The 56,023-nt window shown below is 62.4% G+C and carries 58 protein-coding genes and 1 pseudogene (2 of these 59 cut by a window edge); 17 read left to right on the top strand and 42 right to left on the bottom strand.

Annotated features, from left to right (window positions below):
• From glpK to NKI64_RS19195, 17 genes are all read right to left on the bottom strand, one after another.
• Positions 1-817, bottom strand: partial view of a glycerol kinase GlpK gene (gene glpK / locus NKI64_RS19275; protein ID WP_352543563.1) — the 5' portion only. Its footprint begins 677 nt before the window's first position; the window shows 817 of its 1,494 coding nt (coding positions 1-817); its start codon is at positions 815-817; its stop codon lies off the left edge, out of view.
• Positions 818-906: 89 nt separating this feature from the next.
• A complete protein-coding gene (locus NKI64_RS19270; protein WP_023670978.1) occupies positions 907-2,634 on the bottom strand; it encodes an ABC transporter substrate-binding protein in 1,728 nt (575 codons plus the stop codon).
• A gap of 77 nt (positions 2,635-2,711) precedes the next feature.
• Positions 2,712-2,999, bottom strand: a complete 288-nt coding sequence (locus tag NKI64_RS19265) for a DUF2160 domain-containing protein (protein ID WP_023670977.1) — start codon at positions 2,997-2,999, stop codon at positions 2,712-2,714.
• 67 nt (positions 3,000-3,066) lie between these two features.
• The gene (locus tag NKI64_RS19260; protein WP_023670976.1) at positions 3,067-3,981 is read right to left on the bottom strand and encodes a carbohydrate ABC transporter permease; all 915 of its coding nucleotides are present in this window, start codon (positions 3,979-3,981) and stop codon (positions 3,067-3,069) included.
• A gap of 1 nt (position 3,982) precedes the next feature.
• The gene (locus NKI64_RS19255) at positions 3,983-4,849 is read right to left on the bottom strand and encodes a carbohydrate ABC transporter permease (protein WP_023670975.1); all 867 of its coding nucleotides are present in this window, start codon (positions 4,847-4,849) and stop codon (positions 3,983-3,985) included.
• Positions 4,850-5,941 (bottom strand): ABC transporter ATP-binding protein, encoded by a 1,092-nt coding sequence (locus tag NKI64_RS19250; RefSeq protein ID WP_023700777.1) that lies wholly within the window; start codon positions 5,939-5,941, stop codon positions 4,850-4,852.
• Positions 5,942-5,951: 10 nt separating this feature from the next.
• Complete coding sequence (locus NKI64_RS19245) at positions 5,952-7,031, bottom strand: ABC transporter ATP-binding protein (RefSeq protein ID WP_023684650.1); 1,080 nt, start codon at positions 7,029-7,031, stop codon at positions 5,952-5,954.
• Positions 7,032-7,069: 38 nt separating this feature from the next.
• Positions 7,070-8,590: a glycerol-3-phosphate dehydrogenase gene (glpD, locus tag NKI64_RS19240; protein WP_352669408.1), complete on the bottom strand. Its 1,521-nt coding sequence runs from the start codon at positions 8,588-8,590 to the stop codon at positions 7,070-7,072.
• A 117-nt stretch (positions 8,591-8,707) separates the two neighbouring features.
• Entirely contained in the window at positions 8,708-9,475 is a 768-nt protein-coding gene (locus NKI64_RS19235; protein ID WP_023670971.1) for a DeoR/GlpR family DNA-binding transcription regulator, read from the bottom strand.
• Between the two features lie 115 nt (positions 9,476-9,590).
• A complete protein-coding gene (locus NKI64_RS19230; protein ID WP_023693406.1) occupies positions 9,591-10,037 on the bottom strand; it encodes a hypothetical protein in 447 nt (148 codons plus the stop codon).
• A gap of 14 nt (positions 10,038-10,051) precedes the next feature.
• The gene (locus NKI64_RS19225) at positions 10,052-11,467 is read right to left on the bottom strand and encodes a pyridoxal phosphate-dependent decarboxylase family protein (RefSeq protein ID WP_023815793.1); all 1,416 of its coding nucleotides are present in this window, start codon (positions 11,465-11,467) and stop codon (positions 10,052-10,054) included.
• Between the two features lie 89 nt (positions 11,468-11,556).
• A complete protein-coding gene (locus NKI64_RS19220; RefSeq protein WP_023684646.1) occupies positions 11,557-12,288 on the bottom strand; it encodes a proteasome-type protease in 732 nt (243 codons plus the stop codon).
• Positions 12,289-12,320: 32 nt separating this feature from the next.
• Complete coding sequence (locus NKI64_RS19215) at positions 12,321-13,115, bottom strand: transglutaminase family protein (protein WP_023670966.1); 795 nt, start codon at positions 13,113-13,115, stop codon at positions 12,321-12,323.
• Between the two features lie 85 nt (positions 13,116-13,200).
• Complete coding sequence (locus NKI64_RS19210) at positions 13,201-14,142, bottom strand: alpha-E domain-containing protein (protein ID WP_352669405.1); 942 nt, start codon at positions 14,140-14,142, stop codon at positions 13,201-13,203.
• Between the two features lie 129 nt (positions 14,143-14,271).
• Entirely contained in the window at positions 14,272-15,684 is a 1,413-nt protein-coding gene (locus tag NKI64_RS19205) for a circularly permuted type 2 ATP-grasp protein (protein WP_023670964.1), read from the bottom strand.
• A gap of 273 nt (positions 15,685-15,957) precedes the next feature.
• Entirely contained in the window at positions 15,958-16,194 is a 237-nt protein-coding gene (locus tag NKI64_RS19200) for an Lrp/AsnC family transcriptional regulator (protein ID WP_023670963.1), read from the bottom strand.
• Positions 16,195-16,262: 68 nt separating this feature from the next.
• Positions 16,263-16,874, bottom strand: coding sequence for a DsbA family protein (locus NKI64_RS19195; protein WP_352669402.1), 612 nt, complete (start codon positions 16,872-16,874; stop codon positions 16,263-16,265).
• Between the two features lie 193 nt (positions 16,875-17,067).
• Between NKI64_RS19195 and NKI64_RS19190 the strand changes: the two genes are divergently transcribed.
• Complete coding sequence (locus NKI64_RS19190; protein ID WP_023684643.1) at positions 17,068-17,490, top strand: DUF4864 domain-containing protein; 423 nt, start codon at positions 17,068-17,070, stop codon at positions 17,488-17,490.
• A 6-nt stretch (positions 17,491-17,496) separates the two neighbouring features.
• Here NKI64_RS19190 and tgt read toward each other — a convergent pair whose 3' ends face one another.
• The 7 genes from tgt to coaD all read right to left on the bottom strand — a co-directional run bounded on the left by tgt (position 17,497) and on the right by coaD (position 22,150).
• Positions 17,497-18,627: a tRNA guanosine(34) transglycosylase Tgt gene (tgt, locus tag NKI64_RS19185; RefSeq protein WP_352669399.1), complete on the bottom strand. Its 1,131-nt coding sequence runs from the start codon at positions 18,625-18,627 to the stop codon at positions 17,497-17,499.
• Positions 18,620-18,889: a hypothetical protein gene (locus tag NKI64_RS19180; protein ID WP_023684641.1), complete on the bottom strand. Its 270-nt coding sequence runs from the start codon at positions 18,887-18,889 to the stop codon at positions 18,620-18,622. Before NKI64_RS19180 ends, tgt begins: the two co-directional genes overlap by 8 nt.
• Positions 18,882-19,967, bottom strand: coding sequence for a tRNA preQ1(34) S-adenosylmethionine ribosyltransferase-isomerase QueA (queA, locus tag NKI64_RS19175; RefSeq protein WP_023736563.1), 1,086 nt, complete (start codon positions 19,965-19,967; stop codon positions 18,882-18,884). The genes NKI64_RS19180 and queA overlap by 8 nt, the downstream gene beginning before the upstream one ends.
• Positions 19,967-20,416 (bottom strand): DMT family transporter, encoded by a 450-nt coding sequence (locus NKI64_RS19170; protein ID WP_023726680.1) that lies wholly within the window; start codon positions 20,414-20,416, stop codon positions 19,967-19,969. The genes queA and NKI64_RS19170 overlap by 1 nt, the downstream gene beginning before the upstream one ends.
• A 12-nt stretch (positions 20,417-20,428) precedes the next feature.
• Entirely contained in the window at positions 20,429-20,941 is a 513-nt protein-coding gene (locus tag NKI64_RS19165) for a peptidylprolyl isomerase (protein ID WP_023696509.1), read from the bottom strand.
• A gap of 44 nt (positions 20,942-20,985) precedes the next feature.
• The gene (locus NKI64_RS19160; protein ID WP_245260304.1) at positions 20,986-21,480 is read right to left on the bottom strand and encodes a peptidylprolyl isomerase; all 495 of its coding nucleotides are present in this window, start codon (positions 21,478-21,480) and stop codon (positions 20,986-20,988) included.
• A gap of 169 nt (positions 21,481-21,649) precedes the next feature.
• Positions 21,650-22,150: a pantetheine-phosphate adenylyltransferase gene (gene coaD / locus NKI64_RS19155; RefSeq protein WP_023670954.1), complete on the bottom strand. Its 501-nt coding sequence runs from the start codon at positions 22,148-22,150 to the stop codon at positions 21,650-21,652.
• 194 nt (positions 22,151-22,344) lie between these two features.
• Here coaD and NKI64_RS19150 point away from each other — a divergent pair, with 194 nt between their 5' ends.
• Positions 22,345-22,491 carry a hypothetical protein gene (locus NKI64_RS19150; RefSeq protein ID WP_023670953.1) on the top strand — a complete coding sequence of 49 codons (147 nt, stop codon included), beginning with the start codon at positions 22,345-22,347 and terminating at the stop codon, positions 22,489-22,491.
• Positions 22,492-22,547: 56 nt separating this feature from the next.
• Here NKI64_RS19150 and gyrA read toward each other — a convergent pair whose 3' ends face one another.
• Positions 22,548-25,337 carry a DNA gyrase subunit A gene (gene gyrA, locus NKI64_RS19145; RefSeq protein ID WP_023696506.1) on the bottom strand — a complete coding sequence of 930 codons (2,790 nt, stop codon included), beginning with the start codon at positions 25,335-25,337 and terminating at the stop codon, positions 22,548-22,550.
• A 223-nt stretch (positions 25,338-25,560) separates the two neighbouring features.
• The gene (locus tag NKI64_RS19140; RefSeq protein ID WP_023736561.1) at positions 25,561-26,412 is read right to left on the bottom strand and encodes a helix-turn-helix transcriptional regulator; all 852 of its coding nucleotides are present in this window, start codon (positions 26,410-26,412) and stop codon (positions 25,561-25,563) included.
• 87 nt (positions 26,413-26,499) lie between these two features.
• Between NKI64_RS19140 and NKI64_RS19135 the strand changes: the two genes are divergently transcribed.
• The 3 genes from NKI64_RS19135 to NKI64_RS19125 all read left to right on the top strand — a co-directional run bounded on the left by NKI64_RS19135 (position 26,500) and on the right by NKI64_RS19125 (position 28,183).
• Positions 26,500-27,036 (top strand): hypothetical protein, encoded by a 537-nt coding sequence (locus NKI64_RS19135; protein WP_023736560.1) that lies wholly within the window; start codon positions 26,500-26,502, stop codon positions 27,034-27,036.
• 33 nt (positions 27,037-27,069) lie between these two features.
• The gene (locus tag NKI64_RS19130) at positions 27,070-27,447 is read left to right on the top strand and encodes a VOC family protein (RefSeq protein WP_023726684.1); all 378 of its coding nucleotides are present in this window, start codon (positions 27,070-27,072) and stop codon (positions 27,445-27,447) included.
• Positions 27,448-27,553: 106 nt separating this feature from the next.
• Complete coding sequence (locus tag NKI64_RS19125) at positions 27,554-28,183, top strand: MarC family protein (RefSeq protein WP_023670949.1); 630 nt, start codon at positions 27,554-27,556, stop codon at positions 28,181-28,183.
• 10 nt (positions 28,184-28,193) lie between these two features.
• On the opposite strand, the gene NKI64_RS19120 is transcribed toward NKI64_RS19125, so the two are convergent.
• From NKI64_RS19120 to NKI64_RS19105, 4 genes are all read right to left on the bottom strand, one after another.
• A complete protein-coding gene (locus tag NKI64_RS19120; protein ID WP_023684635.1) occupies positions 28,194-28,619 on the bottom strand; it encodes an OsmC family protein in 426 nt (141 codons plus the stop codon).
• A 23-nt stretch (positions 28,620-28,642) separates the two neighbouring features.
• A complete protein-coding gene (locus NKI64_RS19115) occupies positions 28,643-29,041 on the bottom strand; it encodes a DUF2306 domain-containing protein (protein WP_023684634.1) in 399 nt (132 codons plus the stop codon).
• A 37-nt stretch (positions 29,042-29,078) separates the two neighbouring features.
• On the bottom strand, positions 29,079-29,612 hold the full coding sequence (gene ssb, locus NKI64_RS19110; protein WP_023684633.1) for a single-stranded DNA-binding protein: 534 nt from the start codon (positions 29,610-29,612) through the stop codon (positions 29,079-29,081).
• Between the two features lie 210 nt (positions 29,613-29,822).
• The gene (locus NKI64_RS19105; RefSeq protein WP_023684632.1) at positions 29,823-30,224 is read right to left on the bottom strand and encodes a hypothetical protein; all 402 of its coding nucleotides are present in this window, start codon (positions 30,222-30,224) and stop codon (positions 29,823-29,825) included.
• Between the two features lie 132 nt (positions 30,225-30,356).
• On the opposite strand from NKI64_RS19105, the gene NKI64_RS19100 reads away from it, so the two are divergent.
• From NKI64_RS19100 to NKI64_RS19065, 8 genes and pseudogenes are all read left to right on the top strand, one after another.
• The gene (locus NKI64_RS19100) at positions 30,357-30,671 is read left to right on the top strand and encodes an ArsR/SmtB family transcription factor (RefSeq protein WP_023706188.1); all 315 of its coding nucleotides are present in this window, start codon (positions 30,357-30,359) and stop codon (positions 30,669-30,671) included.
• On the top strand, positions 30,668-31,135 hold the full coding sequence (locus tag NKI64_RS19095) for an SRPBCC family protein (RefSeq protein WP_023819863.1): 468 nt from the start codon (positions 30,668-30,670) through the stop codon (positions 31,133-31,135). Before NKI64_RS19100 ends, NKI64_RS19095 begins: the two co-directional genes overlap by 4 nt.
• 29 nt (positions 31,136-31,164) lie before the next feature.
• Positions 31,165-31,773, top strand: a complete 609-nt coding sequence (locus NKI64_RS19090; RefSeq protein WP_023684630.1) for an ATP-dependent Clp protease proteolytic subunit — start codon at positions 31,165-31,167, stop codon at positions 31,771-31,773.
• A gap of 146 nt (positions 31,774-31,919) precedes the next feature.
• Positions 31,920-32,141: pseudogene (locus NKI64_RS19085) on the top strand (hypothetical protein).
• Between the two features lie 783 nt (positions 32,142-32,924).
• Entirely contained in the window at positions 32,925-35,846 is a 2,922-nt protein-coding gene (gene uvrA / locus NKI64_RS19080) for an excinuclease ABC subunit UvrA (protein ID WP_023736557.1), read from the top strand.
• Positions 35,847-35,880: 34 nt separating this feature from the next.
• Positions 35,881-36,345, top strand: a complete 465-nt coding sequence (locus NKI64_RS19075; protein ID WP_023688637.1) for a GNAT family N-acetyltransferase — start codon at positions 35,881-35,883, stop codon at positions 36,343-36,345.
• 28 nt (positions 36,346-36,373) lie between these two features.
• Entirely contained in the window at positions 36,374-37,177 is an 804-nt protein-coding gene (locus tag NKI64_RS19070) for a DUF72 domain-containing protein (RefSeq protein WP_023670938.1), read from the top strand.
• 322 nt (positions 37,178-37,499) lie between these two features.
• Complete coding sequence (locus NKI64_RS19065) at positions 37,500-38,645, top strand: GGDEF domain-containing protein (protein WP_023688638.1); 1,146 nt, start codon at positions 37,500-37,502, stop codon at positions 38,643-38,645.
• Positions 38,646-38,737: 92 nt separating this feature from the next.
• On the opposite strand, the gene NKI64_RS19060 is transcribed toward NKI64_RS19065, so the two are convergent.
• The 6 genes from NKI64_RS19060 to urtA form a co-directional block, all read right to left on the bottom strand.
• Positions 38,738-38,914 (bottom strand): hypothetical protein, encoded by a 177-nt coding sequence (locus NKI64_RS19060; RefSeq protein WP_023670936.1) that lies wholly within the window; start codon positions 38,912-38,914, stop codon positions 38,738-38,740.
• Between the two features lie 530 nt (positions 38,915-39,444).
• Positions 39,445-40,140, bottom strand: a complete 696-nt coding sequence (urtE, locus tag NKI64_RS19055; protein ID WP_023700798.1) for an urea ABC transporter ATP-binding subunit UrtE — start codon at positions 40,138-40,140, stop codon at positions 39,445-39,447.
• Positions 40,141-40,209: 69 nt separating this feature from the next.
• On the bottom strand, positions 40,210-40,956 hold the full coding sequence (gene urtD, locus NKI64_RS19050) for an urea ABC transporter ATP-binding protein UrtD (protein WP_023696501.1): 747 nt from the start codon (positions 40,954-40,956) through the stop codon (positions 40,210-40,212).
• Between the two features lie 4 nt (positions 40,957-40,960).
• Positions 40,961-42,193, bottom strand: a complete 1,233-nt coding sequence (gene urtC, locus NKI64_RS19045) for an urea ABC transporter permease subunit UrtC (protein ID WP_023670933.1) — start codon at positions 42,191-42,193, stop codon at positions 40,961-40,963.
• A complete protein-coding gene (gene urtB, locus NKI64_RS19040) occupies positions 42,190-43,806 on the bottom strand; it encodes an urea ABC transporter permease subunit UrtB (RefSeq protein WP_023684622.1) in 1,617 nt (538 codons plus the stop codon). Before urtB ends, urtC begins: the two co-directional genes overlap by 4 nt.
• 112 nt (positions 43,807-43,918) lie before the next feature.
• Positions 43,919-45,229 (bottom strand): urea ABC transporter substrate-binding protein, encoded by a 1,311-nt coding sequence (urtA, locus tag NKI64_RS19035; protein WP_023688643.1) that lies wholly within the window; start codon positions 45,227-45,229, stop codon positions 43,919-43,921.
• A gap of 312 nt (positions 45,230-45,541) precedes the next feature.
• Between urtA and NKI64_RS19030 the strand changes: the two genes are divergently transcribed.
• Together NKI64_RS19030 and NKI64_RS19025 are read left to right on the top strand one after the other, a co-directional pair.
• The gene (locus NKI64_RS19030) at positions 45,542-45,937 is read left to right on the top strand and encodes a hypothetical protein (protein WP_023688644.1); all 396 of its coding nucleotides are present in this window, start codon (positions 45,542-45,544) and stop codon (positions 45,935-45,937) included.
• 117 nt (positions 45,938-46,054) lie between these two features.
• On the top strand, positions 46,055-47,968 hold the full coding sequence (locus NKI64_RS19025; protein ID WP_023754911.1) for a PhoX family protein: 1,914 nt from the start codon (positions 46,055-46,057) through the stop codon (positions 47,966-47,968).
• Positions 47,969-48,030: 62 nt separating this feature from the next.
• Here the strand turns inward: NKI64_RS19025 and NKI64_RS19020 are convergent, their stop codons facing one another.
• The 3 genes from NKI64_RS19020 to NKI64_RS19010 form a co-directional block, all read right to left on the bottom strand.
• Positions 48,031-49,602, bottom strand: a complete 1,572-nt coding sequence (locus NKI64_RS19020) for a GMC family oxidoreductase (protein WP_023754912.1) — start codon at positions 49,600-49,602, stop codon at positions 48,031-48,033.
• 51 nt (positions 49,603-49,653) lie between these two features.
• Positions 49,654-50,178 (bottom strand): twin-arginine translocation pathway signal, encoded by a 525-nt coding sequence (locus NKI64_RS19015; protein WP_023688647.1) that lies wholly within the window; start codon positions 50,176-50,178, stop codon positions 49,654-49,656.
• An 80-nt stretch (positions 50,179-50,258) separates the two neighbouring features.
• The gene (locus tag NKI64_RS19010) at positions 50,259-50,654 is read right to left on the bottom strand and encodes a VOC family protein (protein ID WP_023684616.1); all 396 of its coding nucleotides are present in this window, start codon (positions 50,652-50,654) and stop codon (positions 50,259-50,261) included.
• A gap of 220 nt (positions 50,655-50,874) precedes the next feature.
• Between NKI64_RS19010 and NKI64_RS19005 the strand changes: the two genes are divergently transcribed.
• A complete protein-coding gene (locus NKI64_RS19005) occupies positions 50,875-51,177 on the top strand; it encodes a ribbon-helix-helix domain-containing protein (RefSeq protein WP_023670924.1) in 303 nt (100 codons plus the stop codon).
• A 5-nt stretch (positions 51,178-51,182) separates the two neighbouring features.
• Here NKI64_RS19005 and NKI64_RS19000 read toward each other — a convergent pair whose 3' ends face one another.
• Both NKI64_RS19000 and cckA read right to left on the bottom strand, forming a co-directional pair.
• Positions 51,183-51,893, bottom strand: a complete 711-nt coding sequence (locus NKI64_RS19000) for a purine-nucleoside phosphorylase (RefSeq protein WP_023815808.1) — start codon at positions 51,891-51,893, stop codon at positions 51,183-51,185.
• Positions 51,894-51,977: 84 nt separating this feature from the next.
• Entirely contained in the window at positions 51,978-54,548 is a 2,571-nt protein-coding gene (gene cckA, locus NKI64_RS18995; protein WP_023736553.1) for a cell cycle histidine kinase CckA, read from the bottom strand.
• Between the two features lie 205 nt (positions 54,549-54,753).
• On the opposite strand from cckA, the gene NKI64_RS18990 reads away from it, so the two are divergent.
• Positions 54,754-55,470 (top strand): flagellar biosynthetic protein FliO, encoded by a 717-nt coding sequence (locus NKI64_RS18990; RefSeq protein ID WP_023688650.1) that lies wholly within the window; start codon positions 54,754-54,756, stop codon positions 55,468-55,470.
• Between the two features lie 176 nt (positions 55,471-55,646).
• On the opposite strand, the gene dksA is transcribed toward NKI64_RS18990, so the two are convergent.
• A protein-coding gene (gene dksA / locus NKI64_RS18985) for an RNA polymerase-binding protein DksA (protein WP_023673491.1) crosses the window boundary here: on the bottom strand, positions 55,647-56,023 show its 3' portion. 40 nt of this gene lie beyond the right edge of the window; only the last 377 of its 417 coding nucleotides appear in the window; its start codon lies off the right edge, out of view — the gene reads right to left on this strand; it ends in the stop codon at positions 55,647-55,649.

The raw sequence follows: 56,023 nt of genomic DNA, 5'->3' as shown, positions 1-56,023 counted from the left end.
TGTTGAGCAGCGCAAAGCAGCCGGTGCCATAGGTCGATTTCATCATGCCTGGCTCGAAACAGGCCTGGCCGATGGTCGCTGCGTGCTGATCGCCGGCCACGCCAAGGATTTTGATTTCGGCGCCAAACAGGCTTTTTTCCGTCACGCCGTAGTCGTCGGCGCAATCCTTGACCTCAGGCAGCAACGCCACCGGGATGCGCAGGATGGAGAGCAGCTCGTCGTCCCAGACATTTTTCTCGATGTTGTAGACCAGCGTGCGCGAGGCGTTGGTGGCATCTGTCGCATGCACCTTGCCGCCGGTCAGCCGCCAGATCAAAAAACTGTCGATGGTGCCGGCGAGCAGTTCGCCCTTTTCGGCGCGCTTTCTCGCACCGTTCACCTTGTCCAGCATCCAGGCGATCTTGGTGCCGGAGAAATAGGGATCGAGCAGCAGGCCGGTCTTTTTGGTGAACTTTTTCTCCAGGCCGTGTTTCTTCAGCTTCTGGCAGAGCGGCGCGGTGCGGCGGTCCTGCCAGACGATGGCATTGTGGATCGGCTTGCCGGTCGCCTTGTCCCAGATGACGACGGTTTCGCGCTGGTTGGTGATGCCGATCGCCGCCACATCCGAAGCCTCGCGGCCGGCGGCCTTCAGCGCGCCTTTGACGGTGGCGACGACGCTTGCCCAGATCTCTTCCGGATCATGCTCGACCCAGCCGGAGGCAGGATAATGCTGCGTGAATTCCTGCTGCTTGCTGCCGGCGACCTTCATCGCGCCGTCGAACAGGATCGCCCTGGTCGATGTCGTACCCTGGTCGATTGCAAGGATGTATCCGGTCATTAGTCCTCCCGGTAGCTCGCCTATACAAACAGGGGAGACGGCAAGATGCCGCCTCCCCGTTCACTATGATCCTGGCGCGTACGCCAAGATTACTTCTGCCAGCTCTTCACCAGTTCGTCGTAGTTGATGGTGATCGGCTTTTCCTTCTCGTTTTCGATCTTCAGCTGAGGCGCGAGATTGCCGTTCTTGACCGCGTCGGCGTTCCAGTAGGCGAGGTCATGCTCTTCGGCCATCTTCGGGCCGATATCGCCCTGGACGCCCGACTTCTCGATGCGGGTCATGACTTTTTCCTGCTCGGCGCAGAGCGAGTCCATGGCTTCCTGCGCCGTCTTGGCGCCGGACGAGGCATCGCCGATCGCCTGCCACCAGAGCTGTGCCAGCTTCGGATAATCGGGCACGTTGGTGCCGGTCGGCGACCACTGAACGCGGGCCGGCGAGCGGTAGAACTCGATCAGACCACCGAGCTTCGGCGCACGTTCGGTGAAGCTCTTGTCGTGGATCGTGCTTTCGCGGATGAAGGTCAAGCCGACATGGCTCTTCTTCACGTCGACCGTCTTCGAGGTCACGAACTGCGCGTAGAGCCAGGCGGCCTTGGCGCGGTCGGTCGGCGTCGACTTCATCAGCGTCCAGGAACCCACGTCCTGATAGCCGAGCTTCATGCCGTCCTTCCAGTAGACGCCATGCGGCGACGGGGCCATGCGCCACTTCGGCGTACCGTCGTCGTTCAGCACCGCCTTGGCGCCGGCGTCGACCATCGAAGCGGTGAAGGCGGTGTACCAGAATATCTGCTGCGCGACCGCACCCTGTGCCGGCACCGGGCCGGATTCGGAGAACGTCATCCCCTGGGCTTCGGCCGGAGCGTAGGCCTTCAGCCAGTCGAGGTATTTCTGGATCGAGTAGACGGCAGCCGGGCCGTTGGTGTCGCCGCCGCGCGCCGTGCAGGAGCCGACCGGCTGTGATTTCTCGTTGACCTTGATGCCCCATTCGTCGACCGGCAGGCCGTTCGGCAGGCCCTTGTCGCCGTTGCCGGCCATCGACAGCCAGGCGTCGGTGAAGCGCCAGCCGAGCGACGGGTCCTTCTTGCCATAGTCCATGTGGCCATAGACCTTCTTGCCATCGATCTCGCGGCCGGTGAAGAACTCGGCGATGTCCTCATAGGCCGACCAGTTCACGGGAACGCCGAGGTCGTAGCCGTATTTCGCCTTGAAGTCGGCCTTGTTCTTCTCGTCGTTGAACCAGTCGTAACGGAACCAGTAGAGGTTGGCGAACTGCTGGTCGGGCAGCTGATAGAGCTTCTTGTCCGGCGCGGTGGTGAAGGAGGTGCCGATAAAATCCTTCAGGTCGAGGTTCGGATTGGTAACGTCCTTGCCCTCGCCCGCCATCCAGTCGGTCAGGTTGCGGACCTGCTGGTAGCGCCAGTGGGTGCCGATCAGGTCGGAATCGTTGACCCAGCCGTCATAAAGGTTCTGGCCGGTCTGCATCTGGGTCTGGATCTTCTCGACGACGTCGCCTTCCTGGATGACGTCATGCGTGATCTTGATGCCAGTGATGGCGGTAAAGGCCGGCGCCAGCACCTGCGATTCATACTGGTGGGTGGCGATGGTTTCGGACACGACCTTGATGTCCATGCCGGCGAAAGGCTTCGCGGCATCGATGAACCACTGCATTTCTGCTTCCTGGCCGGCGCGGTCGAGCGTCGACAGCGGGCCGATTTCCTTGTCCAGAAACGCCTTGGCCTCATCCATTCCGGCGTAGGCGTTGCCTACCCCGAGCAACAGGACAAGGGCAGTTGTTGATGTTAAAAATTGCCGTCGCATAGGTTTCCTCCACATTTAGGTTTCAAGTGCGATCTGGAACGGCCGCCGGCACGCGGTCGATCCAACAGTTTCCCCCTCTATACGTAGCGGAACACGCCGACGGCGTAGACCACGGAGAGAGCGAGAGCCCACCACAGGTTGGATCCGACAAGACCCAGCCAAGCGAGATGGATAAAGGCGCTGCCAAGCAGCGACAGAAAAAGACGGTCGCCGCGCGTCGTCTCGAAGCGCAGGATGCCGACGCGCGGATTGCCGCCCGGCGAGGCAAATTCCCAAAACGCCATGCCGCACAGCAGCAGAAGAATGGTGCCGAAGAACGCCGCCGTCGGCCACGTCCACGCCATCCAGGTGAGGTCGAGATTCATGGTGACACCCTCCCCAGGGCAAAGCCCTTGGCAGTGGTGGTGAGGATGAACCCGTGCGTTTGTTTCATCACACCCTCCCCAGGGCGAAGCCCTTGGCGATGTAGTTGCGGACAAACCAGATGACGAGCGCGCCGGGGATCAGCGTCAGCACGCCGGCGGCGGCAAGCAGGCCCCAGTCCATGCCGGCGGCCGAGACGGTGCGGGTCATGGTGGCGGCGATGGGCTTGGCATCGGTGGTCGTCAGCGTGCGAGCGATCAAAAGCTCGACCCATGAGAACATGAAGCAGAAGAAGCACGCGACACCGATGCCGCTGGCGATCAGCGGCATGAAAATCCTGACGAAGAAGCGCGGGAAGGAGTAGCCGTCGATATAGGCTGTTTCGTCGATCTCTTTGGGCACGCCCGACATGAAGCCTTCGAGGATCCACACCGCCAGCGGCACATTGAACAGGCAGTGCGCCAGCGCCACGGCGATGTGGGTGTCGATCAGGCCGAAAGCCGAATAGAGCTGGAAGAACGGCAGCGCGAACACTGCCGGCGGCGCCATGCGGTTGGTCAACAGCCAGAAGAACAGATGCTTGTCGCCGAGGAAGCGGTAACGCGAAAAGGCGTAGGCCGCCGGCAGCGCGGCGGCCACCGAGATCACCATGTTCATCACCACATAGGTGATCGAGTTGATGTAGCCCGAGTACCAGGAGGCGTCGGTAAAGATGGTGACGTAGTTGGCGATCGTAGGCTGATGCGGATAGAGCGTCAGCGAGGAGACGATCTCGGCATTGGTCTTGAAGCTCATGTTGATGAGCCAGTAGATCGGCAGCAGAAGCACGATGATGTAGATCGTCGGCACGATCCACCACCAGCGCGATTCCTCGCCGCGCTTGCGCATCAGCCGGGCGACCTGATCCTGCGAAAGCGTGCTCGCCAATTTTCCCGAAGCGGTGGTTTCGCTCACTCTGTCGGCTCTTTCGTTGGCGCCGCTCATCTCAGCGCTCCGCGTCGTAGTTGGTCATCACGGTGTAGAACACCCACGACAACAACAGGATGATCAGGAAGTAGACCAGCGACATGGCGGCCGCCGGACCGAGGTCGAACTGGCCGAGCGCGGTCTTGACGAGGTCGATCGACAGGAAGGTGGTCGAGTTGCCGGGGCCGCCGCCGGTGACGACGAAGGGCTCGGTGTAGATCATGAAGCTATCCATGAAGCGCAACAGCACGGCGATCAAAAGCACACGCTGCATCTTCGGCAGCTGGATATAACGGAACACCGCCCAGCGCGAGGCGCCGTCGATCTTGGCCGCCTGGTAGAAGGCATCCGGGATCGAAACCAGGCCGGCATAGCAGAGCAGCACGACAAGGCTGGTCCAGTGCCAGACGTCCATGATGATGATGGTGACCCAGGCGTCGAACGGATCCTGCACGTAATTGTAGTCGATGCCGAGCGCGTTGACGTAGTAGCCGAGCAGGCCGATGTCGTTGCGGCCGAAGACCTGCCAGATGGTGCCGACGACGTTCCACGGAATGAGCAGCGGCAACGACATAAGCACCAGGCAGACCGGCACGCCCCAACCCTTCTTCGGCATGTTGAGCGCGATGAAGATGCCGAGCGGCACTTCGATGGCCAGGATGATGAAGGAGAAGATCAGGTTGCGCACCATGGCTTCCCAGAAGCGGCTGGACGACAGCAGTTCCTCGAACCACTGGGTGCCTGCCCAGAAGAAGACGTTGTTGCCGAAGGTGTCCTGCACCGAATAGTTGACGACCGTCATCAGCGGAATGACGGCCGAGAACGCCACCAGCACCAGCACCGGCAGCACCAGGAACCAGGCCTTGTTGTTCCAGGTCTTTTCCATCTATGCCCCCATCTCGACACGCCCCATCTCAACCAGCCAGGAATCGGCATAGATGTTGATGCCGGCCGGATCGAAGCGAACCTTTGGGTCGGCCGGCACGCTCTCGTCCTCGCCGATGACGGCAGCGATCTCGCGGCCTTCGAGGCTGGCGCGCACCACCTTGTGGCGGCCGAGATCCTCGACCTTGCTTATTTTAACCGCCATGCCCTCGCGGCCGAGCCTGACATATTCGGGGCGGATGCCGAGTTCGATGGCGCCGGAGCTCCCAGCGGCGGTCTTTGGCGCGCCGGGCAACTCGATGCGCTGGCTGCCAATGGTCGCAGTCTTGCCGTCGATCGCCACCGGCATGACGTTCATGCCGGGCGAGCCGATGAAGTAACCGACGAATGTGTGGCGCGGGCGCTCAAACAATTCAGCCGGCGTGCCGATCTGGACGATGCCGCCATCATACATGACGACGACCTGGTCGGCGAAGGTCAGCGCCTCGGTCTGGTCATGGGTGACATAGACCATGGTGTAGCCGAAGCGGCGGTGCAGTTGCTTCAACTGCGATCGCAGCACCCATTTCATGTGCGGATCGATAACCGTCAGCGGTTCGTCGAACAGGATGGCATTGACATCCGAGCGCACCAGGCCGCGGCCGAGCGAGATCTTCTGCTTCTGGTCGGCGGTCAGGCCCCTCGCCTTCTTCTTCGCCCACGACGCCAGGTCGATCATCTCCAGCGTCTCGCGCACCTTGCGGTCGACATCGGCCTCCGGCACGCCGCGATTGCGCAGCGGGAAGGCAAGATTGTCGTAAACGGTCATGGTGTCGTAGATGACCGGGAACTGGAACACCTGCGCGATGTTGCGCTCCTGCGTCGACAGATTGGTGACGTCCTTGCCGTTGAACAACAACTCACCGTGCGAGGGGTGCAGAAGTCCCGAAATGATGTTGAGCAGCGTGGTCTTGCCGCAACCCGAGGGCCCAAGCAGCGCATAGGCGCCGCCATCCTCGAATGTGTGGTGCACTTCCCGCAGCGCAAAATCGGCATCCTTCTGCGGATTGGGCAGGTAGGAGTGCCTGACATGGTTGACGTCGATGCGCGCCATCTCTTCCCCCTCAGGCCGCAAGCTTCGGCGCGGCGACGGCGCTGCCGTTGCTGTCGAAGACCATGATGTGGCGCGGATCGATAAACACCTCGATCTCGGCGTCCGGCTCGAAATCGCGGATGCCGTGGGTCAGCATGACCCAGCGCGCATCGGCAAAATCGAGGTGGATGAAGCTTTCCGAGCCGGTGATCTCGGTGATCGTCACCTTGGCGCGCACCGGCACCGCGGCAGCGTTGGGCCGCTCCAGCGACAGATGATGCGGCTGAAAGCCGATCGTGTAATTGGCGTCGGCAATGCCGGCGAGTTCGGCCGGCACCGGCAGCTTGACGCCGCCCTCGAGCAGGAAATCCGGGCCCTTCTTGGCCAGCACGATGGTGTTGAGCGGCGGATCGGCAAAGGTTTTCGCCGTCACCAGGTCGATCGGCTTGCGGAAGACGTCGATGGTCGGCCCGAATTGGGTGATCCGCCCCTCGGACAGCGTCGCCGTATTGCCGCCGAGCAGCAAGGCTTCATGCGGCTCAGTCGTGGCGTAGACGAAAATGGTGCCGGCGGCGGCAAATATCTTGGGCAGTTCGGCGCGCAGCTCCTCGCGCAATTTGTAGTCGAGATTGGCGAGCGGCTCGTCGAGCAGCACCAGGCTGGCATTCTTGACGATGGCGCGGGCCAGCGCCGTACGCTGCTGCTGTCCGCCGGACAGGCTGAGCGGCGTGCGGTCGAGATAGGGTGTGAGCTTCAGAAGCCCTGCCGCGTTGCGGACTTCCTTGTCGATCTTGGCCTGGTCGGTGCCGGCGACGCGCAACGGCGAGGCGATGTTCTCGTAGACGGTCATCGCGGGGTAGTTGATGAACTGCTGATAGACCATGGCGATCTTGCGCTGCTGCACCGGCATGCCGGTGACATTCTGGCCGTCGAACCAGACTGAACCGGTGGTCGGCACGTCGAGCCCGGCCATCAGCCGCATCAGACTTGTCTTGCCCGACAGTGTCGGCCCGAGCAAAACGTTGAGCGAGCCGTGCTGAAGCGTCAGCGACACGTCGCGGATATGCTCCACCGCGCCGACCATCTTCGTCACGTTTCTCAGTTCCAGCATGATGCCTCCTCCCAGGCTTTGTGCATCAATCGCCTTCCCTATTCCGCTGCCGCGACATGGCGCCGGCTGATGCCGCGCATGAATTCGTCAAGCGCCGAGGCCTGTTCGCGGCTGAGATGCAGACCGCGCTTGGTGCGACGCCACAATACATCTTCGGCGGTCAGCGCCCATTCGTTTTCGCTGAGGTAGCGTACCTCGGCCTCATAGAGATCGGCGCCGAAATTGCGGCCGAGATCGGCGTTCGACTTGGCGAGGCCGAGCAGCACTTGCGCGCGCGTGCCGTAAAGCCTGGTCAACCGACGCGCCAGGCGCTGGTCGAGGAAAGGATAGGCGCTCTTCAGCTTCGCCACCTGGACGTCGAAACCGGTGGCCGGGAAATCGCCGCCCGGCAAGGGCGCGTTCGCCGTCCACGGCTTGCCGCGCTTGCCGAGAAAACCTTCGATCTTTTCCAGCATCGATTCCGACAGCCGGCGGTAGGTGGTGATCTTGCCGCCGAAAGCGTTGACGATCGGCGCCTTGCCCTCGCCGCCATCGGCTTTCAACACATAGTCGCGGGTCGCTTCCTGCGCCTTCGAAGCGCCGTCGTCGCAGAGCGGGCGCACGGCCGAATAGGTCCAGACGATGTCGGGGCGCGTCACGGCTTCAGCAAAATATTCGCTCGCCGCCGCGCAGAGATAGTCGATCTCGGTGTCGCTGATCTTCACGTCATGCGGATCGCCGGGATAGTCGCGATCGGTGGTGCCGATCAGCGTAAATTCTTCCTCGTAAGGGATGGCGAAGATGATGCGCCCGTCCTTGTTCTGGAAGAAGTAGGCGCGCGGATCATCGAATTTCTTTTTGATGACGATATGACTGCCCTGCACCAGGCGCACATTGTGCACGTCGTTCTGGCCCACGGTGGTCGACAGGACGTGGTCGACCCATGGACCGGCGGCATTGACCAGCAGCCGGGCCTTGACCTCGTCGGCATCTCCCGTCCGCACGTCTTCCACGCGGATCGCCCATAGATCGCCTTCGCGCCGCGCCCCGACGACTTTCGTGCGGGTGCGGATGGTGGCGCCGCGGTCGGCGGCGTCACGCGCGTTCAACACCACCAGCCGGGCATCGTTGACCCAGCCGTCCGAGTACTCGAAGGCCTTGTGAAACAGCGGCTTCAGCGGCTTGCCCGCCGGATCCTTGGACATGTCCAGTGTTCGGGTCGCCGGCAGCAATTTGCGGCCACCAATATGATCGTAGAGGAACAGGCCGAGCCGGATCAGCCAGGCCGGGCGCAGGCCCTTGGCATAGGGCAGCACGAAGCGCATCGGCCAGATGATGTGCGGCGCGTTCTTCCAAAGAACCTCGCGCTCCATCAGCGCCTCGCGCACCAGCCGGAACTCGTAGAATTCGAGGTAGCGCAGACCGCCGTGGATCAGCTTGGTCGAGCCGGAGGAGGTTCCGCTGGCAAGATCGTTCATCTCGGCCAGAAATACCGAAAAGCCCCGCCCAACGGCGTCGCGGGCGATGCCGCAGCCATTGATGCCGCCACCGATGACGAAGATGTCACGGACTGCGTCCACAAAGCCCTCCCGCGATTTCGCATTGCAGCATTTTTAGGTTTTTACGAAACCGTAGCGGGATTATTTCGAAATAAGAACGAATGTCAAACGAAATGTAACGGGACCGTGATCGATAGCTTAGCCGAGCGACGTTTCGATCAATTGAACCTCCGCTTCCTCGCAGATCTTGCGCACCGACGGGATGTCGCAACGGTCGGTGATGAAGGTGTTTACCTGCGAGAGATGGCCGATGCGAACCGGCGCGGTGCGTTCGAACTTGGTCTGGTCGGACACCAGGATGACATGCCTGGCATTGGCGATGATGGCTTGCGCCACTTTCACTTCGCGAAAGTCGAAATCGAGCAACGCGCCGTCATGGTCGATGGCCGAGGCGCCGATCACCGCATAGTCGACCTTGAACTGCCTGATGAAATCGACCGCGGCCTCGCCGACAACGCCGCCGTCGGAGCCACGCACGACGCCGCCGGCGATTACCACCTCGATCGAAGGATAGATGCGCATCCTGTTGGCAACATTGATATTATTGGTGATGACCATCAGCCCGGTATGGTCGAGCAGCGCCTTGCTGACCGACTCGGTCGTGGTGCCGATGTTGATGAACAGGGAGGCGTTGTCGGGTATCAGCCTGGCCGCCGCGCGGCCGATGGCCTCCTTCTCGTCGGCGGCAATCTTGCGGCGCGCCTCATACTCCATGTTCTCGATGCCGGACGGGAACAGGGCCCCGCCATGGATGCGCGTCAGCAGCCGCTGGTCGCAGAGATCGTTGAGGTCCTTGCGGATGGTCTGTGGCGTCACGTTGAAATGCGTGGCGAGGTCATCGACCAGCACACGGCCATGGTCCTTCGCCATCTGGATGATCTCGGCATGGCGCGGCGACAAATACACTGAGAACCTCCCGTTTTCGTTTTTCTTGTTTGTAGCTGAAAACGAAAGCAATGAAAAGGGAGACGCCGGCTAATGAAATATCGATGATTGCAAAGGCGAACCGGGCAGATACGGCTCAGACCCGCTCCGCCACCTTGCGGGTGACAGCCGCGACTTTACCTGGCGAGCGGATCATCAGGAAATTGCCGGACCAGTATCCCGGGATCCGCCAAGTGCCTTTGATCTCGGTTGCATCACCGTTGATGATGCCGCTGTAGTGAATCGGGTGCGCCTTCAATTCGGCCTTGTCGTATGTCTTGGTAAAGGAGACGGCGTTGCCCTCTCGCTGCCCCTGCAGGCTTGCGTATCTTGCCGTGCTGGTCGCCGCCGGTTCGTGGGTCATCCCCGTCAAGCTGGTTGCCGTCTCGATCAGCGTTGCAACGAAGGAAACCGGCGGCAGTTCGCGCGGATAGAAATAGCGCCCGCTCCAGACGCCCGTCAGATTCTGGCTAACCCCTTCAGCCCTTCCGGCCATATGCTTGCTCGCAAGTCCTTGCTGGCTTGCCCCGGCGGCGGCAACCACCCGGGCAATCCCTGTCAGTCCTTCGGGGATCTTGCACACTCGCAGATGACAGTGAAGGCGGTATCGACATCGGCCGCGGTTGTCTCGAACTGGCCTGCCTGGAAGCGGATGGCGACCCGCCCATCGACACGCGTCTGCGTCAGGTAGATACGGCCGTCATTGTTGATGGCGTCGACCAGACGCAGATTGTGCTCGTCGCAGTCAGCGCCGGATGTGGCGCGATGCCGGAACGAGAACAGCGACAGCATCGGCTGGCTGGCGAGCTCGAAATCCTCCTCCTCGGCCAGGCGCGCTGCTATGCCTTCGCTCCAGGCGACGTGATTGCGGATCATGGTGCGCAGCGCCTCGAGGCCATGGGCGCGCAGCAGGAACCACAGCTTCAGCGCCCGGAAGCGACGGCCGAGAGGCACCGACCATTCGGAGTAGTTGATGATGCCGTCATGGCCGCGAGTTTTCAGATAGTCCGGCTTGATCGCCAGCGTGCGCACGAGATCCTCCGGCTGGCGGACGAACTGGATCGAGCAGTCGAATTGCGCGCCCAGCCATTTGTGCGGGTTGAAGACGATCGAGTCCGCGCCCTCGACACCGGTCCAGAAATGCCGGTATTCCGGGCAGATCATGGCCGATCCGGCCCAGGCGGCGTCGATATGCAGATAGAGCCCCTGGCGTTTGGCCACCGCGGCCACTTCAGCGATGTCGTCGGTGCCGCCGGTGCTGGTGCCGCCGACGCACGCGATGATGCCGGCCGGCAATAGGCCGGCCGCGCGGTCGGCAACAATCGCCGCTTCCAAAGCCGCGGTATCCATGGCGCGGTAGGTGCCGGCGACGGGAATGCGGACGAGGTTTTCCTCGCCAATGCCGGCGACCCAGATGGCGCGGTCGATCGAGGTGTGCACCTGGTCGGAGGAATAGACGCGCAGCCTGCCCTGCCCGGAAAGACCCTTCTTGTTGCCCTGCCAGTCGAGCGTGCGCTCGCGCATGGTCAACACGGCGGCCAGCGTCGCCGATGATGCGGAGTCCTGGATCACGCCGGAAAAGCCTTCGGGCAGGCCGAGCGCCTGGCGCATCCAGTCGACGATGCGCGTCTCAAGCTCTGTCGCCGCCGGCGAAGTCTGCCACAGCATGCACTGCGCGGCCATCGCAGAGACCAGATATTCGGCAACCACCGAGACGGGTGCTGCATTGGCCGGGAAATAAGCAAAGAAACGCGGATGCTGCCAATGCGTCATGCCGGGCACGATCTTGGCTTCGAAATCGGCGAAGATCGTCTCCATCGATTCCGCGGCCTCCGGCGGAGAAGCTTCGATGCTCCTGAAGATCTCGCCCGGCGCTATGGCAGGTCGCACGGGCCGATCGCGAAGGCCGGCGCGGTAATCAGCGCCCCAGTCGGCGGCGCGCCTCGACCAGTCGCGGAATTGCTCGTTGTCCATGGATCCTCCCGACGCGCCGATCAGCCAGCCGTTTGAATTTTGATTAACATGTTAAATAGAGACAGGCAACCGCGACGAAGGTTCCCGCGCTACCCCGGAAAATCCGGCAGGCTGGCAAAGGCCGTCTTCAACGCGTTCGACCAGCCTTCGGAAATAGCACGATAATATCGATCGTCCTGGCCGATGCGCTTTTTCAAACCCACCGTGAACGTATCCTCCTCCAGGAACAGCAGGTCGAGAGGCAGGCCGACGGACAGGTTCGATTTCAGCGTCGAATCGAACGATACCAGCAAGAGCTTGACCGTTTCAGCCAGGCTCATCGTCCTTTCATAGGCACGGATGATGATCGGCTTGCCGTATTTGGTCTCGCCGATCTGGAAGAACGGCGTGTCGTCGGTCGATTCAATGAAATTGCCCTCGGGATAGATCATGAACAGCCGTGGCGGGCTGCCCTTGATCTGGCCGCCGAGGATGAAGGAGGCGTTGAAATAGGAATCCGCCTTTTCGCCGGCAGGCGACGAGCTGGCGATGACTTCCTTGACGGTGTCGCCGACCAGCCGCACCGTCTGGTACATGGATGGGGTCTCGAGCAGCGTCGCGTGGCGTTCCGCCACCGCCTTGGTGCGCTCGTCGAGCAGGCTGACCACGGCCTGCGTCGTAGCCAGATTGCCGGCCGACATCAGTACGATGACGCGCTCGCCTGGCTCTTCCCAGACATGCATCTTCTTGAAAGTGGAGATCGAATCCATCCCGGCATTGGTGCGCGTGTCCGACATGAACACGAGCCCACGATCGATCTTGAGGCCGACGCAATAAGTCATGGAATCTCTTCAGGCAGCGATCTTGCCGGAGACTACTGCTCTACCGTGACGGTGACTGCAAGCTGTTCCTCCGCCTGTCCCAGTCGAATTCCCGACACCGGCGAGGCGTCGCGATAATCACGGCCGGTGGCTACCCTGACATAGCGTTCATCGGGGGAAATGCCGTTGGCGGCGTCGAAGGCGACCCAGCCGAGACCCTGAACATGAGCTTCGGCCCAGGCATGGCTTGCCGCCTGCTCGATGGCCGCATCCATCATCAGATAGCCACTGACATAGCGGGCCGGAAAACCCATGACGCGGGCTGCGGTGACAAAGATGTGGCTGTGATCCTGGCAAACGCCGGTCTTCAGCGCCAATGCCTCTTCCGCCGGGGTCGTCACGCTGGTGGTGCCCGGCGTGTAGGCGACGCGCTCGACGATCAGCGCCATCAGCCGATGCAGCCTTTCGATGTCGGTACCTTTGCCGACCGCCGCGGCAAGCTCGCTTATGCCCTCGCCGGGGATGGTCAAAGCTGTCTCCTGGCTGAACAGCCACAGCGGCGCAAAGCCGTGATGCGGACCCGAGACGCCCGCTGTGTCGCGCGTGACAACCTCGCCGGAGGCCTCGACGGTGATGAAGTCGCGCTCGCCCTCGACGCTCAACAGCCTGTTATCGTTGCCGAAATGGTCGTTAAAGCGGACTTCCTCGCGCGCGCCCTCGATCTTCAGCGCCCAGGACAGCACGGTCTGCGTCGGGCCACTGACCGGTAACAGGCGTAGCCGCTGCAACAGATAGTGCACCGGCGCGTCGTAGCGGTATTCGGTACGGTGGGTGATCTTGAGCCGCATGCCTATTTTCCGTTTGTAAGCATGATCTTATCCGAAAACCGGGTCCCACTTGTCGCTAGCGCGGCCCTTCGGTTCGCGATCATGCTCAATTGAACCGGTAATCTTGTGCGATCTCTTCGCCAAGCTTGGTGTTGTCTTGAATGAACCTGGCCAGGAATTCGTGCAGGCCGGCGTCGAATATGTCCTTGATCGACCCTGCCTGCAGCATCGCCTGTGTCCTGTCGACGGTGGCGTGGCAGGCATGACGGTCGCCATAGTCGTCGCCGAGGAACTTCAGATGCTCGGCAAGAAAACGATAACAGAAGGTCAGCGAACGCGGCATGCGCACATTGAGGATCAGATAGTCGGCAATGTTGGTGGGTTTGTAGTCGGCCTCATAGACCCAGCGATAGGAACGGTGCGCCGACACCGAGCGCAGGATCGATTCCCATTGGTAGTTGTCGAGGCTCGAGCCGACCCAGGAGATCGACGGCAGCAGCACGTAGTATTTCACGTCGAGGATGCGTGCCGTGTTGTCGGCCCGCTCGACATAGGTGCCGAGTTGTGAGAAGTCGAAGATCTCGTTGCGCAGCATCGTGCCGTAGAACGAGCCGCGGATCAGCGCCGTCTCGCGTTTGATGGCGTCGAGCACACTCGGCAGGTCGCGCTCGTCGATCGGCTTTGCCAGCATGCGCTTCAGGGCCATCCAGGCTTCGTTGATGCTCTCCCAGGTCTCGCGCGTCAGCGCGGTGCGCACCATGCGGGCATTGTTGCGAGCGGTCTCGATCGCCGACATCGTGCTCGACGGGTTCGAGGTGTCGCGCAGCAGGAAGTCGGCGACATTGGCGGCGGTGTAGTCCTTGTATTTCTGCGTGAAGGTGACGTCGGAGCCGGCGCTGAGCAGCACCGAATTCCACTCTTCCGACGCGCTCTGGGTGCGGGTCAGCGCCATGCGAAGGCCGGCATCGACCAGACGCGCCATGTTTTCCGCCCGCTCGATATAACGGTTCATCCAGTAGAGCCCGTTGCCGGTGCGGCCGAGAAGCATGGCAAGACCCTTCGGGCTAGTGAGTAGGGAATAGTGAGTAGGGATTAGTAAGCATTTGAATCTCTGTGGAATATGGCATTTCTTGTCCCTCTACTGCCTACTGCCTACTGCCTACTGCCTACTGCCTACCTAATCGTCCAACACCCACGTATCCTTCGTCCCGCCGCCTTGCGAGGAATTCACGACCAACGACCCCTCCTTCAGCGCCACCCGCGTCAAGCCGCCGGGCACGATCTGGATTCGGTCGGAGACCAGAACATAGGGTCGCAAGTCGACATGGCGCGGCGACAGGCCTTTTTCTGTCAGGATCGGGCAGGTCGACAGCGCCAGCGTCGGCTGGGCGATGTAGTTGGAAGGCTTCGCCTGCAGCTTCTTGGCGAAATCCTGGCATTCCTTCTTGGTCGCAGCCGGCCCCACCAGCATGCCGTAGCCGCCGGAGCCGTGCACTTCCTTGATGACCAGCTCATGGATGTGTTCGAGCACGTATTTCAGGCTGTCGGGCTCCGAGCAGCGCCAGGTCGGGATGTTGCCGAGGATGGCTTTGCGGCCGGTGTAGAACTCGACGATGTCGGGCATGTAGGAATAAATCGCCTTGTCGTCGGCGATGCCGGTTCCCGGCGCGTTGGCGATGGTGATGTTGCCGGCGCGGTAGACGTCCATGATGCCAGGCACGCCAAGGGCCGAGTCCGGCCGGAAGGTCAGCGGATCGAGGAAGGAATCGTCGACGCGCCGGTAAAGCACGTCGATCTGCTTGTAGCCTTCGGTCGTGCGCATAGCGACGTGGCCGTCTACAACGCGCAGATCCTGGCCTTCGACCAGTTGCACGCCCATCTGGTCGGCGAGGAAGGCATGTTCGAAATAGGCGGAGTTGAAGCTGCCCGGCGTCAGCACGGCAATGGTCGGTGCGCCCTTGGTGCTTTGCGGCCGCACTGCCGCCAGCGACTGGCGCAGCAATTGCGGATAATTCTCCACCGGCCGCACCTTGATCTGCTGGAACAGTTCGGGAAAGAGCTGCATCATCGTCTCGCGGTTCTCCAGCATGTAGGAGACCCCCGACGGCGTGCGCGCATTGTCCTCCAGCACGTAGAACTCGTTCTCCGAGATGCGGACGATATCGACGCCGATAATGTGGGTGTAGACGCCGGCCGGTGGCCGCACTCCGATCATTTCCGGCAGGAACGCCTCGTTCCTGGCGATCAGCTCCCTCGGCACGCGGCCGGCGCGCAGGATTTCCTGGCGGTGGTAAATGTCGTCGAGGAAAGCGTTCAGCGCCTGCACGCGCTGCTCGATGCCTTGCGTCAGCCTTCGCCATTCATTGCCGGAGATGATGCGCGGCACGATGTCGAAGGGGATCAGCCGCTCGGAGGCTTCCTGCTCGCCATAGACGGCGAAGGTAATGCCGGTCTTGCGGAAGACGCGCTCGGCGTCCTGCATCTTTTCGGTAAGCCTGGCCGGGTCCTGCTCCTTCAGCCAGCGGTCGTAAGCCGTATACGGTTGTCTAAGCCCGGAAACTTCCGGAAGCATTTCATCGAACGCTGCCAATCGCATACTCCCCTGTGACGCCATTTCACTGGCGTCGCGGGAGAAAATCAAGCGCAATCGGTGATTTGGAGGATATCGGCGATCAGTATGTTTCGACTGCCCAAAATTCGGGCAGTCGGAACGGGACCTTAATCAGGCTCTGCCTTGTCGCCGGGCAAGTGCCTGATGCGGCCATAGCAGTTCACCGTTTCATGGAAACGGCGACCTGCCATGGCTTTTTGCTTTGCCGCAATTCCGGACGGAAAACCGCTTCACACTTTTCCTGGAATTGCTTTAGAATGCGCGGAAAGTGACGACCGTGAAGGTGTCCTTGATTCCGGGAATAATCTGCACTTTCTCGTTGACGAAGTGGCCGACATCTTCCTCGTCGTCGACGTAGAATTTGGCAAGCAAGTCGTAATTGCCGGCGGTCGAGTAGATCTCCGAGGCGATTTCGGCATCGGCGAGCGCGCTGGCGACCTCATAGGACTTGCCCAGATCGCACTTTATCTGCATGAAAAACGTCTTCATTGCCGGTCCCGATCAAGCTTCAGCACTCAAGCGGCCCTTGTGGCAGACTGCCGCCCGGCTTTCAAGCATCAGGCGGAGCGGGCCTTGGCGACGGCTTGTCTCAGTTCGGACACGGGCATGCCGCGCCGGTACAGGTTGCCGCCGATGACCAGGGCTGGCGTGCCGCGCAGCTTGAAAGCCTTCGCCTGGGCTTCGGTGCGGACAAGGGCAGCGTCGATGTCGGGTTCACGGATGGCGAGGTCGGCACGCACCATCGCCACATCGACACCGACGGAAGAAAGGATGTCGTTGGTGCGGCGTTCCGAAAGGCCGCGCTGGTTGGTCATCAGCGCATCGACCGCCGCGGCATAGTGTTCGCCGCTCAGCAGCGTCACCCGCGCCGCGTCGCGCGACACGTCGCCGAAGATCGGCCAGTCCTTCATCACAAGCCGAATGCCGCTGTCCTCGTCCATTAACTTCTTCAGCTCAACGAAAACGAGTTTGCAGATCGGGCACTGATAGTCGACGAATTCGGCGATGGTGACGTCGCCATCGGGGTTGCCGAGCCCTGGAATGGCGGGATCGAAGGCGACTTCCGTGACGGTCGGCCCAGTGCTTGCCCAGGCGGGCAAGGGAGCCAAAACTGCAAGACTTGCCGCGCCTTTCAGCAAAAGGCGCCGGTCGATCGGCTGCTTGAACATGGTCGTCCCCTGGTTGCGCGAACGGGTCCCCACCCGTCCCTACGATGCGCGCCTCGCGTTAAAGGAGGCTTAAGCATGATCTTGTGGCACTTGCGTGGCAAATATTGCGGTTGCTGAAACCGTGAGGCTCCGCCAAGCGTATGGTATGATGCGTCCCGGGACAGGTTTTGTTGGGGGACAATGGAGACAGGCCATGCGCCGCACCGCGTTCGCAGTCGTTTCATTGCTGTTCGCGTTGTTCGTGTCGGCAGCCCTTGCCGGCGACGCCGAAGTCAAGGCCGGCCAGGCCGTCATCGATGGTCAGTTGAAGGCGCTCATCGCCAATGATGGCGCCAAGGCGTACAGTTTCGCCGCTCCAAATGTGAAGCGCATCTTTCCGACCGTCGACACCTTCATGAACATGGTGACCAACGGCTATCCGCCGGTGCGCCAGCCGCAGAGCTATTCCTTCGGCAAGGTCGAGCAGATGGGGCCAACTTCGCTAATCCAGCAAGTGCTGATCGTCGGACCCGACGGCAAGGACTATGAGGCGGTCTACACGCTGGAACAGCAGCCCGACGGCAGCTTTCAAATCACCGGCTGCAGCTTGCGCGCAGCGAATTCGCTCAGCACCTAGATGTGCTTATAGCACCGGAATATCGCCCCTCGCCCATCCCTCTGAAATGTCTGATGTGCGCGCCTCGAAGGCCTTTGCCTCGATCGCGGCGCGAATGTCCTGCATCAGCTTCTGATAGTAGGACAGGTTGTTCCAGGTCAGAAGCATCGCCCCCAGCGCCTCTTGCGAGCGCACGAGATGGTGCAGATAGGCGCGAGAGTAGTCGCGCGCGGCCGGGCAGTCGCTCTCCTCATCCAGCGGCCGCGGATCGTCCGCGTGGCGGGCATTCCTGAGATTGACCTTGCCGCGCCTGGTATAGGCCAGGCCATGGCGGCCGGCGCGGGTCGGCATGACGCAGTCGAACATGTCGATGCCGCGCGCCACCGATTTCACGATGTCGTCCGGCGTGCCGACGCCCATGAGATATCGAGGCTTGTCGTCAGGCAATTCCGGACAGGTGATCTCCAGCATATCCAGCATCACCGCTTGCGGTTCGCCGACGGCCAGGCCGCCGACCGCATAGCCCTTCAGCTCCATCGCGCTCAGCGCCTGCGCCGAACGCACCCTGAGAGCTGCGTTGTCGCCACCCTGGACGATGCCGAACATCGCCTTGCCGGGCTGATCGCCGAACGCTGTCTTGCAGCGCTCGGCCCAGCGCAGCGACAGCTCCATCGCGCGCTCGATCTGCTTGAGGTCGGCCGGCAGCGCTGTGCATTCGTCGAGCTGCATCTGGATGTCGGAATCGAGCAGGCCCTGGATCTCGATCGAGCGCTCCGGCGACATCTCGTAGGCAGCGCCGTCAATGTGCGAGCGAAAGGTGACGCCCTTCTCGGTCAATTTTCTGAGCTTCGACAGCGACATGACCTGAAAACCGCCACTGTCGGTCAGGATCGGCTGCGGCCAGCGGGCGAATTCATGCAACCCACCAAGCCGCGCCACGCGCTCGGCGCCGGGGCGCAGCATCAGATGATAGGTATTGCCCAGGATGATGTCGGCGCCGACGCCGCGCACCTGGTCCATATACATGGCCTTGACCGTGCCGCCGGTGCCGACCGGCATGAAGGCCGGCGTGCGGATTTCGCCGCGCGGCATGGTGATGGAACCGCGCCGCGCCTTGCCGTCGGTGGCGAGGATCTTGAAGGTGAATGTCTCAGCCATTGAATTCCTTGTCATGGACAGGCGCGCCTGGCGCCTGCCTGTCGAGCGACTGGCGGTATTGGATGCAGCCGCGCATGAATTTCGGCCATGGCGGCACGGCAATCGATGGATCGGTCTTTTCCGGCAGCAGGTCCCACAGGTTGGGATGATGCCAGCATAAATCATGGCCGGTAGAATCTCGATGCTGGCGAATGCCGGCACGCAATTTCTTCACTTCGGCGATCAGGCTTTCGCGATCAAAGGCCTGCAGGTCATCATCCATCGCTCATCTCCGCTCGATAAAGCAGGCTTGCATCTCCGTAGGAATAGAACCTGTAATCGTTCCCGATGGCATGAGCATAGGCCGCACGCATCGTATCTAGGCCGCTGAAGGCCGAAACCAGCATGAACAGCGTCGAACGCGGCAGATGGAAATTGGTCATCAGCAGGTCGGCGGTCTTGAACCGATAGCCCGGCGTGATGAAGATGTCGGTCGGGCCGGACCAGGCGGTCAGCGAGCCATCAGGCCGTGCCGCGCTCTCCAGCAGGCGCAGCGAGGTCGTGCCGACAGCGATGATGCGCCCGCCCCGCGCCTTGGCGCCATTTAGAGCGTCGGCTGTTGCTTCGCTGACCGAGCCGGTCTCGGCATGCATCTTGTGGTCAGCGGTGTCGTCCGCCTTGACCGGCAGGAAGGTGCCGGCGCCGACATGCAAGGTGACGAAGCGGCGTTCGATGCCTTTTGCATCCAGCGCGGCAAACAGCTCCGGCGTAAAATGCAGGCCTGCGGTGGGGGCAGCGACTGCGCCCTCCTCCTTGGCATAGATTGTCTGGTAATCCGTCAGGTCGCGTGCGTCGTCGTCGCGCTTGGAGGCGATATAGGGGGGCAGCGGGATGTGGCCGACGGCGCGCAGCGCTTCGTCGAGAAATGGGCCGGAGAGGTCGAAGCCGAGCAACGCCTCGCCGGCGTCTCCCTTCTCGATCACCGTGGCGTCGAGCTGGCCGAGAAAACAGGAATTGCCGTCATGGCCGAAATGGAGACGGTCGCCGGCGGCGATGCGCTTGCCCGGCCGCATGAAGGCCAGCCAGCGGTCCGGCGCCATGCGCATATGCAGCGTGGCGTCGACCTGCGCCTGCGCTTCGCCGCGCCGCCTGATGCCTCTTAACTGGGCAGGAATGACCTTGGTGTCGTTGAAGACCAGAACATCGCCAGCCCTGAGCAAGGACGGCAGGTCGCCAACCGTGCGATCCGAAAGACCCTCGCCCGGCCTGACCACCAGCATTCTGGCGCTGTCGCGCGGCTCGGCCGGGCGAAGCGCGATGCGCTCCTCAGGCAGGTCGAAGTCGAAGAGGTCGACGCGCATCAGTAGAGCCGGACGAGCAGCGCTCCGGCCAAGAGCAGCACCGCGCCGGCGATGCGGCCGAGCGAAATCTCGCGCACCGCCACGCCGAGAAAGCCGACGCGATCGATCAGCATGCCGGCGAAGAGCTGGCCGGCAACCAGGAACGCCATCAACGCGGCTGCACCAATGCGCGGCGTAAGAATGGTTGACAGGGTAACATAGAAACCGCCGAGCATGCCGCCGGCGATGAACAGCCAAGGCGCCGGCGCCTTCCAGTCGAGCGAGATGTCCTGCAGCCGCACAACGGCAATGGAGATGATACCAAGCACGATCGCGCCCGACAGGAACGAGAACGCAGCAGCCGCGACCGGGAGCCCCAGGCCGCGCGCCAGCTGCGAGTTGATCGGCGCCTGGACGGCGATGAAGGCGCCTGACAGGATGCCGAGCAGCGACCAGACCACGCCCATCATCGTCGTTTGTCCTTACTTGACGTCGGCCGCGACCTTCAGCGACACGATCTTGTCGGGATCGACCACCGGCTCGCCGCGCTTGATCTTGTCGACATTGTCCATGCCTTCGATGACCTGGCCCCAGACCGTGTACTGGCGGTTGAGGAAGGCGGCATCGTCGAAGCAGATGAAGAACTGCGAATTGGCCGAGTTCGGGTTCTGCGAACGGGCCATCGAGCAGGTGCCGCGGCCATGGTTGGCGTTGGAGAACTCAGCCTTCAGGTCCGGCTTTTCCGAGCCGCCCATGCCCGCACGCGACGGCGCGAAGGTCGGCTTCGACGAATTGCCGAACTTGACGTCACCGGTCTGCGCCATAAAGCCTTCGATGACGCGGTGGAAAACCACGCCGTCATAGGCGCCTTCGCGGGCCAGTTCCTTGATGCGGGCGACGTGGCCGGGGGCCAGGTCGGGAAACAGTTCGATGACGACCTTGCCCTTGGTCGTTTCCAGGATGAGCGCGTTTTCGCGGTCCTTGATCTCAGCCATGTCGGATCTCCTTTATCTCAGAAAAACAGATTGATTTGATTGGTTTACTTGTCGGCGGCGATGCGTACCTTGATCATGCGGTCGGGGTCGCTGACCGTGCCGTTGTCGGCCTCGTCGCCCTTCTTGATCTTGTCCACCAGCTCCATGCCACTGACGACATTGCCGACGATGGTGTACTGGCCATCGAGGTTTGGCGCCGGCGCGAACATGATGAAGAACTGTGAATTGGCGGAGTTCGGATCCTGCGAGCGGGCCATGCCGAGCGTGCCGCGCTTGAAATGCTCACTCTGCGAGAATTCGGCCGGCAGGTCGGGCAGGTCTGAACCGCCGGTGCCGACGGCCTCGGGGCTGAACCCCTTCTTCATGTTGCCGAACTTGACGTCGCCGGTCTGCGCCATAAAGCCGTTGATGACCCGGTGGAATGCGACATCGTTATAAGCGCCTTCACGCACCAGCTTCTTGATCTGCGCGACATGCTTGGGTGCCAGGTCGGGGCGTAGCGCGATGGTGACGTCGCCGTTCTTCAAGGTGATGACCATGGTGTTTTCCGGTTCGGCGGCGAAGGCCGAAACGGATGCGGTCACGAGACCGGCAAGCACGACGAGAAACGAGGCGAGCTTTTTCAGCTGCATAAGGGATCTCCGAAGGTCTTTGTTAGGGTGCATGTCGTTGCCCCAAAAACCGGCATCCACTTTGGGGCGACATGCACTATTTCGCGAATTTGGCGGTGAGCGCACCGGCAACGGCGGCCGGTACGAAGGGACGGATGTCTCCGCCCATCGAGGCTATCTGGCGCACAAGTGTGGCGGTAATGGTGCGTACCGATGGGCTGGCGGGCAGAAAAACCGTCTGCAGTTCCGGCGCCATGGTCTCGTTCATGCCGGCCATCTGCATCTCGTAATCGAGATCGGTGCCGTCGCGCAGGCCGCGGATCATGATCGAGGCGCCATGCTTGCGGGCCGCGTCGATGACCAGCCCGTCAAAGGCGACGACCTTGATACGGTCGCCGTCGCGGCCAAATTCGGCCTTGGTCGCGGCCTCGATCAGCTTCACCCGTTCGTCGAAGGAAAACAGCGGCGTCTTGCCGGGGTGAGTGCCGATCGCCGCATAAACCGTGTCGGCGACAGCCAGCGATGCCTTCAGGACATCGAGATGGCCGTTGGTCAGCGGGTCGAAGGAGCCGGCATAAAGGGCGATGCGATCGGTCATGGGAGGTGCTTCTAGCGGGGCATTGGGCGGAAGGCAAATGCGATTGGGAACATCTGCGTGAACCTTTTCGCAGACATGAACGACAGATGAATGCCTTGATCACGAAGACTTCACGCCGCGTTCGCTAGTTTGCACTTCGGAAGATGAAACCAAAACCCGACCTAACCGTTGGATAGGCGCAGGAGAACACGCACATGCTGATCTACATGCTCGCCACCGCAATGACCGTCGCCATGCTGATCGCCACCGCATTCGGATTGCATAGCGAGGCAGAGCGCGTCCGTGTCCGCACAAAGCGGTTCGAAGGTTTCGGCGCTCGCTGGCCCCACCGTCGCCCCTGATTTATTGCTAGTTTCTTGTTTGCGCCGGCCCATCGGGCCGGCGTTGTTGCTCAAACCTATTCGGTGCTGTCCGGTACGGCATCTCCGGCGCCGGCCTCAATGACACCCTCTTCGACATCCTCGTCGGCCTGCGGCTCCGAAATCCGTTCGACCGAAACCACCTTCTCGCCTTCGGCGGTGTTGAAGATGGTCACGCCCTTGGTGGCGCGGCTGGCGAAACGGATACCGTTGACCGGCACCCGGATGACCGTGCCGCCATCCGAAACCAGCATGATCTGGTCGTCATTGCCGACCGGGAAAGTCGCCACCAGCTGGCCGATCTCGGCCACCTTCGACACGTCGGTGGCGCGGATGCCTTTGCCGCCGCGTCCGGTCAGGCGGAAATCGTAGGATGACGAGCGCTTGCCGTAGCCATATTCGGTCACCGTCAGCACATACTGCTCATGCGCCTTGAGCTCTTCGTAACGGCTGTCGGAAAGCTCGGTCTCCTCGCCAATCTCCTCATTGGTGAGTGCAATCTCTTCTTCCTCGCCGGTCACCTCGGCGGCAAGCCGCCGCTCCAGTGCTGCCCGCTTGAGGTAGGCGGAGCGTTCCGCCGGTGAAGCATCGACATGCTCGATCACCGACATGGAGATGATGCGGTCGGTCTCGGCCATGCTTATGCCGCGCACGCCGACCGAATTGCGGCTCTGGAAGACGCGCACATCGCCAACGCGGAAGCGGATGCACTGGCCGGAGCTGGCGGTCAAAAGCACATCGTCATTGTCTGTGCAGGTCTCGACGCCGAGGATCTCGTCGCCCTCCTCCTCCAGCTTCATGGCGATCTTGCCGTTGCGGTTGACCTGGACGAATTCGGACAGCTTGTTGCGGCGCACGGTGCCGCGCGTGGTGGCGAACATGACGTCGAGTTCGCCCCAGCTGGTCTCGTCCTCGGGCAGCGGCATGATGGTGGTGATGCGCTCGCCCTGCTCCAGCGGCAGCATGTTGATCAGCGCCTTGCCGCGCGACTGCGGATTGCCGATTGGCAGCCGCCAGACCTTTTCCTTGTAGACGATGCCGCGCGAGGAGAAGAACAGCACCGGCGTATGCGTGTTGGCCACAAACAGCCGGGTGACGAAATCCTCTTCCTTGGTCGACATGCCGGAGCGGCCCTTGCCGCCGCGGCGTTGCGCCCGGTAGAGCGACAGCGGCACGCGCTTGATGTAGCCGGAATGGCTGACGGTGACGACCATGTCCTCGCGCTGGATCAGGTCCTCGTCTTCCATGTCGGCGCCGCCGTCGGTGAGCTCGGTGCGGCGCGGCGTGCCGAACTCGTCGCGCACGGCGGCAAGCTCGTCCTTGACGATCTGCTGGATGCGGGCGCGGGACGACAGAATGTCGAGGTAATCCTTGATCTCGTCGCCGATGGTGTTCAGCTCGTCGGCGATTTCGTCACGGCCGAGCGCGGTCAGGCGCTGCAGGCGCAGTTCGAGGATTGCGCGCGCCTGTTCCTCGGAGAGGTTGTAGGTGCCATCCTCATTGATGCGATGGCGCGGATCGTCGATAAGCAGAATCAATGACTCCACGTCCCCGGAGGGCCAGCGTCGCTCCATCAACTGCTCGCGCGCCGTCTGCGGATCGGGCGCGGTGCGGATCAGCTTGATCACTTCGTCGATGTTGGCGACGGCGATGGCGAGGCCGACCAGCACGTGGGCGCGGTCGCGCGCCTTGCGCAGCAGGAATTTCGTGCGCCGGCTAATCACCTCTTCGCGGAAGCTGACAAACGCCTTCAGCATGTCGGTCAGGTTCATCACTTCCGGCTTGCCGCCGTTCAGCGCCACCATATTGGCGCCGAAGGAGGTCTGCAGCGGCGTGAAGCGGTAAAGCTGGTTGAGAATGACGTCGGCGACAGCGTCGCGCTTCAGCTCGATGACGACGCGGTAGCCCTGGCGGTCGCTTTCGTCGCGAATGTCGGAAATGCCTTCGATGCGCTTGTCGCGCACCAGCTCGGCCATTTTCTCGATCATCGAGGCCTTGTTCACCTGGTACGGGACTTCCGTGATGATGATCGATTCACGGTCGTTTCCGCGCTGTTCGACATTGACCTTGCCGCGCATGACGATGGAGCCACGGCCAGTCGCATAGGCGCTGTAGATGCCGGAACGGCCGAGCACGATGCCGCCGGTCGGGAAATCGGGACCCGGAATGATCTCCATCAGCGCCGGCAAATCGATCGCCGGATTGTCGATGATGGCGATGGCGCCGTTGCAGATCTCGGCCAGATTGTGCGGCGGGATGTTGGTGGCCATGCCGACGGCGATGCCGCCGGAACCGTTGACCAGAAGATTGGGGAAGCGGGCCGGCAGCACCTTCGGTTCGGTGTCGGATGCGTCATAAGTCTCCTGGAAATCGACGGTTTCCTTGTCGATGTCCTCCAAGAGTTCATGCGCGACCTTGGTCAGCCGCGATTCGGTGTAGCGCATCGCCGCCGGCGGATCGCCGTCGATGGAGCCGAAATTACCCTGCCCGTCGATCAGCGGAACGCGCAGCGACCAGTCCTGCGCCATGCGCACCAAGGCGTCGTAGATCGAGGCGTCGCCATGCGGATGGTATTTACCCATCACGTCGGCGACCGGGCGGGCCGACTTCACATATTTGCGGTTCCAGTGGTAACCGCTCTCATGCGCCGCATAGAGAATGCGGCGGTGAACCGGCTTCAGGCCGTCGCGTACATCGGGCAGCGCACGGCTGACGATGACGCTCATGGCATAAGAGAGGTAGGAGCTCTGCATCTCCTCGATGATGGAGATGGGCTCGATGCCGGTAGGGCCGCCGTCGGCGCCGCGCGGGGGTTTTTGGTCGGTCAAATCGGATCACAATCTAATCAGGAATCACTGACCGCTTATATAGGAAGCACGGCCGAAACTCCAATATTCGTGGTGCTTTTCCAACGACAATTTTGGCGGCAATTTCAAATGGATACCTCTGATTGCGACGATTTGGCCATAACGCATTTCGCCGCCGCAAGGGCAAAAGCCTGCGATGGACCGTTTTCAAAGCAAAGAGCGTATCAGGAGGCAGGCGGACGCATCAGCGGGTAGCCACCCGCCGGGCGCGATAGTGGCCAGGCGTCTCACCCATGACGCGCCGGAAACGGCGGTTGAACGTCGACAAATCGTTGAAACCGGCCTCGAAGGCGATTGCCGAGATGGCATCGCCTGACATGCGCAGCCGCACCGCCGCGCGGTGCAGCCGGGTTCTCAGCAGAAACTGATAGGGCGTCATGCCGGCGACCTGCCGGAAGGTGCGCAGGAAATGATACGGGCTGGTCGCCGTCGCGCAGGCAAGCTCGGAAAGCGAGACCGGCCTGTCGGCATTGAACTCGATCTGCCGCACCGCCTCGGCAACCCGTTTCTGGTCGCGGCGGCTCGGCGGTCGAACGCCAGGCACCGCATCGCTGGCCACAGGCAGTGCTGCGCCGGCAACTGCCAGTGCTGCGCCGGCAATTCGCAGGCCAAGCTCTTCAAAGGCGTCGATGTCGACCATCTCGCGCGCCGCTTCCGCCTCGGCCAGCAGCGATGCGAGCGCTGGCAAGGGCGGCAGATGCGGCACGCCGAAGGCGGGCTTGCTCGCGCCGGGCACGTCGCTGGCGATGCGGTCGAGATAGGCCGGTGCGAAGTGGAAGGACAGGCAACGGTCGCCGGCGCCATGCTCATGCCCGCATTCATAGCAGGCGCCGACATTGCCGAGCAGGATCGCGCCCGGCGCCAGCATGGCGGCGCCTTGCCTGGTGCGGTAGCGGAAGGTGCCGCTGGTGACAGCGGCAACGCAAAAGGTGTCGTGCGCCTCCTCGAACGGGCGGTCGCCGGCGCCGGCCGTGCACAGCACGTCGGACACATGCCAGCCCTGCCCCGATGCCAGGTTTTGTTCGCTCGTCGTCATGGCTTGAAAGATAGCAATTTTTCCCAAGCGCGACACCCGGTCGGGGCCTATCGCTTGCAGCCTCCTGACACAACGAAGGCAGCAAGTATGATCGGTACATCCTCCTTTGACGAAGCGCTCCACAGCGACGGCCCCAATCCCGGCCTGGCTGAAAAGCTGGATCTCTACGGCCGCTTCGTCGGCGCCTGGACATTCGATGCCACGCGCCATCTCGAGGACGGCACGGTTCTCACCGGACGCGGCGAGGTGCATTTCGGCTGGGTCCTGGAAGGCAGGGCGATCCAGGATGTATGGATCCTGCCCGCGCGCGATGCCGGCCCCTCACCCTCGGTCGGCAGATGGACTTTCTATGGCACAACGCTGCGGGCCTATGATCCCGGCTCGGATGCCTGGCACATCTTCTGGAGCGACCCGCGAAACCAATACTACAGCCGCCAGCTTGGTCGCGCCGAAGGCGACACAATTGTGCAGGTCGGCGCCGACGGCACTGGTTCCTCGGTCCGCTGGAGCTTTTCGCGCATCACCAAGGACAGCTTCCGCTGGCTCGGCGAGCGTTCGCACGACGATGGCAAGACATGGCGTCTCGAAGTCGAGTTCCTGGCGCGCCGCGTCGCCCAGGACTGATGACGCAACATATTGCAAAAAAGGTGAAAAAACATGCTTGACCATGTCTCGATCGGCGTCCGCGACACCAACGTTTCGAAGCCCTTCTACGATGCCGCGCTAAAGCCGCTCGGTTATTCCTGCCTCAGCCAGTCGCCAGGCTCACTGGGTTATGGTGCGCAAACCGTGGCGCTGTGGGTGAACGATGCGGCGCGGCCAGTGTCATCGGACGAGAAGTCCGGTCTGCATTTCTGCTTTAGCGCGCCGACGAGGCAGAGTGTCGTTGCCTTCCATGCCGCCGCCTTGCGTGCAGGCGGCAGCGACAATGGCGCGCCGGGCCTGCGCGCCGACTATGGCGAGAACTATTACGCTGCCTTCGTCGTCGATCCCGACGGCTATCGTCTGGAGGCCTATTGCAACGCTGCCGCCTAACACTGACGCCGTCTCCGGTATCGCCATGTCAGACGGTTCCCACCGGTCGGGCTTTGCTCTACCACTATGGTGGCGCAGGGGTCCGGCCCGGCGGGAGGGGTCAGCGATGCCGAGTTTCGACAGCCTGTTCAACGCCTTCGTCACCATTCTGGTGACCATCGACCCGCCAGGTCTCGCGCCGCTCTTCCTCGCGGTGACACGCGGCATGAACCGCGAGGAACGTCAGCAGGTTTCGGTGCGCGCCTCGATCATCGGCTTCCTGGTGATGGCGCTGTTTGCGGTGGCCGGGGCGTCCATCCTGTCGGTGTTCGGCATCACGCTGCCGGCTTTCCGCGTTGCCGGCGGGTTTTTGCTGTTCTTCATCGCGTTCGAAATGGTGTTTGAGCGCCGCCAGGACCGCAAGGAGAAGATCGGCGACGTTGCCATCACCAAGGACATGATCCACAACATCGCGGCCTTCCCGCTGGCGATCCCGCTGATCGCCGGCCCCGGTGCGATTTCGGCGACCGTGCTACTGTCGGGCTCGTTTCAGGGTTTTGCAGCACAAGCGGCGCTGGTCGGCATCATCTTCGTCTGCCTTGCCATCACCTATCTGGTGTTCGTGCTGTCGGAGCGCATCGACCGCATCCTCGGCCAGACCGGCCGCTCGATCCTCACCCGCCTGCTCGGCGTCATCCTGGCCGCGCTTGCGGTTCAGTTCGTCGCGGATGGCATCAAGGCGCTGATGGCGGGGTAAGCGGCAGCCCCTACTCCACCGCCGTATCGACGACCTTGAAATCGTGGGTGATGACAGCCGTCTTGGCCAGCATGGCCGAGGCCGAGCAGTATTTCTCGATCGACAGGTTGATGGCGCGCTGGACCTTGTCGCGCGACAGCGCGTGGCCCGTGACGATGAAATGCATGTGGATGCGGGTGAAGACTTTCGGGTCGGTTTCGGCCCGGTCGGCGTCGAGTTCGACAACACAGTCCTCGATCGCCTCGCGGCCTTTTTCGAGGATGTGGACGACATCATAGGCCGAGCAGCCGCCGGTGCCGATCAGCACCAGCTCCATCGGGCTCGGACCCGGCGTCTTGCCTTCCGGCCCGGAGGCGGTTCCCAGCACAACCTTGTGGCCGCTGCCGGACTCGCCGACGAAGGTGCGCTCCTCGACCCATTTGATCCGGGCTTTCACGGCAATCTTCCTTTCAGAAAGCGTCACTGGCCGAAGACGACCGTGTGCATGATCCGCCCCGGCAGCAGCGTGAACACGCCGGCGCCGATCAGGGCGAAAACATACAGCGATATCATGACCCTGCGATGTGTGGCGACCCGATGCATATGCGCGTGCCAGACCGCCAGCGGCACGGCGATCAACACTAACATCGACAAGAGATGGATCGGGCTGAACGGACCGACGAGGCGTATCTGCTGGATCCAGAAACTGGAGATGGCGACGACCAGCATCAGCGCCGCCCAGGTATAGCCGACGACACGATGACGCGTCGTGCCTTTCGGCAGCGCTAGTTGCGTAGCGCCAATGGCCAGCGCGGCAAGGGCCGCGAAGGCGTGCCATGGAATGGGAGGGCGCGCCGATAGAAGCGGTCCGAGCGACATCGCGCCCTCTCCTCAGATATCGCTGACTACCGTCAGCTCAGAACGGGATTTCGTCGTCCAGTTCGCGCGACGAGCCGCCGCCACCGCCGCCCTTGGAACCGCCGCCACCGCTGTTGCCGCCGCGGTTGAAGCTCTCATTGGGGCCAGACTGGCCGAAATCCGAGCCACGGCTCGCGCCGCTGCCGCCGGCATAGTTGCCGACCTGACCGCCGCCCTCGCCGCGAGAATCGAGCATCTGCAGCTCGCCGCGGAATTTCTGCAGCACGACTTCGGTCGTGTACTTGTCGGCGCCGGTCTGGTCTTGCCATTTGCGTGTCTGCAGCTGGCCTTCGACGTAAACCTTCATGCCCTTCTTCAGGTACTGCTCGGCGACCTTGGCGATCTGGTCATTGAAAATGACCACGTTGTGCCATTCGGTCTTTTCCTTGCGCTCGCCGGAGTTCTTGTCGCGCCAGCTTTCCGACGTGGCGATGCGGATGTTGACGACCGGATCACCGGAATTCAGGCGGCGGATTTCAGGGTCCGCGCCGAGGTTACCGACCAGAATGACCTTGTTGACGCTACCCGCCATGACACTTCTCCGTGCTCATCCGAAACAAATTTCAAGTCGTTCACCTTACAGGCCGCGCACAATCCTGGCTTGCCGCGGCTGGCTTTTCCCACAAGGTTTTTGTTCCCTTTTCGTTCCTATACTGTTAACCACGGATTGTCAAGGAATGGCAGCAATCGCCGACGCGGGCGCGTGGATTTAGCTGACACGCAGGGGCGAGAAGCGGTGTCGTCAGCGCCGTTTTTTAGCTGGCCGCAACGGACCGAAAAAGCCGCTCCACTCCATGCCCATGCCATGGGCGCGCTGTGCGATCACGGTTGGCGCCGACATCAGCCCGACTGCAGGTTCAGATTTCAGAGCCGGGTCATTCAGCAATTTCCCGATCGCGCGCCCGTGCCACCACACCTGAGCGACGAGCGCCGCTACCACCGCGATCAGGCCCCAGGTCCCCAATCCTTCGCCGAAGACGTAAATCCCGTATGGCGGCGATAGCGCCGTACCCAGCTTGGCCAACAAGATCACGGCCACGAAACCGATGACGGCGATCGCTCCTATACCGAGTACGAGGCGGCGATAGAGCCTCAGAGCCTCGTTGAGGTTCTCGGCGGACGAAAGATCGACGTTGGAATTCATAAATACTACTCCTGCCTCGCGATGATCGGCCCATCTTGTTCCCCACGGCTTAGAGGCCCGGCAGGATCCAATCAATACGCAGCATTCAAAACACCCCTTGCCAAATCGATAAGTATCGACTTATGCTTTGCCATGATCGAAGCAGAGATTTTTCGCGCCCTGGCCGACCCGACGCGACGCGCCGTCTACGAGCGGCTGACTTCCGGCGAGATGAGCGTGTCGGAGTTGCGCACCGGCATGAGCGTGTCGCAGCCGGCGGTGTCGCAGCACCTTGCCGTGCTGCGCGGCGCAGGCCTGGTCAGCGAAAGACGCGCCGGCCGCAACGCCTACTATCGCGCCGATCCGCAAGGGCTCGAGCCGCTGCTCGGCTGGATCGAACGCTACCGCGCATTCTGGCCGGAGCGCATCGAAAGACTGAAGGTCGTTTTGAAGGACATGGACCAATGACCGACGAAAAGCAGACGCAGACCGCCAAAGATGCCCTCGCCTTCGAATGCGATCTGCCGGACGCACCGGAAAAAGTGTGGCGGGCACTGACCGTGCCGGACCTCTTGGCGGAATGGATGATGCCGAACGACATCAATCCGGAAACCGGCAGCCGCTTTGCCTTTGCCGGGCCTGAGAAGCCGATCGAGTGCGAAGTGCTCGACGCCGAACCGGGGCGCCTGCTGCGCTATTCCTGGCGCGAGCGTTCCGGCGACGCCGACCGCGAGGAGCTGGGGAGCATCGTCACCTTCACACTCGCCCGCACCGTTTCCGGCGGCACGCATCTGCGCATCGTCCATGACGGGTTTGTCCTGACGCCTGCGGTCGCGATGGCCGGCGCCGGCTGCCGGCTCTGGCTGCGCGCATACAAGCCCAAGCGGCCTGTCGCCGCCAACGCGCCACGCCTGTTGCTGCGCGCCGCCTGAACCGGAAAAATCAAAACGGAGACAATGAGATGAGCGGCTTTGCCAATCTGGTGCCGATGGTGATCGAGCAATCGAGCCGCGGCGAACGCGCCTTCGACATTTTCTCGCGGCTGCTGCGCGAGCGCATCATCTTCGTCAATGGCGAGATCAATGACGGCATGTCGGCGCTGGTCTGCGCCCAGCTCCTGTCGCTGGAATCGGACAATCCCGACAAGGAGATCTCGCTCTACATCAACTCGCCGGGCGGCGTGGTGACCAGCGGTTTCGCCATCTACGACACGATGCAATATGTCAGCTGCCCGGTGTCGACCGTGTGCATGGGCTTTGCCGCGTCGATGGCCTCCTTCCTGCTGATGGCGGGAACGCCGGGGCGGCGCATCGCGCTGCCCAATGCCAGCATCGTGCTGCATCAGCCTTTGGGCGGCTTCCAGGGCCAGGCCTCCGACATCCAGCGTCACGCCGAAGGCATTTTGCGCACCAAGCGGCACATGGCCGACCTCTACGCTCACCATTGCGGCCGCACCCACGAAGAGGTCGAACGCACGCTCGACCGCGATTTCTTCATGACCGCGAAGGAGGCCAAGGACTGGGGCCTCGTCGACCACGTCTTCGACACCCGCAAGCAGGCAGCGGCCTGATCGGCGGATTGAATGCAGGCCGGTGTTCCCTCAATTTCAACGCCGCTGGTCTGGCCTCGCCTTGAGCGCGGCACTATAGTCTTGCCATGCGCTACCACCTGAACAGACTGACCATAGCCATTGCCATCACGGCGGCGACATCGAGCATGGCCTTTGCCGGGGGCAGCACCAGCACGTCGCGGTAAGGCGCCCTGCCCGGCGTGACCGGCGACTACCGCATCGCCAAGCCCGCGCCGCAGCCGGAGCCGGACGACGCGCTGCCTGCCGGCGAGAACGGCACGTTCAAGATCGGCGACACCGATGTCAAGATTTCCGGCAGCATCACTGTCGATGTCGGCACGGGTGGGATCAAGCCGACGCGCCGGTAGCCCCTTCTCCCAGCTACTATACGGGAGAGAAAGCCTGCGCCGACGACTTCCTCGCAAAAGAACAGCCCCGCCGTTGCTTCCGCTAACGGTCGGGGCTTTTCTTGGATTCCAAATCCAAACTGCCGGTAGTGTTATACCGACTTTGATTTCGGATGCTTCGCGGCATTCAGCCGACGATCCGACTAGCCGTCTCTGATTTTTGTGGGATTCGGCAGGTCACGGTTTGTCTGGTGGTTTGTTGGACTGACGCGATGCGTTCGTTTGGACGCATACACTCCAATGCCTTGAAACTACCTGGCACTTATGCCCGCCGCGGCTCCACTAGCAGGTGGAGCCTCAAGGGACTATCCGGTGGCGTCATGCTCCGCTCCTATGTCCGTTGCGACTGGTGTCAATCCGAAGCACAAATCGCAAAAACCTGCGGCGTCTCGCAGGCCGCTATGGGCGGCGAGGCCATCAAAGACGGCCGGCTCCGTTGACTCCGGCAGAGTGCGCCCCTGATTCGACGGCGTCAACCTTGAATAGCCGGTTACGGAAAATGTGATCGTCGGGAGCTTACGTCAGGGTCAGTTTCTGAAACACCCTTGTCAGTTTCTGCACAGCTTTGTCAGGAGCGTGTTCGGTCTTTGTTCTTTCCGCTTGCCCGTTCGCGCGAAAGACGGTTAAACGGCTTTGGTCGAGAAGTGTGGCGTCTCTCGACGTGGCGGCAAAAATACCTACATAGGGAATGGCCGGGAAAACCCGCCGATCCCACTGACACCAGACCTGAGGCGGCGACCGGCGATGGCCGACCATAAATACCTTTCCATTCGCGGGGCACGCGAACACAACCTAAAGAATGTCGATCTCGACCTGCCGCGTGACAGCCTGATCGTCATGACCGGCCTGTCGGGCTCCGGCAAATCGTCGCTTGCTTTCGACACCATCTATGCCGAGGGCCAGCGCCGTTACGTCGAGAGCCTGTCGGCTTATGCGCGCCAGTTCCTCGAAATGATGCAGAAGCCGGATGTCGACCAGATCGACGGCCTGTCGCCGGCCATCTCGATCGAGCAGAAGACCACGTCGAAGAACCCGCGTTCGACGGTCGGCACCGTCACCGAGATCTACGACTACATGCGCTTGCTGTTCGCGCGCGTCGGCATCCCCTATTCGCCGGCGACCGGCCTGCCGATCGAGAGCCAGACGGTTTCACAGATGGTCGACCGGGTGCTGGCGGTCGAGGAAGGCACGCGCCTTTTCCTGCTGGCGCCGATCGTGCGCGGCCGCAAGGGTGAGTATCGCAAGGAACTGCTGGAGCTGCAGAAGAAGGGCTTTCAGCGCGTCAAGGTCGACGGCGTCTTCTATGAGATCGCCGATGTGCCGGCGTTGGACAAGAAGTACAAGCACGACATCGATGTCGTCGTCGACCGCATCGTCGTGCGCGGCGACCTGGCGACACGGCTTGCCGATTCCATCGAAACGGCGCTCAAGCTGGCGGAAGGGCTGGCGGTGGCCGAGTTCGCCGACCGGCCGCTCGACGCCAGCCAAACCGGCGAGGACTCGGTCAACAAATCGAAGAACGAGACGCATGAGCGCATCCTGTTCTCGGAAAAATTCGCCTGCCCGGTTTCCGGCTTCACCATTCCGGAGATCGAGCCCCGGCTGTTCTCGTTCAACAACCCGTTCGGCGCCTGCCCGACCTGCGACGGCCTCGGCAACCAGCGCGCCATCGACGCCAGCCTGATCGTGCCGGACGAAAACGTCTCGCTGCGCGACGGCGCCGTCAGCCCGTGGGCGAAGTCGACCTCACCCTATTACGCCCAGACGCTGGAAGCGCTGGGCAAAGCCTATGGCTTCAAGCTCGGCGACAAGTTCAAAGACCTGACCGAAGAGGCCAAGGAAGCCGTCCTGCGCGGCACCGGCGAGCGCGAGGTCACCTTCCAGTATGATGACGGCCTGCGCTCCTACAAGACGACCAAGACGTTCGAGGGCGTCATTCCCAATCTCGAACGGCGCTGGAAGGAAACCGAATCCGCCTGGATGCGCGAGGAGATCGAGCGCTTCATGTCGGCGACGCCCTGCCCGGTCTGCAAGGGTTACCGGCTGAAGCCGGAAGCGCTGGCGGTGAAGATCGCCGGCAAGCATATCGGCGAAGTCACAGAGCTGTCGATCCGCAAGGCCGACCAGTGGTTCACCGAACTGCCGCCACATCTCAACGACCAGCAGAACGAGATCGCGGTGCGCGTTCTCAAGGAAATCCGTGACCGCCTACGCTTCCTCAACGATGTCGGCCTCGACTATCTGACGCTGTCGCGCAATTCCGGCACGCTGTCGGGCGGCGAGAGCCAGCGCATAAGGCTGGCGTCGCAGATCGGCTCCGGCCTCACCGGCGTGCTCTATGTGCTGGACGAGCCGTCGATCGGCCTGCACCAGCGCGACAATGCCCGCCTGCTCGACACGCTCAAGCATCTGCGCGACATCGGCAACACGGTGATCGTCGTCGAGCATGACGAGGACGCCATCCTGCATGCCGATTATGTCGTCGACATGGGTCCGGCCGCCGGCATTCATGGCGGCGAGATCATCGCCCAGGGCACGCCGCAGCAGGTGATGGCCAATCCCAACTCGATCACCGGTAAATATCTGTCGGGCGCGCTCGAAGTCGCCACGCCCGGTGTCAGGCGCGAGGCCAAGAAAAACCGCCGGCTGAAGATCGTCGGCGCGCGCGGCAACAATCTCAAGAACGTCACTGCCGAAATCCCGCTCGGCACTTTTACCGCCGTCACCGGCGTGTCTGGCGGCGGCAAATCGACCTTCCTGATCGAGACGCTGTTCAAGGCGGCGTCGCGCCGCATCATGGGCTCGCGCGAGCATCCGGCCGATCACGACCGCATCGAGGGCCTCGAATTCCTCGACAAGGTCATCGACATCGACCAGTCGCCGATCGGCCGCACACCGCGTTCGAACCCGGCCACCTACACCGGCGCCTTCACACCGATCCGCGACTGGTTTGCCGGGTTGCCCGAGGCCAAGGCCCGCGGCTATCAGCCGGGCCGCTTCTCCTTCAACGTGAAGGGCGGCCGCTGCGAGGCCTGCCAGGGCGACGGCGTCATCAAGATCGAGATGCACTTCCTGCCCGACGTCTACGTCACGTGCGACGTCTGCCACGGCAAGCGCTACAACCGCGAGACGCTGGATGTCGTGTTCAAGGGCAAGTCGATCGCGGACGTCCTGGACATGACGGTCGAGGAAGGCGTCGATTTCTTTGCCGCCGTGCCCGGGGTGCGCGACAAGCTGGAGACGCTGAAGCAGGTCGGCCTCGGCTACATCCATATCGGCCAGCAGGCGACGACGCTGTCGGGCGGCGAGGCGCAGCGCATCAAGCTCGCCAAGGAATTGTCGCGCAAGGCGACCGGCAAGACGCTCTACATCCTCGACGAGCCGACCACCGGCCTGCACTTCCACGACGTCGCCAAGTTGCTGGAAGTGCTTCACGAACTGGTCGACCAGGGCAACACGGTGGTGGTCATCGAGCACAATCTCGAAGTCATCAAGACCGCCGACTGGGTGCTCGACCTCGGCCCCGAAGGCGGCGATGGCGGTGGCGAACTGGTGGCACAGGGCACACCGGAAGCCATCGTGCGCGAAAAGCGCAGCTACACCGGCCAGTTCCTGAAGGAGCTTTTGGAGCGGCGGCCCGGAGGCAAGCGCGAAGCGGCGGAGTAACTGACAGACCGGTCGGGCGCCTGGAGAGCTTTGAATGACAGTCCGACAGGCGCTTGCCGGTGATCTCGACGCAGTCGTCTCGCTGACGCAGACCGCCTATGAGCACTACACGCCCCTGTTAGGCGCGCCGCCGCTCCCAGTCACCGAGGACTATGCGCCACGCATCGAGCGTGGCGAGGTCTGGCTCTTGGAGAGCGGCGCGGAACTCGCCGGGCTGATCGTTATTGAGCGCCATCCCGATCATGCGATGATCTTCAGCGTCGCGGTCTCCCCCGCTTTCCAGGGCAGGAAACTCGGCACCGCGCTGCTCGACTTCGCCCAGGAACAGGCGCGGCTATGGGGGGTGCCGGAGGTGCGGCTCTACACCAATTCGCGCATGGAGCGGAACATCGAGATCTATACGGCCTATGGCTTCCACGAAACGGGCCGCCGAGCCAATCCCCACCGTCCCGGATGGACCGTGGTCGACATGATCAAACCGATTGGAAAAATAGCCTGACCGCATTTTTAGAACTGGGAGGAAGACGATGATCAGCCAAGGAACAATCCGCGCCGGGATGGGCGGCTGGACTTTCGAACCCTGGGATACGTCTTTCTACCCGGACAAGCTTTCCAAGGCCAAACAGCTAAGTTACGCCACCCGCCAGGTACCGAGCATCGAGGTCAATGGCACCTACTATTCCAGCTTCAAGGAGCCGACCTTCGTCAAATGGGCGGGCGAGGCGCCGGACGGTTTCGTCTATTCGCTGAAGGGCAATCGCTTCGTCACCAACCGGCGCGTGCTTGGCGAAGCCGGCGAGTCCATGACGCGCTTCCTCGGCTCCGGCATTGCCGCGCTGGGCGACAAGCTGGGCCCGATCCTTTGGCAGTTCGCGCCGACGAAAAAGTTCGACGCCGACGATTTCGAGGCCTTCCTGAAGCTGCTGCCGGAAAAGCAGGATGGCGTGGCGCTGCGCCATGCGCTGGAAGTGCGCAACGACAGTTTCAGCGTGCCGGAATTTGTGGGCCTGGCGCGCAAATACAAGGCGGCGATCGTCTATGCCGACCATGCCAAATATCCTGGTATCGCCGACATCACCGGCGATTTTATCTATGCGCGGCTGCAGACCGGCAGCGACGACAATCCGGATTGCTATACGCCGAAGGGCCTGGACGAATGGGCAGCGCGGGTGAAGACCTGGGCGCAAGGCAAGCAGCCGGCCGATCTGCGGCGCGCCGATCCGACTTTCGACGCGCCGGTGAAACCGCGCGACGTGTTCGTCTACTTCATCACCGAGGGCAAGGTGCGCGCGCCGTTCGGCGCCATGGCGCTGATGAAGCGAGTGAGCTGATCGGTTAAAGCGCGTCGCGCTGAAACGGATTCATACGGCGCGATTTAAGTCTTAAGTCTTTGTCTTGATGCATGCCGTTGTCCCAGAACCGCGGCACACTTCTGGGCGACATGCATTAGGAGCAATTCCAGGAAAAGTGCGGACCGGTTTTCCCGGAAATCCGGGTAGCGCTTTCCCTTGAAAAGGGTTTCAACCCAGAATTGCTACGATCAACAGAAGCGTGATAGCTTATGCGCATCGTAACCTTATCGATACCTCCTTCCTGCATAAATCCGGTGCGGGTCCTTTCTATAGGCCGGCCGCCGCGCGCAAGGACGAGGGCATGTCGCTCGACTACAGTTCCCTTCTGTTGGCTGTCGGGTTTTCCGCCGCTTGCCTCGGCCTGACGCTGTTCGGCATTTGGCTTACCGCGCGCTCGGAAAAATTCCTGCTGACCTGGGCGGTCAGCGTGCTTCTGATCGTCGCCGACGTCTTCGCCTACCAGGCCTATATCGACGCGCCCGGACGCCTGCTCGGCCTCGCCAGCTTCACGTTCCTGCTGCTCGGCTTCGCGACCATGCTGGGCGCTGCCCATCAGTTCACGACAGGGAGGTCACCGCTGCCCCGCATTGCTGTCGGCGCCGGCGTCTCGCTGGCAGTCGCCTTGCCGCCGATGGCGCTTGGCTATGACGGGCTGGGCTTCATGCTGGAGAATGCCTTCGCCGCGCTGCTTTTGTTTGCGACGGCCTATGAATACTGGAAGGGCCGCACCGAATTCCCTGCCCCGATCCTCGGCATTGCCGGGCTCTACACAGCCACCGCAATTTCCTTCGTGCTGTGCTCCGGTGCACTTGTCTGGGATGGCAGGCTGGTGCTTGGCCATGCGCCGAGCAACTGGGCCGAGGATTTCAGCCTCATCGTCGTCATCGCGTGCATGACCGGCATCGGCGCGCTCTCGCTGGCGCTCAACCAGGGACGCCTGGCGCAGTATCATCGCCGCGAAGCGCTGACCGATCCGCTGACCGGACTGCTCAACCGGCGCGCTTTGTTCGATCTGCACGGCAAAACACCTGTCCGGTCCTTCACCGCCGTGATCGTGTTCGATCTCGACGGCTTCAAGGCGATAAATGACGAGTTCGGCCATGCCACCGGCGACGAGGTGCTGAAACTGTTCGCCAAGGATTTGACCGCCAATCTCCAGCCGGGCGATGTCGCCGCGCGCATGGGCGGAGAGGAATTTGCATTGGTGCTCGATCGCACCTTGCCTGAAAAGGTGGAATTCATAGCCGAGCGGATCCGGGCCAGTTTTGCCATGCGCCGGATCGATACCGAGACCCGCCTGCTGTCCTGCACGGTCAGCGCCGGCTACGCCTTCGGCAGCGAGGGCGGCACCAAATTCGACAAGGTGCTCAGCGCCGCCGACAAAGCGCTTTACGGCGCCAAGCGCGGCGGCCGCAACCGTGTGCTCGCCTTCCGGCGCGCCGGGTAGGCTGGGCTGATATTCAGCCGGCCTGAACCTCACCACACGTAAAACAACACCCCAAAGCGCGTCGCATGAGGCCGTTCAGGCGCGACGCGCTTTTAGGCCGCTATGACGATCTCGTTGTAAGTGTCGAGGTCGACGTAGAAAACCTTGGTGATTTCGCCGATCAGCTCATCCTGCTGGTAGCCTTGCGAGCGCAGAATGTTGATGGCGGTGATGATGTCGACACGCTCTGTCAGCCGTCGTTTCTGGTGGTCCTCGACGAACCGTTCCATAGCCCATTCTCCTGGCAAGATTATCTGAACGCATTGACCGACAATCAGAACTGCGAGGGAAGCTAGGGTGGCTTGCTTGCGTGGAACTTGCAGGCTGAGCCAGCATATTCCCTCGATCTGCTACAGAACCAGACTGATACGGAAGCGGCCGACTCACCGAGGCCTAGGAAAGACTAGCATGTAGTATTCGGCGTGCCAGAGTGTGGCGGCCTCGGACGAAAGTCCGACGCAACGGGTGCGGACCTTCGCGACTTCATCATCCTTGGGCGTAGCGACGCGAAGCGGAGCGAAGACCCAGGGATCCATGCCGGGACGAAGAAGCGTCATTAACGGTGCAGAATGTGGAATGGCCAATGTGCCGCAGAAGCGATCTTGTTCTGCATCGCGGCACTCTTTGGCTGATGTCGCGGCATGGATTCTAGGGTCTGCGCGCGTCGCTCCGCTCCTTGCTCCGCCCTAGAATGACGAAGTGATTGTGGGCATTTCAGCCAATCTTCGACGTGTACGATCCGTGCAGCCGTCGACCTGCGTTAAACCGTCAGAAACTTCCTGACGTCCGCCCGGTCGAGATCTTCGGCCGGGCCGGTGTGGACGATCTGGCCGCGGTCCATGATGTTGACCTCGTCGGCGAGCTCGCGGCAGAAATCGAGATATTGCTCGACCAGAAGCACCGCAATGCCGGCCTGATCGCGCAAATAGCGGATGGCGCGGCCGATGTCCTTGATGATCGAGGGCTGGATGCCTTCGGTCGGCTCGTCGAGCACCAGCAGTTTCGGCCGCATGACGAGCGCCCGGCCGATGGCGAGCTGCTGCTGCTGGCCGCCTGAGAGATCGCCGCCGCGCCGCCCCAGCATCTGCTTCAGCACCGGAAACAGTTCGAAGACATGCGCCGGCACGTTGCGGTCGGCGCGCTTCAACGGCGCAAAGCCGGACTCCAGGTTTTCGCGCACCGTCAGCAGCGGAAAGATCTCCCTGCCCTGCGGTATGAATGCGATGCCCGACCGGGCGCGATCATACGCCGCGCTCCGGTCGAGCGCCTTCCCCTCGAAGGCAACGCTTCCGCTCGTCAGCCGGTGGTGGCCGACGATCGATCTCATCAAACTGGTCTTGCCGACGCCGTTGCGGCCGAGCACGCAGGTGATCTTGCCGGCACCCGCCGTCAGCGACACACCGCGCAACGCCTGAGCAGCGCCGTAATGGAGCGTGGCGTTGGAAACTTCAAGCATGTCAGCGCCTTCTCCAGAAGCGGAGGAACGAAAAGTCGAAGCGATGGAATTGCACCCGCCAGACCATGCTCATCTCCCGAGATAAACTTCGACGACCCGCTCGTCGGCCGAGACGAAATCGAGCGAGCCTTCCGACAGCACCGAGCCCTCATGCAGGCAGGTGACCTTGACGCCGAGTTCGCGCACGAAATGCATGTCGTGCTCGACGACGATGACCGAATGGTCGCGCGCTATGTCCTTGAGCAGCCGCGCGGTTTCCTCGGTCTCGGCATCGGTCATCCCTGCGACCGGCTCGTCAACCAAAAGCAGCTTCGGGTCCTGCGCCAGCAGCATGCCGATCTCCAGCCACTGTTTCTGGCCATGGCTGAGATTGGCTGCCAGATCGTGGCGCTTGTCGCCCAGCCGGATGATGCCGAGGATGTCGTCGATCTGTCTGGCTTCGGCGGCCGAGCGGCGATGGAACAGCGCCGGAAAGATCGAGCGCGGGCCCTTCAGCGCCAGCATCAGATTGTCTTCGACGCTGTGGCTTTCGAAGACGGTCGGCTTCTGGAATTTGCGGCCGATGCCCATCATGGCGATCTCCGCCTCGTCGTGCCGGGTCAGATCGACCTGGCCGTCGAAGAACACTTCGCCCTCGTCGGGCCGGGTCTTGCCGGTGACGATGTCCATCATCGTCGTCTTGCCGGCGCCGTTGGGACCGATGATGGCGCGCATCTCGCCCTTGTCGAGCACCAGCGACAGATTGTTGATGGCGCGGAAACCGTCGAAGGAGACCGAGACGCCGTCGAGATAGAGGATGGTGTTGGACTTCGACATCGCTCTATTCCGCCGGCTGCGGTTCAGGCCCGGACGCGGACCAGGCACCGGGCGTTGTTGCTGCGCTGCGCACGATCTTCGATGGCGGCGGGGCATCAGGGTCTGTGCCCGCTTCCTCTGCAATCGCTGCAGCCCGCATCGCCCGAGCGTTACCGCGCCAGGAATCCCACATGCCGACGATGCCCTTGGGCAGGAACAGGGTTACGGCGACGAACAGGCCGCCGAGCGCAAACAGCCAGAACTCCGGCAGCAGGCCGGTGAACCAGGATTTGCCGGCATTGACCAGCAGCGCGCCGACGATCGGGCCGACAATGGTGCCGCGCCCACCGACGGCTGCCCAGATCACGACTTCGATGGAATTGGACGGCTCGAATTCGCCGGGATTGATGATACCGACCTGCGGCACATAGAGCGCGCCGGCGATGCCGGCCATGACAGCCGAGACGGTGAAGGCAAACAGCTTCACGTTCTCCGCCCGCCAGCCGAGGAAGCGGGTGCGGCTCTCGGCGTCGCGCACCGCCATTAGCAGCTTGCCGTATTTGGAGCCGACGATCGCCCAGGTGATGAAGACGGCGAGCGCGAGTATGATGGCGCTGGCGGCAAACAGGGCCGAGCGGGTGGCGTCGGCCTGCACGTTGAAGCCCAGAATATCCTTGAAATCGGTCAAGCCGTTGTTGCCGCCGAAACCCATGTCGTTGCGGAAGAAGGCGAGCAGCAGCGCGTAGGTCATCGCCTGGGTGATGATGGAGAGATAGACGCCGGTGACGCGGCTGCGAAAGGCGAACCAGCCGAAGACGAAGGCGAGCAGGCCGGGCACCGCCAGCACCATGATGGCGGCGAACCAGAAGTGGTCGAAACCGGTCCAGAACCAGGGCAATTCCTTGTAGTTCAGGAACACCATGAAATCGGGCAGGATCGGATTGCCGTAAACGCCGCGCGAGCCGATCTGGCGCATGAGGTACATGCCCATCGCATAGCCGCCGAGGGCGAAGAAGGCGCCATGGCCGAGCGAGAGGATGCCGCAATAGCCCCAGACGAGATCGAGCGCCAAGGCAAGCAATGCATAGCAGAGGTACTTGCCCGTCAACGCGACGATGTAGGACGGAATATAGAACGCGCTTTGCGGCGACACTGCGAGGTTGAGCAGCGGCACGATAATGGCGGCCGTCAGCAGGATGAAAATAGTGATGGCGATGCGACGGTCGGCACCCGCGGCGAAGAAGCGTCCCGTGATCATGTTTCCACCGCCCTGCCCTTGAGCGCGAACAGGCCGCGCGGGCGCTTCTGGATGAACAGGATGATCAGCACCAGCACGACGATCTTGCCGAGCACCGCGCCAGCATAGGGTTCGAGAACCTTGTTGACGATGCCGAGCGAGAAGGCGCCGACCAGCGTGCCCCAGAGATTGCCGACGCCGCCGAAGACCACGACCATGAAGCTGTCGATGATGTAGCCGCGGCCGAGATTGGGCGAGACATTGTCGATCTGGCTGAGCGCGACGCCGGCAATGCCGGCAATGCCGGAGCCGAGCGCAAAGGTCAGCGCATCGACCCAAGGCGTCCTGATGCCCATCGAGGCGGCCATGCGGCGGTTGGCGGTGACGGCGCGCATCTGAAGGCCCCAGGGCGTGCGCTTCATAACAAAGAGCAGCACGCCGAAGACGGTGAGCGCGAAGACCAGGATCCAGAGGCGGTTCCAGGTGACGGCGAGTTGGCCGACATCGAACGATCCCGACATCCAGGAGGGGTTGCCGACCTCCTGGTTGGTCGGTCCGAAGATCGAGCGCACCGCCTGCTGCAGGACAAGCGAGACGCCCCAGGTTGCGAGCAGCGTTTCCAGCGGCCGGCCGTAGAGGAAACGGATGACGCCGCGCTCGATGATCAGGCCGACGGAAGCGGCAACCAGGAAGGCGAGCGGCAGCGCGATCACCAGCGACCAGTCGAACAGGCCGGGGAACGAGGTTCGGATCACCTGCTGGACGACGAAGGTGGTGTAGGCGCCGAGCATCACCATCTCGCCATGCGCCATGTTGATGACGCCCATGACGCCGAAGGTGATGGCGAGGCCGATGGCGGCCAGCAGCAGCACCGAGCCAAGCGAGATGCCGTACCATATGTTCTGGCCGGCATCCCACAGCGCCAGGCTCGAATTGATGCTGGCGATTGCCGCCGTCGCGGCATCCTTGACCGCGCCTTGCGCATTGGCCTCGACCGCGGTGAGCAGCGAGACCGCGTCGCGGTCGCCGCGCGCGCCGATCAGGGCAATGGCGGCAAGCTTGTCGGCCTCCGGCTTGTCGGAGACCAGCACCGATGCCGCGCGCGCCTGTTCGAACAATGCCTTGACCTTGGCGTCGGTCTCGGCGGCGATGGCTGCATCGAGCGGCTCGATATTGGCGGCATCGGGGGTCTTGAACATGGTGTCGGCGGCGGCGATGCGGACAGAAGGATCTTTCGCGCGCAACGTCAGCGTTCCCAGTGCATCTCGGATGACACGACGCAGCGTGTTGTTGACCTTGATCTTCGTGATGTCGGCCTTGGGGGCGTCGCCGGCTTTCTCGCCACTCAGCGGGTCGAGCAGCGTGACGCTGTCGGCGGCCTCACTGCCGACGAAGACGGCTGAATCGGCTTTACGGATGTAAAGGTTGCCTTCGGCGAGCGCTGCAAGCGGGCGCTCGACCAGCGGATCGCCGGTGGCGGCAAGTTCGCGCACGACGGCCTCAGTGGCGGCAAAGCCCGTGCCCGTGGCGAATTTGGCGACGATGGCGCGCAGATCGGCTTCGGCTGCGTTCGACGGCAATAGGCTTGCCACCAGGAACACCAGCATGAGGCCGAGAGTGCGCAACAGGATCATCCGTTCAGATACTCTTCTGTGGGGAAATTCCGCGTCCGGGCGGGCTGAAGCGCCCGGACGCTTGGCGGTACCGATCGTGGACGCGTCCACGATCGGTCGGCCCCGGGAGGGATCAGTTCGTGCCCTTGCCGCCGCATTTGCCGGTGGCAACGTTGAAGTTGCCGCAGGACAGAGGCGCGCGCCAATCCGAAATCAGGTCCTTGGAATCGGGCAGATAGTCGGACCATTCGTCGCCCATCACGAGGCCGGGCGTCTGCGACACGGTCTCGAACTGGCCGTCGGCCTGGATCTCGCCGATCAGCACCGGCTTGGTGATGTGATGGTTCGGCATCATGGTCGAATAGCCGCCGGTGAGGTTCGGCACGGACACGCCGACCATGGCGTCGATGACCTTGTCGGGATCGGTGGTGCCGGCCTTTTCGACCGCCTTCACCCACATGTTGAAGCCGATATAGTGAGCTTCCATCGGGTCGTTGGTGGTGCGCTTGTCATTCTTGATGAACTTGTGCCAGTCGGCGATGAACTTCTTGTTTTCGGGTGTGTCGACGCTCTCGAAATAGTTCCAGGCAGCGAGATGGCCGACCAGCGGCGCGGTATCGAGACCGGCCAGTTCTTCCTCACCGACCGAAAAGGCCATGACCGGGATGTCCTCGGCCTTGATGCCCTGGTTGCCGAGTTCCTTGTAGAACGGAACGTTGGCGTCGCCATTGACGGTCGAGACGACGGCGGTCTTCTTGCCGGCCGAGCCGAATTTCTTGATTGCGGAGACTTCGGTCTGCCAGTCGGAGAAGCCGAACGGCGTGTAGTTGACCATGATGTCTTCGGCGGCGACGCCCTTGGCCTTCAGATAGGCCTCGAGGATTTTGTTGGTGGTTCGGGGATAGACGTAGTCGGTGCCTTCCAGCACCCAGCGCTTCACCGAGCCACCGTCCTCGCTCATGAGATAATCGACAGCGGGAATCGCCTGCTGGTTCGGGGCGGCGCCGGTGTAGAACACGTTGCGCTCGCTTTCCTCGCCCTCATACTGGACGGGGTAGAACAGGATGTTGTCGAGTTCCGAGAACACCGGCAACACCGATTTGCGCGACACCGAGGTCCAGCAGCCGAACACGGCGGCGACCTTGTCCTTCGAGATCAGCTCGCGCGCCTTTTCGGCAAAGAGCGGCCAGTTGGAGGCCGGATCGACAACGACCGCCTCGAGCTTCTTGCCGAGCAGACCGCCCTTGGCATTCTGCTCTTCGATGAGCATCAGCATGGCGTCTTTCAGCGTCGTCTCCGAAATCGCCATGGTCCCCGATAGCGAATGCAGAATGCCGACCTTGATCGTGTCTTCGGCGGCCTGGGCCGGAGACGACATCGACAGGCCGGCGGCGACCACGCCGGCCGAAAACATTTTTGTTATTGTGGAGAAATTACCCCTCATACCGAAGACTCCCAAGCTGTTTGATTGCACCGCGATAATGCAATGCAACTGCCGTGCCAAACGCAAAGGCGCCGCTCACGAAGATGGAATAGCCGAGCGTTATCAGCCGGTTGGTATATTAGCCTCGAGAAAACAGTGGTAGCCGGCGAAAATTGATTGAGGCAAATTTGCGCAGCGCACATGGCTTTTGCCTAATTTTTGCCCAATTGAGACAAATGCCTAGTTTTTGATCTCCGGCCGTGTGTTCCGGGCTAACAATGTTGCGGTACCGCGCAAAAATAGGGCAAGCTCGCCCTTCAAAAGAGTGACGTCATGACATCTCGCACCTCATGCATTTCCGGCATCCTGCTGCTGATGGCAACGAGCGGCGCCGCGCGCGCCGATTTCAGCGAGGGCAAGCTTCCGGACGGCACCTATCATTGCGAGGTCTATTTGCTCGGCGCCTTCCTCAACCTCGGCGACATCACTATCAAGGGCAATGTCTATAGTGGTCCGGTGACATTCGGCACCGCGACGCAAGGCTACAACTATCAGATGAATGCCAATGGCGAGATCACCTGGCTCGGGCCGCTGGGCGGCTATACCACCGGTGGCAACTCCGTCTCCATGACACAGGCAACACTGGACGGCGAGACCGCCCCGTCATTCGACATCATTCTGAAGCAGCCCGACGGCGCCTTCACCGCCTCGACCTGCACCAAGGGCTGAGCGATGCGTAGTGCCGCGCCCAGTTGCGGCAAAACCTTCCTCTTATGTCATGTGAATGTTGCCTAGGCAGACTAGGGCAACGGTGCGCCGTAACATCCACCCTGAGAGGCAGACACCATGGCCAATGCACCGTCTTCATCCTCCCCCGTCATCCGCGAAATCATTGCCGAGCGCGTCTCGCGCCGGTCTCTTTTGAAAGGCAGCCTCGCCTCCGGCGCGCTGATTGCCGGCGGCAGCTTTGTCGGCTCCTTGTTTGCCGGCGAAACGCATGCCGCCACAGCGCAGTCGACGCTCGGCTTTCCCGAGCTGAAACGGGTCTACGGCAAGACCCATGCCGCCGCCGAAGGCTATGAGACGACCATCGTCGCGCGCTGGGGCGACCCGCTTGCAGCCGGCCTCGCCGAATTCGACGGCAACAAGGTCGCGGCGGAGGAACAGGAAAAGCGCTTCGGCTACAATTGCGACTACATCGCCTTCATGCCGCTGCCCAAGGGCACGGTGAATTCCGATCATGGCCTGCTCTGCGTCAACAACGAATACATCTCGCCCAATGTGATGTTTCCGGGGATGACCGAGGGCGATGCCGGCAAGACGATGACCAGGGAACAGGTCGATCTCGGCATGGCCGCGATGGGCCATTCGATCGTCGAGGTGCAATTGAAGGACGGCAAGTGGGCAAGCGTGGCGGACAGCCCGCTCAACCGCCGCATCACCGCCAACACCGAAATGACCGTTTCCGGACCGGTTGCCGGCCATGCGCTGATGAAAACTTCGGCCGACCCGACTGGCACGAAAGTGCTCGGCACCAGCTATAATTGCAGCGGCGGTTTCACCCCCTGGGGTACGGTGCTGACCTGCGAGGAAGGCGTGTCCGACATTTTCGGCGGCGACCCGAAAAAGGCGCCGACTGCCGACCTGCTCGACCGTTACGGCTTCGACGGCTCCGACATCTATGGCCGCGGCCGCTTCCATGACCGCTTCAACCTCGACAAGGAACCGAACGAGGCCAACCGCTTCGACTGGGTGGTCGAGATCGACCCTTACGATCCTCAGTCCAGGCCGGTGAAGCGCACGGCACTTGGCCGCATGTCGCATGAGGCCTCGACCGTGGTCCTCAACAAGGACGGCCGCGTTGTCGTCTATATGGGTGACGACGACTATTTCGAATATATGTACCGCTTCGTCTCGGCCAAGGCCTATGACAAGGCCAACCCGGCCTCCGGCGCCGATCTGCTCGACGATGGCGTGCTGTCGGTCGCCCGCTTCGATGCCGATGGCTCGATGACGTGGCTGCCGTTGGTGCACGGCCAGGGCAAGCTTACCGTCGAGAACGGTTTTGCCGACCAGGCCGAGGTGCTGTTGAAGACGCGGTTTGCGGCAGATGCGCTCGGCGCCACGCCGATGGACCGGCCCGAGGACATCGAGACCAATCCGGTGACCGGCCGCGTCTATGCGGTGATGACCAAGAACAAGAAGCGCGACCAGTCAAAGGTCAATCCGGCCAACACGCGGCCGGAAAATCTCTGGGGCCATATTGTCGAACTGATCCCGCCCGGCGGCCGCGGCGCGGACGCCGACCACACGGCCGAAAACTATGCCTGGGACCTGTTCGTGCTCTGCGGCAATCCCAGGGATGCCAAGGTCGGCGCCACCTTCCATCCGGATACGTCGGACAATGGCTGGTTCGTCTGCCCCGACAACATCACCTTCGATCCGGCCGGGCGGCTGTGGGTGGCGACGGACGGCGCCAATGATTTCGACCTGCCGGACGGCGTCTATGGCGTCGACACCGAAGGTGCGGCGCGCGGCCTGCCGAAGCTGCTGTTCACCTGCCCGCACGGCGCCGAAGCGACCGGCCCGTGCTTCACGCCGGACGGCTCGACTTTGTTCCTGTCGGTGCAGCACCCTGCGGAAGATGCAGAGACGCTCGACAAGGCGCAGACGCTGTGGCCCGACTTCAGGGATGGCCAATTGCCGCGGCCGTCCGTCGTCGCCATCCGCCGCAAGGACGGACAGCCGGTCGGCGCATAGTGTCCTAGGGAAAAGGGCGGAACGCGCCATGCGCGTTCCGCGTAGCGATCCGGGAGGACGGCTCAGATCGTCTTGGCCGACATTTGCGAAGCGATGTATTCGGCCTGGCGGATAGCCAGCGACACGATCGTCAGCGTCGGATTTTCAGCCGCACCGGTGGTGAACTGGCTGCCGTCCGACACGAACAGGTTTTTGATGTCGTGCGCCTGGCCGTGCTTGTTGACGACGCCGTCTTCCGCCTTTTCACTCATCCGGTTGGTGCCGAGATTGTGGGTTGAGGGATAGGGCGGCGTCGGGAAGGAGCGCGTCGCGCCGACCGCATCATAAAGCGCTGTGGCCTGCTTGTAGGCATGGTTGCGCATCGCCGTGTCGTTGGGATGATCATCGAAATGCACGTCGGCGATCGGCATGCCGTGCGCGTCCTTCTCGTCCTTGTGCAGCGTGACGCGGTTTTCCGCGCGCGGCATGTCCTCGCCGACGATCCACAGGCCAGCCATGTGATCATAGTGGTCGAGCGCGGTGGTGAAGGAACGGCCCCAGCCGCCGGGATTGAGGAAGGCGGCCATGAAGGGCAAGCCGAGCGACAGCGTCTCGAATTCATAGCCGCCGACAAAGCCGCGTGAGGGATCGTGCCGCGCCTCGTCGCGGATAATGCCGGCCATGGTGGTGCCGCGATACATATGCACCGGTTGGTCGAAGATGGCGTAGACCGAACCGGTGGTGTGGCGCATGTAGTTCTTGCCGACCTGCCCCGACGAATTGGCAAGCCCTTGCGGAAACTTCGCTGACTCGGAGTTTAGCAGCAGGCGCGGGCTTTCGATCGAGTTGCCGGCGACGGCGACAATGCGGGCCTTCTGTTCCTGCAGCTTGCCGTCCTTGTCGGCATAGACGACGCCGGTCACCTTGCCTGAGGCGTCGTGGTTGATCTTGATCGCCATGGCATTCGGCCGGACTTCGAGATGGCCGGAGGCCTCGCCCTTGGGGATCTCGGTATAGAGCGTCGACCATTTGGCGCCCCATTTGCAGCCCTGGAAGCAGAAGCCGGTCTGTTGGCAGGAGTTCCGGTCATCACGCTCGACCGAATTGATTGCCATGTTGCCGGTATGACATTCCTTGTAGCCGAGCTTGTCGGCGCCGGCCTTGAGCACCTTGAAATTGTTGTTGCCGGGCAGCCGCGGCCAGCCATTGGTGCCGGTGACGCCCATCTTGGCTTCCGCCTTGGCGTAGTACGGCTCCATCTCGGCCAATGTGACCGGCCAGTCCAGCAGGTTGGCGCCTTCCAGCTTGCCGTAGGTCGAGAGCGTCTTGAACTCATGCTCCTGGAAGCGCAGCGAGGCGCCGGCCCAGTGCGTGGTCGAGCCGCCGACCGATTTGACTATCCAGGCCGGCAAATTGGGGAAATCCTTCGACACCCGCCAGTCGCCGGACGTCGTGCGCTTGTCCGTCCAGGCGAGTTGGCTGAAGGAACCCCACTCATCATTGATGAAATCCTCGTATTCGTGGCGCGCGCCGGCCTCGAGGATGACGACATCGACGCCTTTCTGGGCGAGTTCGTTGCCGAGCGTGCCGCCGCCGGCGCCGGAGCCGACGATCACGACCACGCCATCGTTGTTGAGATCAAATGAAGCTGCCATGGTTTCCTCCCATGAATTCCTGTTTGCCGGGTTTCAGAACGACGGAAGGGCTCAGAGCCACTCTATGTCGTCGAAACCGCGCGCGATGTAGCCGCCCTTGGAGTAGGATTCGCCCTCGTAGCCGAAGATCGGCCACACCTCCTGCTGGTTGTAGAGGCTGACGACGAGGCCGCCGCGGATGGACTGGAAGAACGGCGTCGCGTCGATCTGCTGCAGCACGGCGACGCGCTGCTCCTCCCAGCCGAGGCCGCGATAGCCGCCCTCGCCCGACTTCTTGTCGAGGTCGGCGATGCCGTCTTCGATCATCGTCTTGTAGGCAGCGTCCTTGCCGGCCTGCTCGTCATGGCCTTTTACGGCGATGGCGTAGTATTTGTCGGGCACCTGATCGTGCGGATAGATGTCGCGCGCCATCTGGATCAGCGTCGCCATGGTTTCGGGCTTGAGCGCCGATGTCTCGAGCCCCCAGGCATTTTCAGGGCTGATGACGGCGCTGCCGGAAATGACGAGCAACGCGCCGATGCCGCCGCGTTTGAGAAGTTCACGACGTGAGAGCCTCGCGTCATAGATCGTGACCATTTGTTCCTCCCTGCTTGCTGTTTGCGCCCTTGAACAGCGCCGTTGCTGGCGCCGCGCGGCTGAATGCGGCTGATAATCCCCTACTGGAAGCGCCCTCCACGCTGCAGAACCTCGATCTTGTAGCCGTCGGGGTCCTCGATGAAGAAAAAGCGGGCGATCAGCGATCCGTCGCGGTTGAATTCGACGATCTTCTTGGGGTTGAGGCCGAGCGCGCCGATCCGGTCGTGTTCGCTGTCGAGATCGGACACCGAGACCGCCAGATGGCCGTAACCGTCGCCAAGCCCATAAGGCTCGGTGCGGCCCTTGTTCACGGTGAGTTCGAGCTCGAACCCCGTTTCGGCGTTGGCAAGGTAAATCAGCGTGAATGTCTCGAAATCCAGCCTGTCGGCGACGTCGAGCCCGAAAGCGTTTCTGTAGAAATCGACGGATCTGGCCTCTTGGAGAACCCGGATCATTGAATGGATTGCCTTCGCCAAATCAGTCTCCGCCGCTGCATGTTGGAGGCGATTATGGGCGGCACGCGCGAAAGGTGGTGGCAGCCGGTTACCACGGCTAAATTTGCAATCGCTGCTATGCCTGCGCCTAAAGACGAAAGTCCGATTGCCGATTCGGCCCACAAGGCCGAACATGCAGGGACAACCACAACTTGAAGGCGCGACACGCTGCGCCCAAAACCAACAATATCGGGAGGTAAGGATGTGCAGGGTTTTTGCCGGGCAGGATCCGGAAGGCTATCGACAGATCAACCGGTCGATCCGCATCGACGGTCACTCTACGAGTATCCAGCTTGAAGGAACGTTCTGGGCGCTGCTTGACGAAATTGCCGACAGCCAGGGCCTGACGACGCCGAAGTTCATCTCAAAACTCTATGACGAGGCGATCGAGATCAACGGCGCCATTCCCAACTTCGCGTCAATGCTGCGTACCACCTGCGCGCTCTATCTGCGCGGTCACCGGCCAGACATGGATGAGCTGACGCCGAAGCGCGAAGCGGCCTGAGGAAGCTAGCCTTCCGCCGCAACGTCGAGCCCGAGCCGCGCCATATCGGTGAACAGCGCCTGACGTTCGGAATAGGCAGTCTGTTCGCCGGTCACGATGTTGTCGACGACGGTCAGCAGCGACAGCGCGCGGGCGCCGAAATGCGCCGCGATTCGGTAGAGTGCGCTGGTTTCCATATCGACAGCGAGAGCGCCAAGCGCCTGCGCTTCGGCAAAGCGGTCGCGCCCTTCAGGGTGGTAGAAGACATCGCTGCAGATGGTCAGCCCGGCCTGGTGGCCAATGCCGAGCTGGGCGGCGCAGGCCAAAGCGTGGGCGAACAGGCCGGGATCGGGCCGGGCTGCAGCATCGTAGAGGCCGAAGACCTGGCCGCTTTGGTCGCTTTCGGCGCGCACCGACTGCGAGATCACCAAGGAGCGCAGCGGCACGCGGGGTGTCAGGCCGCCGCAAGTACCTGTGCGGATCAGCGTTTTGACGCCGTGAACATCCAGGAGTTCATGCACATAGACCAGGAAGGACGGGACACCGATGCCGGTGGCCTGGATGCTGATGGGACGGCCGCGATAGAGACCGGTGAAGCCGAGTGCGCCCCGGCGGCGGTTGACGCAGCGCGGCGCCTCAAGAAATGTCTTTGCCATCCACTCGGCGCGTTGCGGATCGCCCGGCAACAGCACCGTTGCGGCATAGTCGCCCCTGGCAGCCTCGTTGTGCGGCGTCACGACATGCTCCCCAAAACCCGCCGCCCGTTTCGCCTGCAATCATGGCAGTGTCACGTCATTGCGCAAGCTTTGAATTAGGGCGCCCTAGGACTCCAATACATCCTTGACCACGGTGGCCAGTTGCTTGAGGGAGAACGGCTTCGGCAGGAAGCCGAATTGCGCGTCCGGCGGCAGGTTTCTGGCGAAAGCGTCTTCGGCATAGCCGGACACGAAGACGAACTTGATGTCGGGCTGGCGCTTGCGCAGTTCGCCGAGCAGCGTCGGTCCGTCCATTTCCGGCATCACCACGTCTGACACGACGATATCGACCTTGCCGCCGAGCGCTTCGAAGACTTCCAGCGCCTCGACGCCCGAGGAGGCCTCATGGACGGTATAGCCGCGCGAGGTCAGCGCCCGCGAGCCGCCCATGCGCACGGCGTCTTCATCCTCGACGAGGAGCACAGTGGCCGAGCCCGACAGGTCCTTGGCGCTGTCGGCGGCTTTCACCGGCGCAGCCGGCGCCTCGCTGACGTCGCCGGGCTTTTTCGCCTCCACGATATGGCGCGGCAGGAAGATGCGGAAGGTCGAACCCTTGCCGACTTCGGAATCGCAGAAGATGAAACCGCCGGTCTGCTTGATGATGCCATAGACCATCGACAGGCCAAGGCCGGTGCCTTTGCCGACTTCCTTGGTGGTGAAGAACGGCTCAAAAATCTTCTTCAGCACGTCCGGGGCAATGCCCGAGCCGCTATCCTCGACCTCGACCACGACATAGTCGGCAGGCGTGAGCTCGCGGTAGGAGAAGCTCTTGCATTGTTCGGCGGTGACGTTGCGGGTGCGCACGGTGAGGTCGCCGCCGGCCGGCATGGCGTCGCGCGCGTTGACGGCCAGGTTGACCACCACCTGCTCGAACTGGCCGATATCGACCTTGACCGGCCACAAATCGCGGCCGTGGTCGACCTTCAGCTTGATCTCGTTGCCAACCAGGCGGGCAAGCAGCATCCGGAGATCGGCAAGCACGTCGGTCAGGTTCAGCACTTCCGGCCGCAATGTCTGCTTGCGCGAGAAGGCGAGCAACTGCCGCACCAGCGAGGCCGCCCGGTTGGCATTCTGCTTGATGTTCATGATGTCGGGGAAGGACGGGTCCGACGGCCGGTGATTGGTCAGCAAAAGATCCGACGCCATAATGATGGCGGTCAGCACATTGTTGAAGTCGTGGGCGATGCCGCCGGCGAGCTGTCCGACCGCCTGCATCTTCTGGCTCTGCGCCATCTGGCCCTCGAGCGCCTTCTGCTCGGTGGTCTCGACGGCATAGACGATAGCCGATTCCTCGGCGCCCTCGCCGGTGCCGTCGGCGACGGCGTTGACGTAGAAGCGGATGTGACGCTCCTCATTGCCGGGCAGCAGCGTGTCGATCGGCTCGATGTCGGCCTGCCTCAGCCGCGCCTTCTCGAAGGCGGCGGCAAAGGCCGGCCGGTCGCGCTCATGGATCACGGTGTCCAGCCGCACGCGGCGGTCAACCGCGTCGCCGTCGACGACGGAGGAAAACAGCGACAGGAACGGCGCGTTGGTGCGCAGGATGCGGCCGCCATTGTCGACGGCGGCAATGGCCATCGGCGTCGAATTGAAGAAGCGAGTGAAGCGTACCTCCGAAGCCCGAAGATCGGCCGATGCGTCCTCGCCCTGGGTGCGGTTGAGCACGATGGTGCGGGTGGGACCGTTGGTCCCCTCGCGGCTGGCCGAGACCCGATGCATGAAGCGCACCGGCAGCGCCTCGCCGGTCGTCGTCGTAAGATCGAGATCGAGGACGGCGTTGCGGGTGGTGCCGGGATCGGCCTTGACCGAGCGCACCAGCGCCATGCCGTCGCCGGCGACGATTTCCGGGAGTGTCACGGCGCCAGGGGTGAAGCTCGCCAGATCGATGCCCAGCCATTCGGCGAGCGTGGCGTTGATGTAGGTGACACGGCCTTCCTGGTCGGCCGAGAAGAAACCGGCCGGCGCATGGTCGAGATGGTCGATGGCCTTCTGCAAGTCGAGGAAGAAACGCTCCTGCTCGGCCCGTTCCTGCGAGATATCGGCAAGCTGCCAGGCAAGCATCGGCAGGCGCTGACCGGGAACGCTGAAGGTCCGGGCCCGCGCCCGGTACCAGCGCGCGCCGGGTTCGGCGCCCGGCCGGATCGACTGTGCTAGCCGGAACTCACCGTCGCCGGCCTGGCCATCGCGCAAGCCCGAGGCCAGCCGGTATATGGTCACCGAAGCTTCGGGGACATCGGAAAGCAGGCCTTCGACCGTCTTCAGATCGGCGGCCGACGCAGCACCGGTCATCTCGGCGTAGGCCCGGTTGGCGTAGACGACGCGGCCCTTGGTGTCGGTGACGATCAGGCCCTGCGACATCGAATCGACGAAGGCCTTCGACAGTTCGTCCCCGGTCGAACGCGGCGCGATCTGCACGAAGCCGATGGCCGTGGCGAACAGGAAGCCGACGCCGATCATGGCAAGCACGCCCAGCATGCCGAGCAGGAACGGATCGCCAAGACGCTCGCGGAAAATGCCGAAAACGATTGCGGCCCCGGTCAGGACGATGATGAACACGATGAGCCGGGTAACCGCGCCTGGCCGCGTGTTCTGATCGACGATCGGTACCGGATAGAAATCGCCGCGCGTTTCCCTGGCCATATGCCCCCTGCTCGTGAGTTGTCCGACACCGCCCCCGGCCGGTTGAATCACATTCTCCTAATCCGGAAAAGGCCCTGGCGGCAAATGTCGGATAAAAATGACGCGTCGGTGTTTTCAAGCTGTTCACGAAGCGTGAAGGCAACTTGCGGTGGCTGGCCGCAACGGTCTAGTGTCCCTCCACTTCAAAAGCCGATTGGGGGCACCGATGCAGTGGCTGGATAATGTGGCGGGTCCCGGATATGCCGCAGCGCTGCTGTGGACGTTTGCTGCCCTTGTCCTGCTGGTCATCGTGCTCATCATCATCAGGCTGGTCCGCAACCTGACCTTCGGCACCTTCGTTGCCGGCGGCAGGAACCGCAAGACACGGCTGGCGGTCATGGACGCCACGGCGGTCGACAGCCACCGCCGGCTGGTGCTCATCCGTCGCGACGACATCGAACACCTGCTTTTGATCGGCGGCCCAACCGACGTTGTCGTCGAGCGCGATATCAGACTTGCGGCGCCACGCCGTCCGGCATTGACCGGCGATGGCGGTGTTGGCCAGCAGCAACAGGCGCCGGGTCCGCGCGCAGCACAACCCGCTCCCACCGCGCCCGCAAGGCAGGCGCCACCGCCGCAACCGGTAAGGGCTGCTCCAGCCGCCGTTCCGCCGCGCCAGGCCGCACCGGCGCCGAAACCGGCTCAAATCTACCAGGCGAGCAATGTGACACCGCTGCCGGCCTATGGCTCCGCCGCCAATACTGCCCGGCAGGCCCCGCCACCGAAGCATGAGTCCATCGACGATACGCTGATGCGGGAACTCGAGGTCTCGCTCGACGATTCGCACCCCAAACCGGCAAGCAAGCCGGCTGCGAAGGCACCGCAGTCTCTCGACGACGAGATGACCAAGCTGCTCGGCGAACTCGCCAGCCAGAAACGATAAAGCCCGGCGAACCGTCACATCTTGCCGATTCCCGATCGAACGCCGCTTAAGCGTGTCGCACAAATCCGTTCAGCGCGACGCGCTTTAACTTCGTGCGATTAAACCCTTCGCTAAAAACACAAATGGCCGGGAAACCCGGCCATTTCGATGAAACAGTCCTGCCTGACGGCAGCGGCTCAATCGTCGCGATAGACCTTCTCGCGGCGTTCGTGGCGCTCCTGCGCTTCGATCGACAAGGTCGCGATCGGACGCGCGTCGAGACGCTTCAGCGCGATCGGCTCGCCGGTTTCCTCGCAATAGCCGTATGTGCCTTCATCGATGCGCTGCAGCGCCGAATCGATCTTTGAAATGAGCTTGCGCTGGCGGTCGCGGGCCCGAAGCTCGATGGCGCGGTCGGTTTCCGAGGAAGCACGATCGGCGAGATCGGGATGGTTGGCGTTTTCCTGCTGCAGGATTTCGAGAGTTTCGCGCGCTTCGCGCAGTATGTCGGTCTTCCAGGTGACGAGCTTCAGGCGAAAGTAGGATTTCTGCCGTTCGTTCATGAACGGCTCGT

Origin of the sequence: Mesorhizobium sp. M0478, from assembly GCF_040321305.1 — a bacterium.
Classification (GTDB): Bacteria; Pseudomonadota; Alphaproteobacteria; order Rhizobiales; family Rhizobiaceae; genus Mesorhizobium.
Note: the sequence above shows the minus strand (reverse complement) of the source record. Positions and strands in the feature narration are given on the sequence as shown.

What these genes read in the sequence shown, in the direction of transcription:
- NKI64_RS19115 (WP_023684634.1), bottom strand. Translation starts at nt 29,041, where the DNA reads ATGTCGCTCGGACCGCTTCTATCGGCGCGCCCTCCCATTCCATGGCAC.
- NKI64_RS19225 (WP_023815793.1), bottom strand. Translation starts at nt 11,467, where the DNA reads ATGGACAACGAGCAATTCCGCGACTGGTCGAGGCGCGCCGCCGACTGG.
- queA (WP_023736563.1), bottom strand. Translation starts at nt 19,967, where the DNA reads ATGCGCGTCGACCTCTTCGACTTCGACCTGCCTGAGGAGCGCATCGCG.
- NKI64_RS19020 (WP_023754912.1), bottom strand. Translation starts at nt 49,602, where the DNA reads ATGGCAGCTTCATTTGATCTCAACAACGATGGCGTGGTCGTGATCGTC.
- NKI64_RS19135 (WP_023736560.1), top strand. Translation starts at nt 26,500, where the DNA reads ATGATCGGTACATCCTCCTTTGACGAAGCGCTCCACAGCGACGGCCCC.
- NKI64_RS19195 (WP_352669402.1), bottom strand. Translation starts at nt 16,874, where the DNA reads ATGTTCAAGCAGCCGATCGACCGGCGCCTTTTGCTGAAAGGCGCGGCA.
- urtE (WP_023700798.1), bottom strand. Translation starts at nt 40,140, where the DNA reads ATGCTTGAAGTTTCCAACGCCACGCTCCATTACGGCGCTGCTCAGGCG.
- coaD (WP_023670954.1), bottom strand. Translation starts at nt 22,150, where the DNA reads ATGACCGATCGCATCGCCCTTTATGCCGGCTCCTTCGACCCGCTGACC.
- NKI64_RS19090 (WP_023684630.1), top strand. Translation starts at nt 31,165, where the DNA reads ATGAGCGGCTTTGCCAATCTGGTGCCGATGGTGATCGAGCAATCGAGC.
- NKI64_RS19015 (WP_023688647.1), bottom strand. Translation starts at nt 50,178, where the DNA reads ATGGTCACGATCTATGACGCGAGGCTCTCACGTCGTGAACTTCTCAAA.
- NKI64_RS19130 (WP_023726684.1), top strand. Translation starts at nt 27,070, where the DNA reads ATGCTTGACCATGTCTCGATCGGCGTCCGCGACACCAACGTTTCGAAG.
- NKI64_RS19060 (WP_023670936.1), bottom strand. Translation starts at nt 38,914, where the DNA reads ATGGAACGGTTCGTCGAGGACCACCAGAAACGACGGCTGACAGAGCGT.
- urtA (WP_023688643.1), bottom strand. Translation starts at nt 45,229, where the DNA reads ATGAGGGGTAATTTCTCCACAATAACAAAAATGTTTTCGGCCGGCGTG.
- NKI64_RS19245 (WP_023684650.1), bottom strand. Translation starts at nt 7,031, where the DNA reads ATGCTGGAACTGAGAAACGTGACGAAGATGGTCGGCGCGGTGGAGCAT.
- uvrA (WP_023736557.1), top strand. Translation starts at nt 32,925, where the DNA reads ATGGCCGACCATAAATACCTTTCCATTCGCGGGGCACGCGAACACAAC.
- cckA (WP_023736553.1), bottom strand. Translation starts at nt 54,548, where the DNA reads ATGGCCAGGGAAACGCGCGGCGATTTCTATCCGGTACCGATCGTCGAT.
- NKI64_RS19265 (WP_023670977.1), bottom strand. Translation starts at nt 2,999, where the DNA reads ATGAATCTCGACCTCACCTGGATGGCGTGGACGTGGCCGACGGCGGCG.
- NKI64_RS19105 (WP_023684632.1), bottom strand. Translation starts at nt 30,224, where the DNA reads ATGAATTCCAACGTCGATCTTTCGTCCGCCGAGAACCTCAACGAGGCT.
- NKI64_RS19210 (WP_352669405.1), bottom strand. Translation starts at nt 14,142, where the DNA reads ATGCTTCTCGGCCGCACCGGCAACGGGCTCTACTGGATGAACCGTTAT.
- NKI64_RS19220 (WP_023684646.1), bottom strand. Translation starts at nt 12,288, where the DNA reads ATGACTTATTGCGTCGGCCTCAAGATCGATCGTGGGCTCGTGTTCATG.
- NKI64_RS19255 (WP_023670975.1), bottom strand. Translation starts at nt 4,849, where the DNA reads ATGGAAAAGACCTGGAACAACAAGGCCTGGTTCCTGGTGCTGCCGGTG.
- NKI64_RS19200 (WP_023670963.1), bottom strand. Translation starts at nt 16,194, where the DNA reads ATGAAGACGTTTTTCATGCAGATAAAGTGCGATCTGGGCAAGTCCTAT.
- NKI64_RS19075 (WP_023688637.1), top strand. Translation starts at nt 35,881, where the DNA reads ATGACAGTCCGACAGGCGCTTGCCGGTGATCTCGACGCAGTCGTCTCG.
- NKI64_RS19170 (WP_023726680.1), bottom strand. Translation starts at nt 20,416, where the DNA reads ATGATGGGCGTGGTCTGGTCGCTGCTCGGCATCCTGTCAGGCGCCTTC.
- NKI64_RS19180 (WP_023684641.1), bottom strand. Translation starts at nt 18,889, where the DNA reads ATGGATGATGACCTGCAGGCCTTTGATCGCGAAAGCCTGATCGCCGAA.
- NKI64_RS19005 (WP_023670924.1), top strand. Translation starts at nt 50,875, where the DNA reads ATGTGCAGGGTTTTTGCCGGGCAGGATCCGGAAGGCTATCGACAGATC.
- NKI64_RS19215 (WP_023670966.1), bottom strand. Translation starts at nt 13,115, where the DNA reads ATGCGGCTCAAGATCACCCACCGTACCGAATACCGCTACGACGCGCCG.
- NKI64_RS19150 (WP_023670953.1), top strand. Translation starts at nt 22,345, where the DNA reads ATGCTGATCTACATGCTCGCCACCGCAATGACCGTCGCCATGCTGATC.
- NKI64_RS19095 (WP_023819863.1), top strand. Translation starts at nt 30,668, where the DNA reads ATGACCGACGAAAAGCAGACGCAGACCGCCAAAGATGCCCTCGCCTTC.
- NKI64_RS19165 (WP_023696509.1), bottom strand. Translation starts at nt 20,941, where the DNA reads ATGGCTGAGATCAAGGACCGCGAAAACGCGCTCATCCTGGAAACGACC.
- urtB (WP_023684622.1), bottom strand. Translation starts at nt 43,806, where the DNA reads ATGATCCTGTTGCGCACTCTCGGCCTCATGCTGGTGTTCCTGGTGGCA.
- ssb (WP_023684633.1), bottom strand. Translation starts at nt 29,612, where the DNA reads ATGGCGGGTAGCGTCAACAAGGTCATTCTGGTCGGTAACCTCGGCGCG.
- NKI64_RS19260 (WP_023670976.1), bottom strand. Translation starts at nt 3,981, where the DNA reads ATGAGCGGCGCCAACGAAAGAGCCGACAGAGTGAGCGAAACCACCGCT.
- NKI64_RS19270 (WP_023670978.1), bottom strand. Translation starts at nt 2,634, where the DNA reads ATGCGACGGCAATTTTTAACATCAACAACTGCCCTTGTCCTGTTGCTC.
- NKI64_RS19025 (WP_023754911.1), top strand. Translation starts at nt 46,055, where the DNA reads ATGGCCAATGCACCGTCTTCATCCTCCCCCGTCATCCGCGAAATCATT.
- NKI64_RS19140 (WP_023736561.1), bottom strand. Translation starts at nt 26,412, where the DNA reads ATGACGACGAGCGAACAAAACCTGGCATCGGGGCAGGGCTGGCATGTG.
- NKI64_RS19125 (WP_023670949.1), top strand. Translation starts at nt 27,554, where the DNA reads ATGCCGAGTTTCGACAGCCTGTTCAACGCCTTCGTCACCATTCTGGTG.
- NKI64_RS19070 (WP_023670938.1), top strand. Translation starts at nt 36,374, where the DNA reads ATGATCAGCCAAGGAACAATCCGCGCCGGGATGGGCGGCTGGACTTTC.
- tgt (WP_352669399.1), bottom strand. Translation starts at nt 18,627, where the DNA reads ATGGCTGAGACATTCACCTTCAAGATCCTCGCCACCGACGGCAAGGCG.
- NKI64_RS19065 (WP_023688638.1), top strand. Translation starts at nt 37,500, where the DNA reads ATGTCGCTCGACTACAGTTCCCTTCTGTTGGCTGTCGGGTTTTCCGCC.
- NKI64_RS19030 (WP_023688644.1), top strand. Translation starts at nt 45,542, where the DNA reads ATGACATCTCGCACCTCATGCATTTCCGGCATCCTGCTGCTGATGGCA.
- NKI64_RS19160 (WP_245260304.1), bottom strand. Translation starts at nt 21,480, where the DNA reads ATGGTCATCACCTTGAAGAACGGCGACGTCACCATCGCGCTACGCCCC.
- NKI64_RS19190 (WP_023684643.1), top strand. Translation starts at nt 17,068, where the DNA reads ATGCGCCGCACCGCGTTCGCAGTCGTTTCATTGCTGTTCGCGTTGTTC.
- urtC (WP_023670933.1), bottom strand. Translation starts at nt 42,193, where the DNA reads ATGATCACGGGACGCTTCTTCGCCGCGGGTGCCGACCGTCGCATCGCC.
- urtD (WP_023696501.1), bottom strand. Translation starts at nt 40,956, where the DNA reads ATGTCGAAGTCCAACACCATCCTCTATCTCGACGGCGTCTCGGTCTCC.
- NKI64_RS18990 (WP_023688650.1), top strand. Translation starts at nt 54,754, where the DNA reads ATGCAGTGGCTGGATAATGTGGCGGGTCCCGGATATGCCGCAGCGCTG.
- NKI64_RS19250 (WP_023700777.1), bottom strand. Translation starts at nt 5,941, where the DNA reads ATGGCGCGCATCGACGTCAACCATGTCAGGCACTCCTACCTGCCCAAT.
- NKI64_RS19100 (WP_023706188.1), top strand. Translation starts at nt 30,357, where the DNA reads ATGATCGAAGCAGAGATTTTTCGCGCCCTGGCCGACCCGACGCGACGC.